The 57,671-nt window shown below is 72.0% G+C and carries 48 protein-coding genes (2 of these 48 cut by a window edge); 43 read left to right on the top strand and 5 right to left on the bottom strand.

Annotated elements, in window-relative coordinates:
* The 8 genes from AWX74_RS10765 to AWX74_RS10730 all read left to right on the top strand — a co-directional run.
* On the top strand, positions 1–512 hold the 3' end of the coding sequence (locus AWX74_RS10765) for a M50 family metallopeptidase (RefSeq protein ID WP_054564987.1). Its footprint begins 676 nt before the window's first position; the window shows 512 of its 1,188 coding nt (coding positions 677–1,188); its start codon lies off the left edge, out of view; its stop codon occupies positions 510–512.
* A gap of 260 nt (positions 513–772) precedes the next feature.
* Positions 773–1,927, top strand: coding sequence for a flavodoxin-dependent (E)-4-hydroxy-3-methylbut-2-enyl-diphosphate synthase (gene ispG, locus AWX74_RS10760; RefSeq protein ID WP_054564986.1), 1,155 nt, complete (start codon positions 773–775; stop codon positions 1,925–1,927).
* A gap of 16 nt (positions 1,928–1,943) precedes the next feature.
* Positions 1,944–2,795 carry a GNAT family N-acetyltransferase gene (locus AWX74_RS10755; RefSeq protein ID WP_054564985.1) on the top strand — a complete coding sequence of 284 codons (852 nt, stop codon included), beginning with the start codon at positions 1,944–1,946 and terminating at the stop codon, positions 2,793–2,795.
* A 256-nt stretch (positions 2,796–3,051) separates the two neighbouring features.
* Positions 3,052–4,125, top strand: a complete 1,074-nt coding sequence (locus tag AWX74_RS10750) for an ABC transporter substrate-binding protein (protein WP_091274450.1) — start codon at positions 3,052–3,054, stop codon at positions 4,123–4,125.
* 106 nt (positions 4,126–4,231) lie between these two features.
* Complete coding sequence (locus AWX74_RS10745) at positions 4,232–4,993, top strand: ABC transporter ATP-binding protein (RefSeq protein ID WP_091274446.1); 762 nt, start codon at positions 4,232–4,234, stop codon at positions 4,991–4,993.
* A complete protein-coding gene (locus AWX74_RS10740; protein ID WP_091274443.1) occupies positions 4,983–6,026 on the top strand; it encodes an ABC transporter permease in 1,044 nt (347 codons plus the stop codon). The genes AWX74_RS10745 and AWX74_RS10740 overlap by 11 nt, the downstream gene beginning before the upstream one ends.
* 92 nt (positions 6,027–6,118) lie before the next feature.
* Positions 6,119–6,574: an RrF2 family transcriptional regulator gene (locus AWX74_RS10735; protein ID WP_006545460.1), complete on the top strand. Its 456-nt coding sequence runs from the start codon at positions 6,119–6,121 to the stop codon at positions 6,572–6,574.
* Positions 6,575–6,676: 102 nt separating this feature from the next.
* A complete protein-coding gene (locus tag AWX74_RS10730) occupies positions 6,677–7,657 on the top strand; it encodes an HAD family hydrolase (RefSeq protein ID WP_091274439.1) in 981 nt (326 codons plus the stop codon).
* Between the two features lie 115 nt (positions 7,658–7,772).
* Here the strand turns inward: AWX74_RS10730 and AWX74_RS10725 are convergent, their stop codons facing one another.
* Both AWX74_RS10725 and AWX74_RS10720 read right to left on the bottom strand, forming a co-directional pair.
* Positions 7,773–8,258, bottom strand: a complete 486-nt coding sequence (locus tag AWX74_RS10725) for a DUF4439 domain-containing protein (protein ID WP_193209824.1) — start codon at positions 8,256–8,258, stop codon at positions 7,773–7,775.
* On the bottom strand, positions 8,255–8,866 hold the full coding sequence (locus AWX74_RS10720; protein ID WP_242666174.1) for a hypothetical protein: 612 nt from the start codon (positions 8,864–8,866) through the stop codon (positions 8,255–8,257). Before AWX74_RS10720 ends, AWX74_RS10725 begins: the two co-directional genes overlap by 4 nt.
* Positions 8,867–9,231: 365 nt before the next feature.
* On the opposite strand from AWX74_RS10720, the gene rimP reads away from it, so the two are divergent.
* From rimP to AWX74_RS10545, 35 genes are all read left to right on the top strand, one after another.
* Positions 9,232–10,227, top strand: a complete 996-nt coding sequence (gene rimP, locus AWX74_RS10715; RefSeq protein ID WP_091274436.1) for a ribosome maturation factor RimP — start codon at positions 9,232–9,234, stop codon at positions 10,225–10,227.
* The gene (gene nusA / locus AWX74_RS10710; protein ID WP_091274432.1) at positions 10,224–11,312 is read left to right on the top strand and encodes a transcription termination factor NusA; all 1,089 of its coding nucleotides are present in this window, start codon (positions 10,224–10,226) and stop codon (positions 11,310–11,312) included. Before rimP ends, nusA begins: the two co-directional genes overlap by 4 nt.
* Before the next feature lie 7 nt (positions 11,313–11,319).
* On the top strand, positions 11,320–11,673 hold the full coding sequence (locus AWX74_RS10705; protein ID WP_341271970.1) for a YlxR family protein: 354 nt from the start codon (positions 11,320–11,322) through the stop codon (positions 11,671–11,673).
* A gap of 232 nt (positions 11,674–11,905) precedes the next feature.
* Positions 11,906–15,028, top strand: a complete 3,123-nt coding sequence (gene infB, locus AWX74_RS10700) for a translation initiation factor IF-2 (RefSeq protein WP_091274430.1) — start codon at positions 11,906–11,908, stop codon at positions 15,026–15,028.
* Between the two features lie 83 nt (positions 15,029–15,111).
* A complete protein-coding gene (locus AWX74_RS10695; RefSeq protein WP_006543553.1) occupies positions 15,112–15,441 on the top strand; it encodes a DUF503 domain-containing protein in 330 nt (109 codons plus the stop codon).
* Between the two features lie 178 nt (positions 15,442–15,619).
* Positions 15,620–16,189: a 30S ribosome-binding factor RbfA gene (rbfA, locus tag AWX74_RS10690; protein ID WP_091274427.1), complete on the top strand. Its 570-nt coding sequence runs from the start codon at positions 15,620–15,622 to the stop codon at positions 16,187–16,189.
* Positions 16,186–17,319, top strand: coding sequence for a DHH family phosphoesterase (locus AWX74_RS10685; RefSeq protein ID WP_091274424.1), 1,134 nt, complete (start codon positions 16,186–16,188; stop codon positions 17,317–17,319). Before rbfA ends, AWX74_RS10685 begins: the two co-directional genes overlap by 4 nt.
* Positions 17,316–18,224 carry a tRNA pseudouridine(55) synthase TruB gene (gene truB, locus AWX74_RS10680; protein ID WP_091274421.1) on the top strand — a complete coding sequence of 303 codons (909 nt, stop codon included), beginning with the start codon at positions 17,316–17,318 and terminating at the stop codon, positions 18,222–18,224. The genes AWX74_RS10685 and truB overlap by 4 nt, the downstream gene beginning before the upstream one ends.
* 118 nt (positions 18,225–18,342) lie before the next feature.
* Complete coding sequence (locus tag AWX74_RS10675; protein ID WP_091274418.1) at positions 18,343–19,272, top strand: bifunctional riboflavin kinase/FAD synthetase; 930 nt, start codon at positions 18,343–18,345, stop codon at positions 19,270–19,272.
* 485 nt (positions 19,273–19,757) lie between these two features.
* Positions 19,758–20,027, top strand: a complete 270-nt coding sequence (rpsO, locus tag AWX74_RS10670; RefSeq protein ID WP_006543548.1) for a 30S ribosomal protein S15 — start codon at positions 19,758–19,760, stop codon at positions 20,025–20,027.
* Between the two features lie 255 nt (positions 20,028–20,282).
* Positions 20,283–22,472, top strand: a complete 2,190-nt coding sequence (locus AWX74_RS10665; protein ID WP_091274415.1) for a polyribonucleotide nucleotidyltransferase — start codon at positions 20,283–20,285, stop codon at positions 22,470–22,472.
* Between the two features lie 45 nt (positions 22,473–22,517).
* Entirely contained in the window at positions 22,518–23,921 is a 1,404-nt protein-coding gene (locus AWX74_RS10660) for a M16 family metallopeptidase (protein ID WP_091274412.1), read from the top strand.
* A gap of 50 nt (positions 23,922–23,971) precedes the next feature.
* On the top strand, positions 23,972–24,715 hold the full coding sequence (gene dapB, locus AWX74_RS10655) for a 4-hydroxy-tetrahydrodipicolinate reductase (RefSeq protein WP_091274409.1): 744 nt from the start codon (positions 23,972–23,974) through the stop codon (positions 24,713–24,715).
* Positions 24,716–24,795: 80 nt separating this feature from the next.
* A complete protein-coding gene (locus AWX74_RS10650) occupies positions 24,796–26,631 on the top strand; it encodes an Hsp70 family protein (protein WP_091274405.1) in 1,836 nt (611 codons plus the stop codon).
* 40 nt (positions 26,632–26,671) lie between these two features.
* Entirely contained in the window at positions 26,672–29,353 is a 2,682-nt protein-coding gene (locus AWX74_RS10645) for a hypothetical protein (protein WP_091274702.1), read from the top strand.
* A gap of 171 nt (positions 29,354–29,524) precedes the next feature.
* On the top strand, positions 29,525–30,844 hold the full coding sequence (gene hisS, locus AWX74_RS10640) for a histidine--tRNA ligase (RefSeq protein ID WP_091274401.1): 1,320 nt from the start codon (positions 29,525–29,527) through the stop codon (positions 30,842–30,844).
* Between the two features lie 652 nt (positions 30,845–31,496).
* Positions 31,497–32,306: an FAD-dependent thymidylate synthase gene (thyX, locus tag AWX74_RS10635; RefSeq protein ID WP_226931266.1), complete on the top strand. Its 810-nt coding sequence runs from the start codon at positions 31,497–31,499 to the stop codon at positions 32,304–32,306.
* A 205-nt stretch (positions 32,307–32,511) separates the two neighbouring features.
* Entirely contained in the window at positions 32,512–34,947 is a 2,436-nt protein-coding gene (locus AWX74_RS10630; RefSeq protein WP_091274398.1) for a phosphoketolase family protein, read from the top strand.
* A 50-nt stretch (positions 34,948–34,997) separates the two neighbouring features.
* Positions 34,998–36,107, top strand: coding sequence for an acetate/propionate family kinase (locus AWX74_RS10625; RefSeq protein ID WP_091274394.1), 1,110 nt, complete (start codon positions 34,998–35,000; stop codon positions 36,105–36,107).
* 51 nt (positions 36,108–36,158) lie between these two features.
* Positions 36,159–37,778, top strand: a complete 1,620-nt coding sequence (locus AWX74_RS10620; protein ID WP_165615556.1) for a hypothetical protein — start codon at positions 36,159–36,161, stop codon at positions 37,776–37,778.
* 104 nt (positions 37,779–37,882) lie between these two features.
* Positions 37,883–38,077 carry a hypothetical protein gene (locus tag AWX74_RS10615; RefSeq protein ID WP_006543537.1) on the top strand — a complete coding sequence of 65 codons (195 nt, stop codon included), beginning with the start codon at positions 37,883–37,885 and terminating at the stop codon, positions 38,075–38,077.
* A gap of 149 nt (positions 38,078–38,226) precedes the next feature.
* On the top strand, positions 38,227–39,231 hold the full coding sequence (gene dapA, locus AWX74_RS10610; RefSeq protein ID WP_091274391.1) for a 4-hydroxy-tetrahydrodipicolinate synthase: 1,005 nt from the start codon (positions 38,227–38,229) through the stop codon (positions 39,229–39,231).
* Positions 39,228–40,913, top strand: a complete 1,686-nt coding sequence (locus AWX74_RS10605; protein ID WP_091274388.1) for a ribonuclease J — start codon at positions 39,228–39,230, stop codon at positions 40,911–40,913. The genes dapA and AWX74_RS10605 overlap by 4 nt, the downstream gene beginning before the upstream one ends.
* 127 nt (positions 40,914–41,040) lie before the next feature.
* Positions 41,041–41,412, top strand: a complete 372-nt coding sequence (locus AWX74_RS10600) for a PadR family transcriptional regulator (protein WP_091274385.1) — start codon at positions 41,041–41,043, stop codon at positions 41,410–41,412.
* Positions 41,409–42,620, top strand: a complete 1,212-nt coding sequence (locus tag AWX74_RS10595; RefSeq protein WP_226931267.1) for a hypothetical protein — start codon at positions 41,409–41,411, stop codon at positions 42,618–42,620. The genes AWX74_RS10600 and AWX74_RS10595 overlap by 4 nt, the downstream gene beginning before the upstream one ends.
* A 413-nt stretch (positions 42,621–43,033) precedes the next feature.
* The gene (locus AWX74_RS10590) at positions 43,034–45,619 is read left to right on the top strand and encodes an FtsK/SpoIIIE family DNA translocase (RefSeq protein WP_242666173.1); all 2,586 of its coding nucleotides are present in this window, start codon (positions 43,034–43,036) and stop codon (positions 45,617–45,619) included.
* Between the two features lie 108 nt (positions 45,620–45,727).
* Positions 45,728–46,648 carry a helix-turn-helix domain-containing protein gene (locus tag AWX74_RS10585; RefSeq protein WP_091274381.1) on the top strand — a complete coding sequence of 307 codons (921 nt, stop codon included), beginning with the start codon at positions 45,728–45,730 and terminating at the stop codon, positions 46,646–46,648.
* A gap of 59 nt (positions 46,649–46,707) precedes the next feature.
* The gene (locus AWX74_RS10580) at positions 46,708–48,483 is read left to right on the top strand and encodes a MiaB/RimO family radical SAM methylthiotransferase (protein WP_091274378.1); all 1,776 of its coding nucleotides are present in this window, start codon (positions 46,708–46,710) and stop codon (positions 48,481–48,483) included.
* Positions 48,480–49,256, top strand: a complete 777-nt coding sequence (locus AWX74_RS10575; RefSeq protein WP_091274375.1) for a CDP-alcohol phosphatidyltransferase family protein — start codon at positions 48,480–48,482, stop codon at positions 49,254–49,256. Before AWX74_RS10580 ends, AWX74_RS10575 begins: the two co-directional genes overlap by 4 nt.
* Complete coding sequence (locus tag AWX74_RS10570; RefSeq protein WP_091274371.1) at positions 49,246–50,562, top strand: competence/damage-inducible protein A; 1,317 nt, start codon at positions 49,246–49,248, stop codon at positions 50,560–50,562. Before AWX74_RS10575 ends, AWX74_RS10570 begins: the two co-directional genes overlap by 11 nt.
* A gap of 152 nt (positions 50,563–50,714) precedes the next feature.
* Complete coding sequence (locus AWX74_RS10565) at positions 50,715–51,032, top strand: helix-turn-helix domain-containing protein (protein WP_006544978.1); 318 nt, start codon at positions 50,715–50,717, stop codon at positions 51,030–51,032.
* Positions 51,033–51,111: 79 nt separating this feature from the next.
* Positions 51,112–51,579: a Dps family protein gene (locus tag AWX74_RS10560; RefSeq protein WP_091274368.1), complete on the top strand. Its 468-nt coding sequence runs from the start codon at positions 51,112–51,114 to the stop codon at positions 51,577–51,579.
* 144 nt (positions 51,580–51,723) lie between these two features.
* Positions 51,724–52,641: a PspA/IM30 family protein gene (locus tag AWX74_RS10555; RefSeq protein ID WP_091274364.1), complete on the top strand. Its 918-nt coding sequence runs from the start codon at positions 51,724–51,726 to the stop codon at positions 52,639–52,641.
* Between the two features lie 423 nt (positions 52,642–53,064).
* Positions 53,065–53,787, top strand: a complete 723-nt coding sequence (gene pspM / locus AWX74_RS10550) for a phage shock envelope stress response protein PspM (protein ID WP_091274692.1) — start codon at positions 53,065–53,067, stop codon at positions 53,785–53,787.
* 411 nt (positions 53,788–54,198) lie between these two features.
* The gene (locus AWX74_RS10545; protein ID WP_006544378.1) at positions 54,199–54,774 is read left to right on the top strand and encodes an RNA polymerase sigma factor; all 576 of its coding nucleotides are present in this window, start codon (positions 54,199–54,201) and stop codon (positions 54,772–54,774) included.
* A gap of 32 nt (positions 54,775–54,806) precedes the next feature.
* Here the strand turns inward: AWX74_RS10545 and AWX74_RS10540 are convergent, their stop codons facing one another.
* From AWX74_RS10540 to AWX74_RS10530, 3 genes are all read right to left on the bottom strand, one after another.
* Positions 54,807–55,760, bottom strand: coding sequence for a DNA-formamidopyrimidine glycosylase family protein (locus tag AWX74_RS10540; protein ID WP_091274361.1), 954 nt, complete (start codon positions 55,758–55,760; stop codon positions 54,807–54,809).
* A 119-nt stretch (positions 55,761–55,879) separates the two neighbouring features.
* Positions 55,880–57,367 carry an MFS transporter gene (locus AWX74_RS10535; RefSeq protein WP_091274357.1) on the bottom strand — a complete coding sequence of 496 codons (1,488 nt, stop codon included), beginning with the start codon at positions 57,365–57,367 and terminating at the stop codon, positions 55,880–55,882.
* Positions 57,364–57,671 carry the 3' end of an ATP-dependent helicase gene (locus tag AWX74_RS10530; protein WP_207550294.1) on the bottom strand. Its footprint extends 4,576 nt past the window's final position, so 308 of the gene's 4,884 nt are visible here — the last part of the coding sequence; its start codon lies off the right edge, out of view; it ends in the stop codon at positions 57,364–57,366. The genes AWX74_RS10535 and AWX74_RS10530 overlap by 4 nt, the downstream gene beginning before the upstream one ends.

The raw sequence follows: 57,671 nt of genomic DNA, 5'->3' as shown, positions 1-57,671 counted from the left end.
GAGTCAGGCCGGGGCAGGAGTCCGTTCACTACGGGGTGCTCGGAGCCGTTCCGGAGACCTTCAAGGTGATCGGCTCCGGGTTTACCGGGATGTACGACACGTTCACCGAACGGCTCGATGACATCAGCCGCATCTTCGGTGACAACCGCGACGAGAGCGGTTTCATCAGTGTGGTGGGCGCGGCCCGCCTCGGTGGCGACGTGGTCACCGCTGACGAGGACTGGTCCGACCGCATCGGGGTCTTCCTGTTCCTCGTGGCCGCGATCAATCTCGCCATCGGGATCTTCAACCTGCTGCCGCTGCTCCCGCTCGACGGCGGGCACATCGCGGTGCTCGGTTTCGAGCAGGCCCGACACGGACTGCGGCGGCTGCGTGGTTACCGAGGTCCAGTGCAGCCGGTGGACTTCGCGAAGCTGTTACCAGCCACGTACGCCACGGTCGTTGTTCTCGTCGGGTTCAGTCTGATCATTCTGTCCGCCGACATCGTCAACCCCATCCGCATCAACCAGTGAGCCGCCGTGTACCCGCGGTGGCGCGCGGTGGTGGTCAGTGGACGTCCCGGTCGCCGGTCGATCCGGCGGATCCGGTCGGGCGTCGCGCCGGCCGTCGTGAGTGCGCCGCCTCCGCACGACGTCCATCGACCTGATTGACCGATCCGGCCGATCTGTGAATCGGCTCGGACCTGATCGACCCGGATTCCCCGGTCGTGCTTACGAACCGGGGTTGGGTCGCCAATTGACGATCAAGAATCCGACACGCCAGTGAGGACATCGTGACCGTTACTCTGGGCATGCCCGCCGCTCCGCCCCGCCCGGTCGGAACCCGGCGGGTCAGCCGGCAGATCCACGTGGGCAACGTGCCGGTCGGAGGTGACGCCCCGGTCTCCATCCAGTCGATGTGCACCACGCTGACCTCGGACGTCAACGCCACCCTGCAGCAGATCGCCGAGCTGACCACCGCCGGCTGTCAGATCGTGCGGGTCGCCGTTCCGAGTCAGGACGACGCGGACGCCCTCGCGGCGATCGTGCGCAAGTCGCCGATCCCGGTGATCGCCGACATCCACTTCCAGCCGAAGTACGTGTTCGCCGCGATCGACGCGGGCTGCGCCGCGGTCCGGGTGAACCCGGGCAACATCAAGCAGTTCGACGACAAGGTCGGGGAGATCGCGCGTGCCGCGAAGGGCGCCGGCACCCCGATCCGGATCGGGGTCAACGCCGGGTCGCTCGACAAGCGCCTGCTGGAGAAGTACGGCAAGGCCACCCCGGAGGCGCTCTGCGAGTCGGCGCTGTGGGAGTGCTCGCTGTTCGAGGAGCACGACTTCCGCGACATCAAGATCTCGGTGAAGCACAACGACCCCGTGATCATGATTCAGGCCTACCGGCTGCTGGCCCAGGCCTGTGACTACCCGCTGCACCTCGGCGTCACCGAGGCCGGCCCGGCGTTCCAGGGCACCGTCAAGTCGGCGGTCGCCTTCGGAGCCCTGCTGGCCGAGGGCATCGGCGACACGATCCGGGTCTCGCTGTCGGCTCCTCCGATCGAGGAGGTCAAGGTCGGCGCGGCGATCCTGGAGTCGCTCGGGCTCAAGGAGCGGCGACTGGAGATCGTCTCCTGCCCGGCCTGTGGCCGGGCCCAGGTCGACGTCTACACCCTCGCCAACGAGGTCAGCGCGGGCCTCGAGGGCATGGAGGTGCCGCTGCGCGTGGCCGTCATGGGCTGCGTCGTGAACGGCCCGGGTGAGGCCCGCGAGGCCGACCTCGGCGTTGCCTCCGGCAACGGCAAGGGTCAGATCTTCGTCCGTGGCAAGGTAATCAAGACGGTCCCCGAGGCGCAGATCGTGGAGACTCTGATCGAGGAGGCCATGCGAATCGCGGAGGAGATGGAGGCTGACGGCGCGGCCTCCGGTACGCCGTCGGTGTCTGTGGCCTGACAACGGGAAGGGCTGGATGGGTCTGCCGCTTCGCTCCACTCCGACGAGGCTGCTCGATGACCGGGATCTTCCCGCGGTCACCGAGCTGCTGAGCCGCAACCCGGTCGCGGACGTGTTCGTCGCGTCGCGGGTGGCGGCGTGTGGCCTGGATCCCTGGCGCCTGGGCGCCGAGGTCTGGGGGCACACGGTCGACGGCACCCTCACAGCCCTGTGTTACTCCGGCGCGAACCTCTGGCCCGTGGGGGCGGGCCCGGACTCGGCGAAGCTGTTCGCCGAGCGGGCCCGCCGCCAGGGGCGCCGCTGTTCGTCGATTGTCGGCGTCGCTTCGGCGGTCGCCGCGATGTGGCGGCATCTGGAGCCGGTGTGGGGCCCGGCCCGGGAGATCCGCGGCGAGCAGCCCTTACTCGCCATCAACGACGAGCCCAGGATCGCGCCCGATCCCGGGGTCCGCCAGGTCCGGCCAGACGAGTTGGACATCCTGCTCCCCGCCTGCATCGCGATGTTCACCGAGGAGATCGGGGTCTCGCCGGTCGGCGCCGACGGTGGCGCGCTCTACCGCTCCCGGGTCGCCGAGTTCATCGGGCAGCGGCGGTCCTTCGCCCACATCGAGAACGGCCGGGTGCTGTTCAAGGCGGAGCTCGGTGCCGTCGCGGGGGACGTCTGCCAGATCCAGGGCGTGTGGGTTGACCCGGCGCTACGCGGCCGCGGCCTCGGCGCCGCCGGTACCGCCAGCGTCGTCGCGCTGGCCCGGGCGATGTTCGCTCCGGTCGTGAGCCTGTACGTGAACGACTTCAACCACGTCGCGCGCCGCGCCTATGAGCGTGTCGGCTTCGAGCGCGTGGGCACGTTCGCCTCGATCCTCTTCTAGCGCGGACGTCCGGGCTGAGCCCGGCTCTCACCGGCGACTGTCAGGTCGCCTCCTTCTCCACCGCCTCCACCGCCCGAAATCGCTGGATCGTGGTCGTTCGATCACTGATCGCGATGCTTTGCGGTGTCTGTGTTCATTGCTGTGGCGCTATCGCCCTATCTCTGGCATCCTTACCTTCTCGACGTAATCAATCGACAAGACGCATTCGATCGAGTTTGTTGAACGATCGGGTGTGTGGGAGAGGGTACGGAACGTGATGAAGCCCCAGGGTCTGTGGCGCAGGTTCGTGCCACTGGTTGCTGCCAGTGCGCTAGCGCTGACGGTGGCCGCCTGCTCGGGCGACGACGGGGGGTCGGAGTCCGTGGCGGCCTCCGGGGAGGTCACGGGAACCCTGCGGCTCGGGTACTTCCCGAACCTCACCCACGCCCCGGCGCTGGTCGGCGTTGAGCAGGGCACCTTCGCCAAGGAGCTCGGCTCCGGAGTGAAGCTGGCGCCCTCGACGTTCAACTCGGGCACGCAGGAGGCGGAGGCGATCCTCTCCGGCGCGATCGATGCCGGCTTCATCGGTCCGAACCCGGCCGTCAACACCTTCATCAAGTCCAGGGGCGAAGCCATCCGGATCGTCTCCGGGGTGACCTCCGGCGGTGCGGCGCTGGTGGTGAAGCCGGAGATCACCTCGGTCGACCAGCTTCGCGGCAAGACGCTGGCCACCCCGAGCCTCGGCAACACCCAGGATGTCGCGCTGCGCTACTTCCTCAAGAAGAAGGGCTTCGAGACCGACACCAAGGGCGGCGGCGACGTCTCGATCCGCCCGCAGGACAACTCGGTCACCGTCGACGCGTTCAAGTCCGGTGCCATCGACGGCGCGTGGGTGCCCGAGCCGACCGCGTCCAGGCTGGTCTCGGAGGGCGGCCACGTCCTCGTCGACGAGGCCGACGAGTGGCCCGAGACCGACGGCAAGTTCGTCACCACCGTCCTGCTCGTCCGCACGGACTACCTGAAGAAGAACCCGGAGATCGTCGAGCGGCTGATCACGGCGAACATCAATGTGATCAACCAGCTGAACGACGACCCGGCCGCCGGGCAGGCCGCCGCGAACGAGGCGCTGAAGAAGCTCACCGGCAAGCCGCTCGCCGACGACGTCGTCTCGTCCGCCTGGAAGGGCCTGACGTTCAGCCCGGACCCGGTCGCGAAGTCGCTGTTCACCTCGGCCGCGCACCAGGAGGAGCTCGGGCTCATCAAGGACCCCCAGCTCGACGGGATCTTCGACCTCTCGGTCGTCAACAGGATTCTCGCCGATGCGGGCGAGCCGGCGGTCGCGGACAAGTAGCCCACGGGCGCGAGAGCACAGACAGGTAACGGAGCGGGTGTCGTGGCGGCCATATGCCGCCACGACACCCGCTCCGGCGCACGACATATCCCGAGGGGAGCAAGCGTTGAGCGTTCTCACGACGGGCGCGGCGCTGCGGATCGACGGCGTCAGCCGGGTCTTCGGCGGCGGCGCAGGTCAGGTCCGCGCACTGGACGACATCACGCTGGATGTCCGGCCCGGTGAGTTCGTCTGCCTGCTCGGAGCATCCGGCTGCGGCAAGTCGACCCTGCTCGGGCTGGTGGCCGGCCTGGACCAGCCCACGACGGGCACGGTCGACACCGGTGGGCGCCGGGTCGGGATGATGTTCCAGGATTCGGCCCTGCTGCCCTGGCTGACCGCCGGGGGCAACGTCGAGGTGCCGTTGAAACTGCGCCGGGTGCCGAAGGCGGCGCGGGAGGCGAGAGTTCGCGAGCTGCTCGCGATGGTCCGCCTCGCCGGGCAGGCGGACCGGCGTCCGCACGAGCTGTCCGGGGGCATGCGGCAGCGGGTCAGCCTGGCCCGGGCGTTCGCCCAGGAGGCCGACATCCTCTGCATGGATGAGCCGTTCGGGGCGCTCGACGCGATGACCCGCGACCTCCTCCACGACGAGCTGGAGCGGATCTGGCGCGAGACCGGCATCACCGTCCTGTTCGTCACCCATGACGTGCGGGAGGCCGTGCGGCTGGGGGACCGGATCGTTCTGCTCTCCTCCCGGCCCGGCCGGGTCGCGCAGGTCTTCGACGTCGAGATCGACCGCCCGCGCCGCATCGATCAGCCCCAGGTTTCCGAGCTGGCCGCCGCCGTGACGGCACGGCTGCGGGAGGAGGTCGCGCGTCATGGCCACTGACACCGACACCGGCGTGCCCTCGCTCCGGACGCCGGACCGGACGTCGGACGGGACGCCGGACCAGACACTGGCCGGCCTCGACGCGCTCGACATCCCGGTGGGCGAGCAGCGTCCGCTGGCCCGCCGCACGTGGTCCGCGACCTGGCCGAAGGTCGCCGCGTTCGCGCTGTTCCTGCTGCTCTGGCAGGCGGTCGTCTGGTCGGGCTGGAAGCCGACCTATGTGCTGCCGGGCCCCGACGAGGCCCTGCCCGAGTTCTTCAGCCAGCTCGGCACCGCCGACTTCTGGGACGCGCTCGGCCGGACCCTCAGTCGTGCCGGCCAGGGCTACGCGCTCGCGGTGGTCATCGGCGCGGCCGTCGGACTCGCGGTCGCGCGCTTCGCGCTGCTGCGGACCGCGGTGGGGTCGTTCATCACCGCGCTGCAGACGATGCCGTCCATCGTCTGGTTCCCGCTCGCGATCCTGCTGTTCCAGCTCAGCGAGTCGGCCATCATGTTCGTCGTCGTGCTCGGGGCCGCTCCGTCGGTGGCCAACGGCGTCATCTACGGCGTCGACTACGTCCCGCCGTTGCTGGTCCGGGTCGGGCGCAGCATGGGGGCGAAGGGCTTCGCGCTCTATCGGCATGTCGTGGCCCCGGCGGCGCTGCCGTCGGTGCTCGCCGGGCTCAAGCAGGGCTGGGCGTTCGCATGGCGCAGCCTGATGGCCGGCGAGCTGATCGTCATCGTCCCCGGCCATCCCTCGATCGGTGCCAACCTGCAGAACGCCCGTGACCTTTCGGACACCGTCGGTGTCATGGTGTCCATGCTGACGATCTTCGTCGTCGGCGTGGTCGTGGATGCCGCCTTCAACGCCCTCGACCGGCGGATGCGGCAGCGAAGGGGCCTGCTGGCCGAAGGCTCGGCCGCGGTCAAGGCGGCCCGTGGGCCCCGGCGACCCGGCCCGGAGGCGGTCGCCGGGCCGGGTGCCGAGCCGGGTGGGGGGCACCTGCCGGCACCCGCGGGCGGCGGCCAGGGCCCGTCCGGTACCGGGGTCTGACCGGCCGCCCTCGCGCGACCTGGGCTGCCCGGCCACCCAGGTCCGCGGGGCCACCGAGCGCCGCTCGGCGCTGCGGGCTGCAAGATAGTGCCATGCAGATCTCCGCCCGGGCCGACTACGCACTGCGGGCCCTGCTCACGCTCGCTGCCTCGGACGGCAACCTCGTCAAGGGGGAGACCCTCGCCTCGGCACAGGACCTCCCCCTGCGTTTCCTGGAAAACATCCTCACCGACCTGCGGCGCAGCGGCCTCGTGCAGAGCCGCCGCGGTGCCGACGGCGGCTACCAGCTCTGCCGCCCTGCGGAGGACATCACGATCGCCACGGTGATCCGGGCGACCGACGGCCCGCTGGCCAGCGTCCGCGGCCGTCCACCGGAGACCGCGCACTACGAGGGCGCGGCCAAGCATCTCCAGGACGTCTGGATCGCGACCAGGGTCAACCTGCGCCGGGTACTGGAAGCCGTGACCCTCGCCGACGTCGCCAGCGGGAAACTGCCGGACATCGTCTGTGAGCTGCGGGAGGATCCGGACGCATGGACCACCAGATAGGCAGGGGCCACCACATGGCCAGAGGCCACCAGACGGCCGCTGGTCACCAGGCAGTCGCGGGCCGCCGGCCAGCCGTGGGCCAGCGGCCAGCTCGGTGATCGGGTGGCCTTCTCGTGGTTCACGCAGGGCACCGACCCGGCTGTCGGCGGAGCCGTCGACCCGGCTGCCGTCGGGGCTTCGGGCCCGAACGGCGGAAGGCCGCTCGAAGCCGTGGTCTTCGACTGGGGCGGCACACTGACGCCGTTCCACGACGTGGACCTGCTCGACCTGTGGCGAATGGCCGCCATCGAGATCTCGCCGGCGCACGCGGATGAGATCACCGCGATCCTGGCCGGGCTGGAATCAGCCTGGTGGCGGGGCCGGGAGGGCGCCGACGGGCTGTCCGGGAACGGTGCCCAGGACGGGATGACCGGCTCGGTCACCGAGCTGCTCGCCGAGGCCTCGGCCCGGCTGGGTGTCGACGTGGCCGCCGCGGTGCTGCAGGCCGCCACCCGTCGTGACCTGGCGGCGTGGACCCCGCACACGATGTGCGACCCCGAGGCGTTGCTGCTCGTGCACCTCGTTCGCGCCCGTGGCCTGCTCGTCGGCCTGCTGACGAACACCCGCTGGCCACGGCTGTGGCACGAGCGGCTGCTTGAGCGGGACGGCCTGCTCGGTCTGTTCCACGCGCGGGTCTACACCAGTGATCTTCCGTTCGACAAACCGCATCCGATCGCGTTCCAGGCTGTGCTTGACGCGCTCGGGCTGGTGGATCCGTCCCGTGTTCTCTTCGTCGGCGACCGCGTGCAGACCGACATCCGTGGTGCCCGAGCCGCCGGCATGCGCACCGTCCTCGTCGCGGATGGCCGGGCCGGTCCAGGACCGGGCGGTCTCGTACCCGGCGGTCTCGGACCGGGCCGGACGGAGCTGGCCGGACCGGCCCGCCCGAATCCGTTTGCCGATCCGATTCCTCGGGATGACGAGGAACGTGTCGGGGGACAGCGGCCTGTCGCCGCGGACGCGGTCATCGCCCGGCTCGGACAGCTTCTCGACGTCCTCGACGCGTTCGGGGCGGCCAGGCCGGGGACGCCACCACCGCGCTGATTCCGGACGCCCGCCGTCCGACGACCAGCATCCGTTCGACCGGCCTCGGTGCGGCGAGGGGCTCCGTGCGGCGAGCGGGCAGCGCTGCCCGGATCCCTGCCTGCCGAGTGGCCGCTCAGCGGCCGGGAAAAGCGGCGGTTACGGACGCCGGGGCGACACCGGCGGCGAGCCGGGCTCGCTGCCCCCGCAGCGTCATGGCGACCAGTGTGTCGACCGCCATCTCCCGGTCGGCACCGGTGAGAACGTCCACCGCGGCGAGGGCGGAAACCGCTGACTGGTCCTCGATGCGGGCGAGGAGGTCGAGTGATCCGGCGACACCCGCCGGCTCGACCGGCAGCCGATAGGCGGCGAGCGCAGCGGGAGGCGTCGCTCCGCGTGTTCTCAGCATCGCGACCAGGGTGTCCCGCAGAGCGCGGTGATTGTCGAGGGCGGTCCTGGCCAGATCCCGAGCGGGGCGGGCCGCGTCGCCCAGCGGGGCGAGTACGCCGCCCGCCGCGGCGGCCGCGTAGACGGCGGCGTGCGCCGAGGCCAGCATCGACGACAGCGCCCTGGCCTGCGGGTCGGGTGCGGCCGAGGCGGCGACCCCGGTGGTGGCGGTCACCGGGCCACCGTCGGCTGCGCCTTGCCGATGAGCTCCGCGTGCGCGGACTCGGCCGCGCACAGACTCGCCAGCAGCCCCGCCAGGCCCGTGCTCGCGGTGAGGCAGCCGGCCCGGTGCGCGGTGGCGGTGGTGCCTTCTAGGGCCGCGAGGGCGGTGAGCGTGGCGGCCTGTGTCTCGGATGTGTCCGCTGGGTCCGCGGTGTTCGGCGCAGGATCCCCGGCGGACGTCGTGGGTTCTGTCGCCGCTGCCGCGGATGTCGTGGGCGCCGCGGATGTCGCGGATGTAGCGGACGCGCCGACGCCGGGCAACCCGAGGGCGGCCAGATCGCTGGCGTGGTCGGCGTGATGTGCGCGGATCGTGCGCAGTGTCGTGGCGAGCCCGGGATGGCGGCTGATCGCGGCGTCGTAGGCGGTCAGCAGCTCGGCTTCCCGCTGGTGGGCTGCCGTGGCGGCCGCGACGTCAGCCGGGTTCGCCGTCGGCGTCGGGGCCACCGGGTCCGAGCTGGTGCAGCCGGCCGAGGCGAGAAGGACCGATGCTCCGGCGCCGACCAGCGGGACAGCGGCCAGGATCGCCCGGCGCGACGGACCGGAACCGACTGCTGTGGGCACGGCAGGCAGCTTCGCACATGGGCGGCCCGGTGCCGGCCCCGCGGTCGCACCGCCGGGCCGGTCCGGTCGCCGGACCGGCCCGAAATTGGAGAGGCCCGTCCGCAGACGTAGGCTAAGGATCTCGACTGTGTGACGCTCGACGCTTGACCCGGCGGGCGCGCGCACGCGGGGCGACAGCGCGTCGGGGCTGGCGGCAGTGCATCTGGGCTGGCGACAGTGCATCGGGTCCCCATCGCGTCCGGGCGGCATCCGGGGCGAGGGCGCATCCGAGGGTAATGTGGCTGCTTTTGCGTCGCCGCGGTCGGTCGCCGGAGGAACAGGCCGCGGGCAGAGGCGCCGCGTCGGTGGGGGAAGGGACAGGCTAGGTGGCTAGGGCGGGAAACTCCGGCCGGGCGGAGGTCCGTCGGCCGACGGCGTCGTCCCGGGGCACCGGCAGGGCACAGACCGCCGGCGGGTCGCCGGCCGCAGGCGAGAGCCGGGCGGCGGCGGACGCCATACGCGCCCAGCTGCGCGGTCGGCTCGAGCCAAGGCTGGCCGCGGCCGGTTTCGATCTCGAGGATGTGACCGTCGCGCGGGCGGGTTCGCGCAGTGTCATCCGAGTCGTCGTCGACCGCGACGAAGGTATCGATCTTGATGCGGTCGCGGATGCGAGCAGGATCGTCTCGGCGGCTCTCGATGAGGACGAGCAGGGCTCCGCGGCCGAGCAGGGCGACGCGGCGGGTGCCCGCCCGCCGTCGGGGTCCGGCGCCGGTCCGCTCGGCGGGCCCTACGTTCTTGAGGTGACCTCGCCCGGGGTCGATCGCCCGCTGGTGGAGCCGCGGCACTGGCGTCGCGCGGTCGGCCGGCTGGTGCTCGTCCGCCGTGCTGACGGCAGCGAGATCGAAGGCAGGGTGCTCTCCGCCGGTGACGATGGTGCTGATCTGGCGATCCCGACCGGCGTCGCTCGCCGTGGCCGCCCGGCGCGCACCCGGCTGGAGCGCGTCGTCTACAGCACCGTCACCCGGGCGACGGTGCAGGTCGAGTTCGGCGCGCCCGCCGGCTCCGAGCCGGGCGGTTCGGGTGAGAACGAGGGCGAGGCCGCGACCGGATCGCATGGGGCGGACCTGGAGACCGAGATCGAGGATGTCGACGACGTCGAGGACCTTGACGACGTCGTCGACCTTGACGACGTCGAGGACGTCGAGGACGTCGAGGGCTTCGACGACTCAGATGCCGCCGACGAGGGTGTCGAGCACCTCGGCGCGGACGGTGCGGATCCCACCGACGAGACAGCGGACACCGACGAGACAGCGGAAGATCATGATGCCGTGGGCGCGGAAGCGGGCCGCGGCGGCCGGAACAGCAAGGAGATGAACCGGTGAAGCTCGACGTCGCTGCGCTGCGGGGAATCGAGCGCGAGAAGGAGATCGCCTTCGACACGCTCGTCGAAGCGATCGAAACCGCGTTGTTGACCGCCTACAAGCACACCACCGGCTCCGCTGACGATGCTCGGGTGGTGATCGACCGGACCAGCGGTGAGGTGGCCGTCTTCGCCCGCGAGAGCGCTCCGGACGGCACCTCGCGCGAGTGGGACGACACGCCCGCGGACTTCGGTCGGATCGCGACGATGACCGCGAAGCAGGTCATCATGCAGCGTCTCCGGGAGGCGCAGCAGGAAGTGACCTACGGCCAGTACGCCGACCGGGAGCATGAGGTCGTCTCCGGGGTGGTGCAGCACCACGAGCAGCGCGCGGGCTCCCGGGTGGTGCTGGTCGACCTCGGCACGGTCGAGGGCGTGCTGCCACCGGCCGAGCAGGTGCCCGGTGAGCGGCTGGAGCACGGCGACCGGATCAAGTGCTACGTCGTGCATGTGTCGCGAGGAGCCCACGGCCCGACGGTCACCCTCTCGCGGACCCACCCGGAGCTGGTGAAGGGCCTGTTCCGGCTCGAGGTGCCCGAGGTCGCCGACGGCACGGTCGAGCTCGCGGCGATCGCGCGCGAGGCCGGCCACCGCACCAAGATCGCGGTGCGTTCGAAGGCGCCGGGGGTGAACCCGAAGGGCGCCTGCATCGGGCCGATGGGGAGCCGGGTGCGCGCCGTCATGGCGGAGCTGCACGGCGAGAAGATCGACATTGTCGACTGGTCGGCGGATCCCGCGGCGTTCGTCGGCAGCGCGCTCTCACCGGCGAGGGTCTCGAAGGTCGAGGTCACCGACCTGGCGAATCGTTCCGCCCGGGTTGTCGTGCCCGACTACCAGCTGTCGCTCGCCATCGGCCGGGAAGGGCAGAACGCCCGGCTCGCGGCGCGGCTCACCGGTTGGCGGATCGACATCCACTCCGACACCGAGGGGAACCCGGACCGTGCGGACCAGCCAACCGGGGACGCCGCGCCCCGGCACAACGGATCCGGAACAGGGCCGCGGAGGTCCTCCACGGCGGGGGGCCACTCTCGGGGCGCAACGGGATAGACTTATCATGGCGCGCCGTGCGGAGCCGACTCCTCATGTGTCCCCAGCCCGAACCGCGATCTCCGGTGCCATGATCTCCGGAACCGCGATCCCGGTAGGGCCGGTTCGTACCTGTGTCGGTTGTCGGGCCCGGGTGGCGCGGTCGGACCTGTTGCGTATCGTCGTGGTAGGTGGGGAGCTCCTCCCGGATGTTCGCCACCGGATGCATGGTCGGGGTGCACATGTGCACCCCGACCCGGGCTGCGTCGATCTCGCGGAGCGCCGCAAGGCGTTCCCGCGGGCGCTGCGGGTTCCCGGGCCGCTCGGGCTGAACCAGGTCAGGGCGTACCTGGAACTGCGCACGCGCAACAGAGGCATGTAGAACAGTGGTACGGGCTACACGCGCCAGCGTGGAGTCCGGTGTGACAGCGGAGCGGTACCCGTTCCGGAGGTTTCGGTTCGGGTGGCTCGCGCCGGAAGGCGACGCCAGATCGACGTCGACAGGGAAGCAGGTCGAGACAGCGATGACCGCGCAGTGAGAACGCAGCCATGATCACGACCAGCAGGTAACGAGGTCACGCGGGCATGGACCGCGGGCCGAACGAAGGAGCACCGTGGCAGGAAAGGCCCGCGTACATGAGCTCGCGAAAGAGCTCGGCGTCGACAGCAAGACCGTGCTCGCCAAACTGAAGGATCTCGGCGAGTTCGTTAAGTCCGCCTCGTCCACCGTCGAGGCACCCGTAGTCCGCAAGCTCAAGGAAGCCTTCCCCGCGGAAGGTTCCGCCTCGCCCGCACGCCCCGGCCCGCGGCCCGGTAACGGTGCCCGGCCGACCCCGCCGCCTCGTCCGGGTCCGATGCCCGGTCGTCCCGGCCCGCGGCCCGGCCCTGCCGGTCGCCCCGCCCCCGGTGCCCCGGGTGCTCCGGGTCGTCCTGGCCCGATGCCCGGCATCGCGAGGCCGTCCGGGCCGGCGGCCACTCCGCCTGCGGCGCAGCCCCCGGTGGCGCAGCCGCCGGCCGCCCCGCCGTCCGCGCCGCTTCCCCAGCACCCCCGCCCCATCGCGGCGTCAGCAGCGCCGCCCGCGGCGCCAGTCGCACCGTCCACGCCTTCCGCGCCAGCCACCCCGCCCGGTGCTTCGGCGCCGCGTCCGGGCCCGGCTGGCCCGACGGCCGGCGGTCCCCGGCCCGGCCCGGCCCAGCCTCGCCCGAGGCCCGGCGGTCCCGGCGCGGGTGGCGGTCCTCGCCCTGGCCCGCGGCCCGGTCCCCGGCCCGCGGGTGCGGGCAACAACCCGTACACCACTCCGTCGGCAGGCCCGCGTGCCGGCTCCGGCCAGGGCGGTTCGCCCTCGGCGCCGCCGCGTCCCGGTGCTCCGCGCCCGGGTGGCCCGCGCCCAGGTGGCCCGCGCCCCGGCGGCCCGGGTGGTCCCGGTGGTCCGCGTCCGTCGCCGAACCAGATGCCGCCGCGTCCCGGTGGCACCGGCGGTGGTCCCGGTGGTCCGCGTCCGTCGCCGAACCAGATGCCGCCGCGCCCCGGTGGCTCCGGTGGCCCGCGCCCGAACTCGAACATGTTCCAGCCGCGTCCGGCGGGCGGTGCTCCCGGCCGTCCCGGTGGCGGTGCTCCCGGTCGTCCCGGTGGCGGTGGCGGTGGCCCGCGTCCCGGCGGTGGCGGTGGCGGCTTCCGTAGCGGCGCCCCCGGTCGTCCCGGTGGCGGTGGCGGCGGTGGCGGTGCTCCCGGTCGTCCCGGTGGCGGCGGCGGTCCCGGCGGCGGCGGGCGTCCGGCTGCCGGTGGTCGTGGCCGCGGCGGAACGACGGCCGGTGCCTTCGGGCCCGGCGGTCGTGGGCGTCCCGGCCGGCAGCGCAAGTCCAAGCGCGCGAAGCGGCAGGAATGGGAGAGCGGGCTTGAGGCGCCGCGCATGGGGGCGATGGTCCCGCGCGGCAACGGCCAGGCGATCCGGCTTCCTCGCGGTGCGTCGCTCGCCGACTTCGCGGACAAGATCGACGCGAACCCCGGTGCGCTGGTCCAGGTGGTCTTCACCCAGCTGGGTGAGATGGTCACCGCGACCCAGTCCTGCACGGACGAGACGCTGCAGCTGCTTGGTGTGACGCTGGGCTACGACGTGCAGATCGTCAGCCCCGAGGACGAGGACAAGGAGCTCCTGGAGAGCTTCGACCTCTCCTTCGGCGGCGAGTACGGCGACGACATCGAGCTCTCGGCCCGGCCCCCCGTGGTCACGGTCATGGGTCATGTCGACCACGGAAAGACCAAGCTGCTCGACGCGGTCCGCTCGACGGACGTCGTCGGCGGCGAGGCCGGCGGCATCACCCAGCACATCGGTGCCTACCAGGTGCGGGCGAACGTCGACGGCACCGAGCGTCCGATCACCTTCATCGACACCCCGGGTCACGAGACCTTCACCGCGATGCGTGCCCGTGGTGCGCAGGTGACCGACATCGTGGTCCTCGTGGTGGCGGCGGATGACGGTGTGAAGCCGCAGACGATCGAGGCGTTGAACCACGCCCAGGCGGCCGGTGTGCCGGTCGTGGTCGCGGTGAACAAGGTCGACAAGGAGGGCGCGGACCCGGCGAAGGTCCGCGGCCAGCTCACCGAGTACGGCCTGGTGGCGGAGGAGTACGGCGGCGACACGATGTTCGTCGACGTGTCGGCCCGTAACCGGACCGGTATCGACGAGCTGCTCGAGGCGGTCATCCTGACCGCGGACGCATCCCTCGACCTGCAGGCCCCGACGGGGACCGAGGCTCAGGGTGTGGCGATCGAAGGTCGCCTCGACCGTGGGCGCGGCCCGGTGGCGACCGTGCTGGTCCAGCGCGGAACCCTGCGGGTCGGCGACTCGGTCGTCGCCGGCGAGGCCTTCGGCCGCGTCCGGGCGATGCTCGACGAGAACGGCGCCCAGGTGGCGGAGGCCGGCCCGGCCCGGCCCGTGCAGGTGCTCGGTTTCACCAGCGTTCCCGACGCCGGTGACAACTTCCTCGTCGTGCCCGAGGACCGGGTCGCCCGGCAGATCGCGGAGCGCAGGCAGGCCCGCGAGCGCAACGCCGAGCTGGCGCTGAGCCGTGGCCGCCCGACGCTGGAGTCGATCCTCGAGCGGATGAAGGAGGGCGAGAAGACCCAGCTCAACCTCATCCTCAAGGGCGATGTGTCGGGTTCGGTCGAAGCCCTCGAGGACGCTCTGCTCAAGATCGACGTCGGCGACGAGGTCGGCCTTCGGATCATCGACCGCGGTGTCGGTGCGATCACCGAGACCAACGTCATGCTGGCGTCGGCCTCGGAAGCGGTCATCATCGGCTTCAACGTCCGGCCGCAGGGCAAGGCGACGGAGCTGGCTGACCGTGAGGGTGTCGAGGTCCGCTACTACTCGGTGATCTACCAGGCCATCGAGGACATCGAGAACGCCCTCAAGGGCATGCTCAAGCCGGTGTACGAGGAGGTTCAGCTCGGCACCGCGGAGGTGCGCGAGGTCTTCCGCGTTCCTCGGGTGGGCAACGTCGCCGGTTCGCTCGTCCGGTCCGGCATCATCCGCCGCAACACCAAGGCCCGGCTCATCCGGGACGGTGTCGTGGTCGCGGACAACCTCACCGTCGATTCGCTCAAGCGTTTCAAGGACGACGCGACCGAGGTTCGCGAGGGCTACGAGTGCGGTATCGGTCTCGGGTCGTTCAACGACATCAAGATCGATGACGTGATCGAGACCTTCGAGCAGCGGGAGGTTCCCCGCACCTGATCCGACGAAGCCGGGGCCGGTCGAACCCGTGTGCGCGGGTTCGACCGGCCCCGGGACGTCGCCCGACAGGTCGCGGAAAGATCATGTGGATCGGGAGTCTGACACTGGACATCCTTCTCGGGGACGTGCACTCCCTGAAGGAGAAGCGGTCGGTGGTTCGGCCGGTCGTCGCGGAGCTTCGCCGGCGGTTCGTCGTCAGCGTCGCGGAGACCGGGAGCCACGATCTGCACCGTCGAGTCGAGATCGGGGTCGCCGTCGTGGCCGCGGACCGGGCGCACTGCGCGGACGTGCTCAGCGCCTGCGAGGACCTGGTGGCCGGGCGCCCTGAGCTGGAAATTCTCTCGGCGCGGGTGCGCTACCTGTCCGATCAGGATGCCGACGGCATGACCTGCTCGGAGACAGCCCTGTCCTAGGACGCTTCCGGGTGGTCATCCAGGCTGCTGGCGCATCTCCGCTGCGGTCCGCATGCCCGGAGCAGCCGAGTAGGCGGTGACCCGGGGTAGGTAGGAAATGGTGGGTGTCGACCGTGGTCAGGCCGGGCACCGTGGTGTCCGCCGCCCAGGTCGACCGGGTGAGTGAGGGAGGTGGACGGTGGCTGATCCGGCCCGTGCGCGTCGATTGGCGGTACGCATCCGTGAGGTGGTCGCGTCCACGCTGGAGCGCGGTGTCAAGGACCCCCGTCTCGGGATGGTGACCATCACGGACGCCCGGGTGACGCCGGACCTGGTGGACGCGACGATCTTCTATACGGTCTACGGCGACGACGAGGCCCGGCAGGCCTCGGCCGCGGCGCTGGAGTCGGCCAAGGGCATGCTGCGCAGCCAGGTCGGGCGGGCGACCGGCGTCAAGGTCACCCCGACGTTGACGTTCGTACACGACCGGCTGCCGGACGACGCGCGGCATCTGGAGGATCTGCTCTCCGTGGCGCGCCGGCGCGACGCGGAGCTGGCCCTGGCCCGGCAGGATGCCCAGCCCGCCGGTGAGCCGGACCCCTACCGCCGGCCCCGTGAGATCGACGATCTCGACCTCTCCGACGCCGGCGCTGATGCGGACACCTTCGCGGACGGGCTGGACGAGGACGATGCCGGGGACGCCGGCGTCGGCTTCGACGAGGTCGCCGGGGAGGACCGCGAGGCCGTGCGCCGGGAGTCGGCGTCATGACCGTCATGTCCGCGGGAACGGGCCCGATGGGCGCTGGTACCGGGGACACGGACCGCATCGGCGCCACTGCCGCTGCCACTGTCGGTGCGACCGCCACTGCCGGTGCGACCGCTGCTGCCGGTGCGGTCGGTGCCGGCGAGGCCTTCGGCGCGGCGGTCCGGGCGTTGCGCTCGGCCGCGGACACGGGTGCGCCGGTGCTGTTGCTGGCGCATGTCAACCCGGATGGTGACAGCCTCGGGTCGGCCATCGCGCTGGGCCTGGCGTTGCGCCGCCTGGGCGCGCGACCGCGGGTCTCGTTCGACGCGGAGCCGTTTGTCGTCCCCCGTACGCTGCGTTTCCTTCCCGGTCAGGATCTGCTCGTCGCGCCGGGCGACCTCGACGGCCTCGGCGCCGCCGCGGCACTGGTGGTGACCCTGGACGTCGGCAGCGAGGAGCGGCTGGGCCGGCTGTCGCGACGACTCGCCGGCGCACGGTCCCTCGTCGTGGACCATCACGCCTCGAACACCCTCTTCGGAGAGGTCAACTTCGTCGATCCGGAGGCCGCGTCGACCAGCGTCCTGGTCACGCGGATCATCGACGCGCTCGGGGTGGAGCTCGACCGGGACATCGCCGCGGCGGTCTACACGGGCCTCGTCACGGACACCGGCTCGTTCCGCTTCGCGGCGACGACGCCCGCGGTCCACGAGCTGGCTGCCCGGCTGCTTGCCACCGGGATCCGCCATGACCAGATCTGCCGCACGCTGTGGGACACCCACCGGTTCGGCTATCTCAAACTGTTGGGCCAGGCCCTGGAACGGGCGCGGCTCGAGCCGGAGCTCGATCTCATCTGGACCTGGTGCACCGAGTCCGATCTGCGCCTGGCCGGGATCGGTTACGACGAGATCGAGGCCGTGATCGATACCGTGCGTACGGTGTCGGAGGCCGAGGTCGCGCTCGTGTGCAAGCAGGACGGCGGGATCTGGAAGCTGTCGGTGCGCTCCAAGGGCGCGGTGGACGTCGGTGCGTTGTGCACCACGCTCGGCGGCGGCGGGCATCGCTTCGCCGCCGGGGTCTCGTCCTCGGAGTCGTTGGCGGCCACGATGGACCGGTTCCGCGAGGAGCTCGTCCACGCCCCGCGGCTGAGCCGGTGAGCGACACGTCACCGCCCGCGCCGCCAACGCCGCCCGCGCCGGCCACTCCGGACGGGCTCGTCGTCGTCGACAAGCCGGCCGGCTGGACGTCGCACGACGTCGTCGCCCGCTGTCGACGCCTGCTGCGGACCCGGCGTATCGGCCACGCCGGGACTCTTGATCCGATGGCGACCGGTGTGCTTGTGCTGGGCGTCGGGCGCGGTACCAGGCTGCTCGGCCATCTGGCCCTGACGGCGAAGGTCTACGAGGCCACGATCAGGCTCGGGCGGACCACCACGACGGACGACGCCGAGGGCGAGCCGGTCGCCGACCGGCCGGTCGAGGTCGGCGCGGGCGAGCTCGCGGCCGGGATGGCGGCGCTGACCGGTGCGATCGACCAGGTTCCGTCCAGCGTCAGCGCGGTGAAGGTCAACGGTGTGCGGGCCTACGCACGGGTCAGGGCCGGCGAGGACGTGGTGCTGGCGGCTCGGCGGGTCACCGTGAGCCGTTTCGAGCTGCTGGCCCGTCGTGGGACCGACCTGGATGTCGTCGTGGCCTGTTCGAGCGGCACCTACATCCGTGCTCTCGCGCGTGATCTGGGCGCCGCTCTCGGCTGCGGCGGCCACCTCACGGCGCTGCGCCGCAGCGAGGTCGGGCCGTTCGGCCTGGCGGCCGCGGTCGGCCTCGACGAGCTGGCCGAGCGGGGTCCCGCGGCGGTCGTCCCACTGGGAGCGGCGGTCGCGGCGGCGTTCCCGCGCCGCGATGTCGATCTCGATCAGGCGCGTGATGTCGCTCACGGTCGATGGTTGCCTGCGCTAGGTCGTTCCGGCCCGTATGGCGTCTTCGGGCCGGACGGCGCGGTCCTGGCGTTGTTCGAGGATCGAGACGAAACAGCCCGGCCCGTCGTCGTGTTCGCGCCGGCGTAGGCGTTCGACTCGGCGCGCGACGGCCCGTCGGCGCGGTCCCCGATGGCTGCCGCCGTGGTCACCCCGTTGCCCCGAACGGCGATCGAAGATCGACTCGCGATGCCCTAGGCTTCGGCAGGTGCGACGTTGGCGCGGAGTGGAGAACACCCCCCAGGACTGGCCGGGGGGAGTCGTCACCATTGGCTTCTTCGACGGTGTTCACCTGGGGCACCGCCGGATCGTGGGCAGGGCGGTCGAGCTCGCGCGCCAGCGCGGGCAACGGTCGACGGTGCTGACCTTCGACCCGCACCCGGCGGAGGTTCTCCGTCCCGGTACCCATCCCGCCCAGCTGACCACGCTGCGGTACAAGGCGGAGCTGCTGGCCGCGATCGGCGTCGACGCGCTGTGCGTCGCCCCGTTCACCCTGGAGTTCAGCCGGATCCCGGCGGAGGAGTTCGTCCGCCAGGTTCTGGTCGGGCGGCTGCGTGCGACGACCGTGGTGGTGGGGGAGAACTTCACCTACGGCCACCGGGCGGCCGGCAACGTCGAGAGCCTGGCCCGCGACGGGCGGGCGGAGGGCTTCGAGGTGGAGGGCATCGGGCTCGTCCGCGCGGACGAGAAGGTGCTCTCCTCGACCGAGATCCGGCGGCGGGTGGCCGCTGGGGACGTCGAGGGCGCCGCGGCGGCGCTGGGGCGGCCGCACCGGGTGGAGGGCGTCGTCGTGCACGGCGACGCGCGTGGCAGGACGATCGGCTACCCGACGGCGAACCTGCAGTGCGCGCCGTGGTCCGCGATTCCTGACGACGGCGTCTACGCCGGTTTCGCGAGCTGGTCCGACCAGCGCCGGGCCGCCGCGATCTCGATCGGGACGAACCCGACGTTCGAGGGGCGGGACCGCCGGGTCGAGGCGTTCCTGCTGGACTTCGACGGCGACCTTTATGGCGAGTACATGACCTACGAGTTCACCCGCAGGTTGCGTCCCACTCTGCGGTTCGACTCCGTCGACGAGCTTGTCGAGCAGATGGGGCGAGATGTGGACGCGACCCGGTCGGCCACCCTGCCCGTCTGACAGGGAGGCTTTTCCGTCGCACGGTCCACGATCGAGGAGGCCGCGGGTCCGAGTCGACGACGGAAAGCGCTCGGTCGGTGTCCGGGCGGCCCCCCGGGGGTTGATAGGCTTGCCCTTCAAGCGGGAGCGGTGTGTCCGGTGACGGCGTGCCGAATGGTTGGCTCGCGGCGGTTGCTGATGGTTCACAGCTTGTTTTGCGTGGTGCAACTGGTGGTGCCCGGTCCACTGCGGGGGAGCCCCGCGGTGGAGACACTGCGGTGGAGACACCGAGGGTGGGGCCGGGTGCAGGTGGTGGTGCGCAGCGTGGCTGATGGCGCTCAGCTGTCGTCGAGGTCCGGCGATCGTAGGGGCGGGTTCGGTGTGGTGCCGATGGCCCCGGGGGTCGGTGGGCGTGGGGCGACGGTTCGCCAGGCCTACACCGGCAGGAGGCTCGGGTGCAGAAGACCCCGGGCGCGCGCCGTCCCAGACGAGGAACGAGGTGGAGCGTGCCGCTCTCAAGCGACGTCAAGCAGAAGATCATGTCGGACTACGCCACGGTCGAACGGGACACGGGTTCGCCCGAGGTCCAGGTGGCGATGCTGACCCGTCGCATCAGTGACCTGACCGAGCACCTGAAGGTCCACAAGCACGACCACCACAGTCGACGCGGGCTGCTGCTGCTCGTCGGGCGCCGACGCCGCCTGCTGAACTACCTGGCGAAGACGGACATCAACCGCTATCGCGCACTGATCGAGCGACTCGGTCTGCGTCGATAGCAAACAAGAGGGAGCGCCGGGTGGCGCTCCCTCCGGCGCATCCGGGGTAGGTACCGGGGCGTCGGGCCGCCGGCGGCGATCGGGCCGCCTGGCGGCCGCAGGACCTGACCGGGTCCGCGCGGCATGAGTCGCCGGTCCTCGGTCGTGGCCGCCCGAGCGGTGCCAGTGGTAGCGGTGCCGGGCCCGGGAGACTTCGACTGAGCACCGGCATCCTCGATGGCGCGGGCACGGCCCACGAAGAGGATGGAGTATCGAGTGGACGACTCGACACAGGCGGCCGAGGCGGTCATCACGACGCCGGCCGGGCCCCGCACGGTGCGGTTCGAGACCGGCCGGCTGGCACGGCAGGCGGCCGGTTCGGTGGTCGCCTACCTGGGCGACACCATGGTCCTCTCGGCGACGACGGTGAGTCGGTCGCCGAAGGAGCAGCTGGACTTCTTCCCGCTCACGGTCGACGTCGAGGAGCGGATGTACGCGGCGGGGCGCATCCCCGGTTCCTTCTTCCGCCGGGAGGGTCGCCCCAGCGAGGACGCGATCCTGACCTGCCGGCTCATCGACCGACCGCTGCGGCCCTCGTTCGCCAAGGGGCTGCGCAACGAGATCCAGGTCGTCGCGACGGTGCTGGCGCTGGATCCGGAGACCCTCTACGACGTCGTCGCGATCAACGCGGCGAGCGCGTCGACGATGCTGGCGGGGCTGCCGTTCAGCGGTCCGATCGGGGCGACCCGGGTCGGTTTCGTCGACGGTGAGTGGATCGCCTTCCCGACCCACGCCGAGCTCGAGCGGGCGACGTTCGACATGGTCGTGGCCGGCCGGGTGCTGGAGGACGGCTCCGACGTCGCGATCATGATGGTCGAGGCGGAGGCCACGCCGGGGACGGTGGGCCTGCTCGCGGGCGGTGCGCCCGCGCCGACGGAAGAGGTCGTCGCGGCCGGTCTGGAAGCCGCGAAGCCGGCGATCCGCGAGCTGTGCCGGGCCCAGAGCGAGCTGGCGGCCGGCACGGCCAAGCCGCAGCGCGACTTCCCCCTGTTCGTCGACTACCACGCCGACGTGCTGGAGTCGCTGACGGCGGCGGTCGGCGAGGAGCTGGCGGCGGCGCTGCGCATCGCTGGCAAGGCCGAGCGCGAGGCGGAGCTGGAGCGGGTCCGAGTGCTGGCCGTGGAGAAGGTCTCCGGCCAGTTCGAGGGGCGCGACAAGGAGATCGGCCCGGCCTACCGGGCGCTGACGAAGAAGCTGGTCCGTTCCCGGATCGTCGCGGACGGCGTGCGCATCGACGGCCGTTCCACCACCGAGATCCGGGAGCTGTCGGCCGAGGTCGACTACATCCCGCGGGTACACGGATCGGCGCTGTTCGAGCGGGGCGAGACGCAGATCCTCGGCGTCACGACGCTGGCGATGCTGCGGATGGAGCAGACCGTCGACACGCTCAACCCGGAGCGCACCAAGCGGTACATGCACAACTACAACTTCCCGCCGTACTCCACCGGTGAGACGGGCCGGGTGGGCTCGCCGAAGCGGCGCGAGATCGGCCACGGCGCGCTCGCCGAGCGGGCCCTGCTCCCGGTGCTGCCGGACCGCGAGGAGTTCCCCTACGCGATCCGCCAGGTCTCCGAGGCGCTGGGCTCCAACGGTTCGACCAGCATGGGCTCGGTGTGTGCCAGCACGCTGTCGCTGCTGAACGCCGGTGTGCCGCTCAAGGCGCCGGTGGCCGGCATCGCGATGGGGCTGATCCAGGAGGGCGACACGTTCGTCACCCTGACCGACATCCTCGGAGCCGAGGACGCCTTCGGTGACATGGACTTCAAGGTCGCCGGCACCCGCGACTTCGTGACGGCGCTGCAGCTCGACACCAAGCTCGACGGCATCCCCGCCTCGGTGCTGGCCGGTGCGCTGCAGCAGGCGCGAGCGGCCCGCCTGACGATCCTGGAAGTGATGGCCGAGGCCATCGGCGCGCCGGACGAGATGTCCACGCACGCGCCGCGGGTCATCTCGGTGAAGATCCCGGTTGACAAGATCGGTGAGGTCATCGGGCCCAAGGGCAAGATGATCAACCAGATCCAGGCGGACTCCGGCGCCGAGATCACGGTCGAGGACGACGGCACGATCTACATCGGCGCCGCCGACGGGACGTCCGCCGAGACCGCCCGTTCGGCGATCAACGCGATCGCCAACCCGCAGATGCCCGAGGTAGGCGAGCGTTACCTCGGTACCATCGTGAAGATCACCAACTTCGGTGCCTTCGTCTCGCTGACGCCGGGCAAGGACGGCCTGCTGCACGTCAGCAAGCTCAAGCAGCTCGCGGGTGGCAAGCGGGTGGAGAAGGTCGAGGACGTGCTGTCCGTCGGCCAGAAGCTGCAGGTGGAGATCACGGAGATCGATGCCCGGGGCAAGATCAGCCTGGCGCCTGGCGCGGAGGCCGTTGACGCGGTTGCCGCCGAATCCTGAGTCGGCCCCTGTGTCCGCGGGGGTCCTCCTCCTGACAGGAGTGTTGTGACGGAGACGGATCTGTCCACGTCCGACGAGCGCCCGCCGGCTCCGCGCGGGTCGGAGGCCACCTCCGACCCGTCGCCGGTCCGCGTCGCCGAACTGCTCGCCGCCGGATCCGGGCCCGAGGAGCTGCTGGCCGGCACCGTGCGTCGCACGGTGCTGCCCGGCGGCCTGCGGGTCATCACCGAGAAGGTGCCCGGCGTCCGGTCGGTGGCCATCGGCGTCTGGGTGGGGGTCGGCTCCCGCGACGAGACCCCGCTGACCGGCGGCTGCTCGCACTACCTGGAGCACCTGCTGTTCAAGGGCACCCCGAGCCGGGACGCACTGTCGATCAGCGCCGCCATCGAGGCGGTCGGTGGCGACCTGAACGCGTTCACGGCGAAGGAGTACACCTGCTACTACGCCCGGGTCCTTGACTCGGACCTGGACCTCGCCGTCGACGTCGTCTGTGACATGGTCGCCAACTCGCTGGTGACCGCGGACGACGTCGAGGCCGAGCGTGGCGTGATCCTCGAGGAGATCGCCATGCACGAGGACGATCCCGGCGATGTCGTCCACGACGTCTTCGCCGACGCGGTCCTCGGTTCCTCGGTGCTGGGCCGGCCGGTGCTGGGCACGGTCGACACGATCGGGGCCCTCGGCCGGGAGACGATCTTCGACTACTACCGGGAGCGCTACGCCCCGCCGTCGCTCGTGATCTCGATCGCCGGGAACCTCGAGCACGACCAGGCCCTGGACCGGGTGGTCCGGGCGTTCTCCGACCACCTCGGCGGGCCCGCGCGGCCGCAGGACGTCCGCCGCGGCCAGTATCCCTTCCCTCCGCCGCCGGGCATCGTCGTGGACCGGCGGCCCACCGAGCAGGCGCATGTCGTGCTCGGCACGGTGGGTCTGTCCCGGCATGATCCACGGCGCTACGCGCTCGGGGTGCTGTCGACGGCGCTCGGGGGCGGCATGAGCTCGCGGCTGTTCCAGGAGGTCCGGGAGAAGCGGGGCCTGGCGTACTCGGTCTACTCGTTCGACAACCAGTTCGCCGACGCGGGCCTGTTCGGGGTCTACGCGGGCTGCACGCCGGGCCGGGCCGACGACGTGCTGGAGATCTGCCGCGAGCAGGTGCACCAGATCGCCGAGCACGGCATCACCCAGGAGGAGCTCGACCGCGCCCGGGGCCAGAACCGCGGGGGTCTCGTGCTCAACCTGGAGGACACCGGGTCGCGGATGAGCCGGCTGGGCAAGAGCGAGCTGGTGCACGGCGAGCTGCTGTCGGTGGACGAGGTGCTCGCCCGGGTCGAGGCTGTCACTCTGGACGACGTGCGGGCGCTCGCGGGCGAGCTGGTGGACCAGCCGTGGGCGCTGGGCGTCATCGGCCCGTTCGACGACCACGATTTCAGCGCCGCCGTCGCCCGCTGACGGCGGTACGGCGCCGGCATGGTGCGTGCAGGACACATGAGGGGCATGAAGTGATCGCTGTCGGTGTGCTTGGATCCCGCGGCCGGATGGGTGCCGAGGTGTGCCGGGCTGTTCGCGAGGCTCCCGATCTGGAGCTGGTCGCCGAGATCGACGCCGGTGACGACCGTTCCGGGCTTGCGAAGGCCGACGTGCTGGTCGACTTCACCCACCCCGACACGGTCATGGACAACCTGCGGTGGGCGGTGGAGAACGGCGTCCACTCGGTGGTCGGCACGACCGGCTTCGACGACGACCGCCTCGCCACCGTGCGCGGCTGGCTGGGCCCCGATCCGTCGGTCGGGGTTTTCGTGGCCCCGAACTTCGGTATCGCCGCCGTTCTGATGATGCTCTTCGCGGCCCGGGCGGCGCCCTACTTCGAGTCCGTGGAGATCGTCGAGCTGCATCACCCCGGCAAGGCCGACGCGCCCAGCGGGACGGCGCGCCGCACCGCCGAGCTCGTCTCGGCCGCCCGGCGCGCGGCCGGGCAGGACCCGGCGGGGCCGGACGCGACGACCTCGGCCCTCGACGGGGCCCGTGGTACCCGGGTCGCCGGTGTCCCGGTCCACGCGGTCCGGCTCGGTGGGCTCGTCGCGCATCAGGAGGTCCTGCTCGGTGGTTCCGGGGAGACCCTGACCATTCGGCACGACTCGTTGGACCGGGCCTCGTTCATGCCGGGTGTGCTGCTCGCGGTGCGCCACGTCGCCGATCACCTGGGTCTCACGGTGGGCCTGGAGGCCCTGCTGGATCTCGGCTGACCGGTACGGGCGGGGGTGTCGCGAAGCCGTCACCCAGTCCGCTCTCTGCCCGACCCGGTGCGGATGGATAAGTTTCGGGTGTGGCGCGACATACAGGTGGCCGGGCGGCGAACGCCGGAACCGTTTTCGGTATTGACCTGGGGACGACCTTCAGCTGCCTGGCGACCGTCGCGAGCTCCGGCGATCCCGAGGTCGTCCCGCTGATGGACGGGTCGTCCACGCTGCCCAGCGTGGTCCTCTTCGTCGGTCAGAACGACTACATCACCGGGGAGACCGCCCGGCGGCTCGCCCGGGCCCGCCCTGATGACGTCTGTTCGCTCGTCAAGCGCCGGATGGGCGACCGTGACTGGCGTTTCGTGACGCACGGGGCGGCGTGGTCGGCGCCCGCGGTGAGCGGACTGATCCTCAAGGCACTGGTCTCGGATGCCGGCCTGACCGTCGGCGAGCCGGTCCGCGACGTGGTCATCACCGTCCCCGCCTACTTCGGTGACGAGGAGCGCAGGGCGACGGTGCTGGCGGGGGAGTACGCCGGCCTGAACGTCGTGGATGTCATCAACGAACCGACGGCCGCCGCGCTGTCCTACGGGTTCGCCCGTTTCGAGGTCGCGGGCCGGCGGACACTCGCCGGGCCGGGGGCGCTCGCCGAGGAGGTGGCCCTCGTCTACGACCTCGGCGGAGGGACCTTCGACGTGACCATCGTCGAGCTCGCCGACCGCAGGGTCTCCGTCGTCGCCACCGATGGCGATCATCAGCTCGGCGGGGCGGACTGGGACGAGAAGATCGTCCTTTTTCTCTCCGACCGCTTCCTCGCGGCCCACCCCGATGCCGACGACCCGCTGGACAACGGCGAGGCGGCCCAGGAGCTGTCACTCGCCGCCGAGCGTGCTCGCCGCGAGCTGACCCAGGCCGAGTCGACCGTGGTCACGGTCAGCCACGGCGGCAGATCTCTGGACGTCACCCTCACCCGTGACGAGATGGAGAGCCTGACCGCCGGTCTGCTCGACCGCACCCTCGCGCTGACCCGGTCGGCCATCGACGCCGCCCGTGAGCGGGGAGTTCGCGGTGTCGACCGGGTCCTGCTCGTCGGCGGGGCGTCGCGGATGCCGGCCGTCGCCCGTCGCCTGGCCGCGGAGCTGTCCGTGCCGGTGGAACTCACCGATCCCGATCTGGCTGTCGCTCGCGGTGCCGCCATCTACGGCCAGAAGAAGGCGATGGAGCGCCTGGTCGCCGCCGACCTGGTGACCCGCGGCCAGCTGGTGGACGGGGCCTCGGTGGACACCGCGGCGCCGGCCGATCTGGACGCTGCCTGCCGCCGGTTGGCCGAGGCCCTCGGGCTGCCCGCGGACCGGGTTCGCCGGACGGTCGAGGTCCAGGTCGTCAACGTGGTGTCGCGGGGTTTCGGGGTGCTGGCGCTGGACCGGTTCGGCGACCAGCGCGCGGTCTTCCTCGTGCACCGCAACGACCGGCTGCCGGTTGCCGTTCGCCGGCTGTTCGGCACCGTCCGCGATGATCAGGACGCGGTGATGGTGCATGTCGTCGAGCAGGCCGGCGGAGTGGAATCCACCCGGATCGAGGACAACAAGATCATCACGAATGCGGAGATCATCGGGATTCCGCCGGGCTATCCTGCCGGAACCCAGATTGAAATCATGTTCCGCATGGGCTTCGACGGCATCCTGGAGGTGACGGCCCGGCACGAAGGGCTCGCCGACCAGCCGTTGACCGTCCGCATCGAGACCTCGGCCGCGCTCAGCCAGGCGGACGTCGCCCGCGAGCGTGAGCAGGTCGCGCGTGCCCGCCGGGAGCGGGGCCTGGACCGGCCCGCCACCGGTGGTCCGGACCCGCTGCGCAAGAAGCCGCGGGACGGCGACTCCGGCGGGCTCGGCGGGCTCGGTGGGTCGCCGGGCTGGCCGTAAGCCGCCGTCAGAGCGTCACGTCTTCAACAGGGAGTCCGCGGTGCTGCCCTTCGACTCGAACGACTACCGGAGCCGGGTGCTCGCCGCGGTCCACGCCCGCGGCGGTGCCGAGCAGAGTGACCCGTTCGAGATCTACGACATCCCGATCGAGGAGGCCGCCCGGCTCGGCGACGCCGAGGTCTGGGCACGCATCGACGAGGTCTGGGCGTTCTGGCAGCGCAGCCGGGATCATCCCCGCTACCGCGGTGTGATCATCGCGCTGCTGGGCCTGCACGGCGAACTGTCCGCGGCGCTGCGAACGACGGCGGCCCGAACGGAGCTCGCCGGGCGGGTCGCCGCCGCCCGCACCGCCCGGGACGGCGAGCGCTTCGCCGAGCTCGACGCCGCCGTTCGCCGGCTGGTGAGCCGCTTCGGTGGCCTGCCCGAGGACAAGATCGCCGGGCTGCGTGCGCTGGCGGCCACGCATGGAATCGACGACGCGGCGTTCGAGCTGCGCATACGCCGGCATCGGCGGCTCCCCGCCGGCACGGCGGAACGGGCCACGGCCACGTCGGCCCGCCGGCCCGTGTCGGCCGAGGTGATACGCCAGGTGCGCGCCGATCTCGACGAGCTTGGCCGGATCGTGGGAACCACCCCGCCGCGAAGCCTCTTCGACCTGCTCGGGGTCACGCCGGAAAGCAGCCGGGAGGAGATCCGCGCCGTCCGCGACGCCGCCGCGGCGCGCAACCGCGAGCGTCGGCCGGACCGGCGCCGCGCACTGTTGGACGACCTGCTCACGGCGGCGCGGGCGCTGCTCGTCGACGGCGACCCCGAGGCCTATCTCGACGCGCTCGTCGAGCCGGTCAAGGCGGTGCTGCGGCCGCGGGTGGCCACCGCCGTGCTGATCGAGGACCGCCTGCTCGCCACGGCCGCGGCCGAGCTCGTCGCCCAGGCCGTGGCCGAGGGCCTCGACCAGGGCCGGGCCCGCGCGGTCGTCGCGGATCTCGCCCGCGAGCACGGCGTGGAGCCACCGGAGACCGGGCGTCTGACGAGCCCGTCGCACCCGTCGCGTCCGGGAAGCGGTGCCGCGCAAGGTGGGTGGACGGGCGGTGGGCCGGCCACGGGCGGCTCCGGGGGAGCGGCCGAGACCACCGGCAGTGACGCGCCCACGCGCGACCGGCCGGCCTCCCGACCGGTGCCGGCCCGGGCCAGCGACTGGCAGGCCCTGCTGTCGCGTGCCCGTGCCGAGCTGCGGGCGGGGCGGCCGATCGCGGCCAGCGGTGAGATCGCCCGCGCCCGGGAGCTCGCGGGCGAGACGCTGCCACCGATCAGGGCGCTCGACGACGAGGTCGAGCGGGTGATCCGGGACGCCGGTGAGCGCTGGCAGGCCATCGTCGCCGAGCTCACCGCGAACCGTCACCGCGCGGTGCTGGGCCTCCTCGAGGCCCTTGCCCCCCTCGCCGCCGACGTGCCAGGCCCCGGTGGGCGGCTGCTCGAGGAGGTGCGGGCGCTGGCGCTCGACCAGTGTGCCCAGGCGGACGAGCTCGTCCGCCGGGCGCGGACGTCGGTCGGCCCGGACCGGGTCCGGCTGGTCCGGGCGGCGGTGGCCCTGGTGGCGGACCACGAAGAGGCACTCGCCCTGCTGGCCGAACCCGCGGCCGGCGCCGCCGGCCCGGGTGCCGCGAGCGGTGGAACCGGGTCGGCGACGACGGTGGGCCCGCGAGCAGACACGTCCGCCCGCCCGGCGCCGTCCACCGAACGGCCGTCCACCGAACGGCCGGCGGCGGAACGGCCGGCGGTGGAAGGACTGCCGGCGCAACCGCAGTCCGCTGAAACGGCAGCTGCTGGGCCTGCGTCGGTCGAACCGCCGACCGGCGTGGCCGCGCGTTGGGACGGGTCCTCCGTGGTCATCAGCTGGCGGCGGACAGTAACTCCTGGTGATGCCAGCTATCGCATCCGCCGGATCACGGCGGACGGGAAGGCTCGGGCGGTGGGCGTCACGCCAGCCACCGTCATCGAGGACGGCGGGGTGTTCCGCGGTTCGTCGATCCCTGAATACGAGGTGATCGCCGGCATCGGCGGAGTGTGGTCGAAGCCCGCGAGATGGCCCGACCCTGCTGGCACCGCCGACCCCGTCGGCGCGGGCACGGCCGGCGCGGGCGCCGCAGGACCGGGCGCGGCCGGGCCGGGCGCCGCCGGGCCGGGCGCGGCAGAGCAGCCCCGGAGCGAGAGCGGCGGTTCCACGCTGGGGCCGGTTGATGGCGCACCGCCCGAAGGCGGACAGGCCGGCGCCGCCGCGTTCGAGGTGCCCCCGCCGGGACCGCGCACAGCGGCCGACGAGATCGGCCCGGCCTCGGATCTGCGGATGGAGGGCGGCCGGTTGTGCTGGACCTGGCCGGCGGGGTGCACCGAGATGATGGTCACCGCCCGTGCGGACCTCCCGCCCGCCGGCGCGCAGGAACTGGGCGCCACCACGCGCAAGATCACCAACACTCGGTATGACATCGATGGCGGCTTCCTGCCGCCGGACGTCCGTCCACTGCATGTCGCCCTGTTCGCCTGCGTGCGGGAGCGCGGTGAGCTGGTGGTCGCGGGTGCCGCGGCCGGCCGTGTCCTGATCGATGCGACCGGCTGCCTGACCGTTGTCGGACCGGGTTCCGCCGCCGCGGTGCGGACAGCCCCGGCTGGTGGCGGCGTCGTCGGGGCCGGGAGCGGCAGCGGGAGCGGGAGTGGGGCTGGCTGACGTCCGCGTCGGCCGCCCCGGCTGGTGGCGACCGGTGCCGACCGGTGCCGCTGTAAGGTTGGGATCGTGTTCTTCTTTTCTCGACATCGGTGATCGCCGCGCATCCAGGGTCCGATGAGCGCGCGAAGAGATCGCGTGCCAGCAGTGTCGAGAAAGAGGAGTTGATCGGCGATGGCCGATGCGCCCGTGGTTCGTCCCACGCTGGTCAGCGGGTTTCCCGAGTGGCTTCCCGACGTGCGGATGGTGGAGCTGCGCTGGCTGGACACCATTCGTGCCTCGTTCGAGCGGTACGGGTTCTGCTCGGTCGAGACCCCGTCGGTGGAGGCGCTCGAGGCACTGATGGCGAAGGGCGAGACGTCGCAGGAGGTCTACACCCTGCGGCGCCTGCAGGCCACCGACGATGACGACAGCGCGCGTCTCGGTCTGCACTTCGACCTGACGGTCCCGTTCGCCCGTTACGTCGCCGCGCACTTCAACGACCTGGTCTTCCCGTTCAAGCGGTACCAGATCCAGCGGGTCTGGCGCGGGGAGCGGCCGCAGGAGGGCCGGTACCGCGAGTTCACCCAGTGCGACATCGACGTCATCAACGTCGATCACGTGCCGCTGCACTTCGACGCCGAGCTGCCCCGGATCGTGCACGAGATCCTCACGACGCTCGGCGTCCCAGCCTGGACGCTGAACATCAACAACCGCAAGGTGCTGCAGGGTTTCTACGAGGGCCTCGGCATCGGCGATCCGCTGGCTGTGATCCGGGCCGCCGACAAGATCGACAAGATCGGTCGTGCGGGGGTGGAGGCGCTGCTGACCGGCCCGGTGGGCCTCAGTGCGGACCAGGCGAAGGCCTGCCTCGACCTGGCCGCGGTCCGGGGCTCCGACGCCTCGGTCGTCGACGAGGTCGGCCGGCTCGGAGTCAAGTCAGACCTGCTCACCGAAGGGCTCGACGAGCTGGGGCGGGTGCTCGACGATCTGGCCGACCTGCCGGCGGGCAGCGTGGTGGCCGACCTGTCGATCGCGCGCGGCCTGGACTACTACACGGGCACCGTCTACGAGGCGAAGTTCGTGGACGCACCCGGCTACGGCAGCATCTGCTCAGGCGGTCGGTACGACGACCTCGCCGGGACGTTCATCCGGCGCAATCTGCCCGGAGTCGGGATCTCGATCGGGCTGACCCGGATCTTCGCCAAGCTCGTCGCGGACGGTCTGGTCGGCGGCGGCCCGGCGAGCCCGGCCCAGGTGCTGATGGTGATCCCGAGTGACGAACGGCGTCAGGTGGCGCTTGCAACCGCCCGGACGCTGCGCGAGCGCGGCCTGCGGGTTGAGACGTACCACCAGGCCGACAAGATCGCCAAGCAGGTCCGCTACGCCTCCCGCAAGGGAATCCCGAACGTCTGGTTCCCGCCGTTCGCGGACGACCGCGAGCACGAGGTCAAGAACATGGCGACCGGCGACCAGCGCACCGCCGACCCCGCGCGGTGGGCCCCCGACGCCTGATCCGTGCGGTGCCGGTGCGGCGCCCGTTCGCGCCACGCGGCCGCGGCGCCGGTCGGCGGCGCGGGAGACGGGCCGACCGGTGGTCGCGGCCGCGTGGTGGACATGGTGCCCGCCGTCGGTGTGGGCCTCGGCCGGGAGCTGACGGGGGCGGAGACCCCCGGCCGAGGCCACACTTCCGGGTGAGCACCGGACCCCTCACCGGCTGTGGCGAAGAGCCCACATCCGGTGTACCACGGTGGGCCGTCGCGGCCACCGCCGTGTTCCGGACGGGTCACCGGACGGGTAAGTGGGTGGCGACACGGGGCGGTTGGGCGGTTCGAACGTAACCGGTCTGGTGCATGCCGATGACGCCCACGCCAACGGGTCCCGGCGCGGGTCGGACCGGGAAGACGATGCTGCTGTTGATGAGGTGGTCCCTCGGGGTCTCGTCCGATGCCCGGCCGGGTCACCGCGAAGCGAGCGGATACCGTGGTGCGCATCCGCTGCCGGCGAGGTCGGGAGGCTCGCATCCGCAGCCTGACCCGTGGCCGGGGGGCGCGTGGCGCGCCGTCTGACCCGAGTCCAGATCGAGGGCCGGGCGGGTCGCCGAGCGTGTGGGTGCGGATTCCTTGTGGAGGTCAGTCTCGTGGAGAGCGCTGTGGGGGAGGGTTTCATGCCGGACGAAACCGTCGGGTCCGCCGGGCCGGGCCGGTCCCCGGAGGGGGCCCAGGTACCGGCGGTGGCTCGCCTGCGGGTGCAGGTCATCGCCCGTACCGAGTTCCTGCCGCCGAGCGACGTGCCATGGAGCACCGACGCCGACGGCGGCCAGGCACTCGCGGAGTTCGCGGGTCGAGCCTGCTACCAGAGCTGGAGCAAGCCGAACCCGGCGACCGCGACGAACGCGGGCTACCTGCGGCACATCCTCGACGTCGGCCACCTGTCGGTCCTCGAACACGGGTCGGTGTCCCTCTACATCACCGGGGTGTCACGCAGCCTCACGCACGAGCTGGTGCGGCACCGGCACTTCTCCTACAGCCAGCTCTCCCAGCGATACGTCCCCGAGCATGACGCGGCACTCGTCGAGCCCGAGGTGATCGCCGACGATCCGGAGCTGCACGATCTGTTCACCGAGGCCGCCGCCGCCTCGATGGAGGCCTACGCGCGGCTGTTGGAGGGCCTGGAGAAGCGGTTCGCCGACGTGTCGGCGCCGACGTCGCGGCGTAAGCAGGCGCGGCAGGCGGCACGGTCGGTGCTGATGAACGCGACCGAGACCAGGATCGTCGTCACGGGCAACTACCGCGCGTGGCGGCATTTCGTCGCGATGCGGGCCAGCGAGCATGCCGATGTCGAGATCCGCGGCCTGGCGGTCGCCATCCTGCGGGCGTTGCAGGAGGTGGCGCCGAACGTCTTCGCCGACTTCCAGGTGCGAACCCTCGACGACGGCACCGAGGTGGCGTCGAGCCCGTTGGCGGGCGAAGGCTGATCCTGCGCCCCGCCGGCCCGGCAAGGGCCCTTCGGCGCCGGGACTCCCGACGTTCGGCCCCGCCAGCCGCGGGCTGACCTGACCACTCCCATGCTCACAAGGGATCAGCGTTCGGGCCTGGTCGAGGGGAACGATGATGGGGTCGAGCGGTGGGGCAGACGCGCGGGCAACGGCGCCAGGGCGGGACGGGCAGGGGAGGGCCAGCATGATCGACGTTGCCGAGATCGACGCGGGTTCAGCCAGGGCGGCGGGGTCGGCAGGGCCAGCCGTGGCGGCGGCACGCCCGCTGTCCACCGAGGAGCTGCGCCTGGTCGACGCCTACTGGCGGGCCGCGAACTACCTCTCGGTCGGGCAGATCTACCTGCTGGACAATCCGCTGCTGTCCGAGCCCCTGCGGGCCGAGCACATCAAGTCGCGCCTGCTCGGCCACTGGGGGACCACACCCGGCCTCAACCTGATCTACGCCCACCTCAACCGGGTCATCCGGCGCAACGACCTTGACGCGATCTATGTGGTCGGCCCTGGTCACGGCGGTCCGGGGATCGTGGCGAACACCTATCTCGAGGGCACCTACAGCGAGATCTACCCGTCAGTGGCCCAGGACCGGGAGGGCATGCGGCGGCTGTTCCGCCAGTTCTCCTTCCCCGGAGGCATTCCGAGCCATGTGGCGCCGGAGGTGCCCGGCTCGATTCACGAGGGCGGTGAGCTGGGCTATGCCCTCACGCACGCCTTCGGAGCAGCCTTCGACAACCCGCACCTGCTGGTCGCCGCCGTCGTCGGTGACGGTGAGGCGGAAACCGGGCCGCTGGCCGCGAGCTGGCATTCGAACAAGTTCCTCGACCCGGTGCGGGACGGCGTCGTGCTGCCGATCCTGCACCTCAACGGCTACAAGATCGCGCAGCCGGCCATCCTCGCCCGTATCCCGGAGGCCGAGCTCGAGTCGCTGATGCGGGGCTACGGCTACGAGCCGCTGCACGTGGCCGGCGACGACCCCGCGGAGGTCCATCAGCGGTTCGCGCACTGTCTCGACCTCGCGATCTCGCGGATCCACGACATCCAGGACCGGGCCCGTCGGCTTGGTGATCCGTCCCGGCCCGCCTGGCCGATGATCATCTTGCGCACTCCGAAGGGCTGGACCGGCCCGACCACGGTGGACGGGCTGCCGGTCGAGGGCAACTGGCGTTCGCACCAGGTACCGATCAGCGAGCCGAAGCGCGACCCGGCCCACCTCGCCCAGCTCGAGACCTGGCTGCGCAGCTACCGGCCCTGGGAGCTGTTCGAGCCCGACGGGCGGCTGAAGCCCGAGCTCGCGGCGCTGGCCCCGGTGGGAACGCGCCGGATGAGCGCCAACCCGCACGCCAACGGCGGCGAGCTGCTGCGTGACCTGACCCTGCCGGACTTCCGCGACTACGCGGTCGACGTGCCCAAGCCCGGCCGGGCCTGGACGGGGGCGACCCGGGTGCTCGGTGGCTTCCTGCGGGACGTCATGCGCGCCAACCCGAACACCTTCCGGGTCATGGGCCCGGACGAGACCGCCTCGAACCGGCTGGGCGCGCTGTTCGAGACCACCGGGCGGGCCTGGAACGCCGAGGTCGTGGAGACGGACGAGGACCTCGCGCCGGACGGCCGGGTGATGGAGGTGCTCTCCGAGCACCTGTGCCAGGGCTGGCTGGAGGGGTACCTGCTCACCGGCCGGCACGGCTTCTTCTCCTGCTACGAGGCGTTCATCCACATCGTCGACTCGATGGTGAACCAGCACGCGAAGTGGCTGAAGACGTCCCGGCACATTCCGTGGCGGCGGCCGATCGCGTCGCTGAACTACCTGCTCACCAGCCACGTGTGGCGGCAGGACCACAACGGCTTCTCGCACCAGGACCCGGGCTTCATCGACCATGTGGTGAACAAGAAGGCCGAGATCATCCGGGTCTACCTGCCGCCGGACGCGAACACCCTGCTCTCGGTGGCGGACCACTGCCTGCGCAGCCGGCATTACATCAACGTGATCGTGGCCGGCAAGCAGTCCGCGCTGACCTACCTGCCGATGCGGGACGCGATCGCGCACTGCACCCGCGGCCTGGGCATCTGGGACTGGGCGAGCAACGACCACACCGAGGACGGCGACGGCACCCCGGACGTCGTCATGGCGTGCGCCGGGGACATCCCGACCCTGGAGACGCTCGCCGCGGTCGACATCCTGCGCCAGCACTTCCCCGACCTGAAGGTGCGTGTCGTCAACGTCGTCGACCTCATGAGCCTGCAGGACGAGGCGGAGCACCCGCACGGGATCTCCGACGCCCGCTTCGACGCGCTGTTCACCTCGGACCGGCCGATCATCTTCGCCTACCACGGCTATCCGTGGCTGATCCACCGGCTCACCTACCGCCGTCGCAACCACAACAACATGCACGTGCGGGGCTACATCGAGGAGGGCACGACAACCACGCCCTTCGACATGGTGATGATGAACAATCTGGACCGCTTCCACCTGGTGGTCGACGTGATCGACCGGGTGCCCAGCCTGGGGGCGCGCGCCGCGCACGTGCGGCAGCGGATGATCGATGCTCGGCTGGCCGCCCGGGCCTACACCCGGGACCACGGCGAGGACGATCCCAGCATCCGTGACTGGACCTGGCCGTACTGAGGTCAGGCCGGGAGCGGCCGAGAGCCGAGAGCGACCGAGGACGGGGTCTTATGGGCGGGAACGTGCTGGTGGTCAACGCCGGCTCGTCCAGCGTGAAGCTGCGGCTGCTCGATCCGGGCGACCGGGTGCTGGCCGCGCACGACCTGCGTGCGGTCGCCGGCCGGCCCGACCCCGACGAGCTGGAACGGGCGGTCGAGGAGCTCGCCCAGGCTGGCGAGGTGGCGATCACCGGCCACCGGGTGGTGCACGGGGGGTCTGTCTTCGTCGACCCGGTCCTGGTCGATGACGAGGTCGAGCGGCAGCTGCGCGCGCTGGTGCCACTTGCGCCGCTGCACCAGCCGGCGGCGCTGACCGCGCTGGCGGACGTCTCGGCGGTGCTGCCGGGGGTGCCGAGGGTCGCCTGCTTCGACACCGCGTTCCACGCCCGCATGCCGCCCGAGGCGATCACCTACCCGGTTCCGATGCGCTGGCGCGACGAGTACGGGGTGCGTCGGTACGGGTTTCACGGCCTGTCCCACGCGTACGCGTCACGGCGCGCCGCGGAGCTCACCGGCGCCCGGCGTGTCGTCACCGCGCACCTGGGCTCGGGAGCGTCGCTGGCGGCGGTGCGCGACGGCGTCAGCGTCGACACGACGATGGGCTTCACCCCGCTGGAGGGCATGGTGATGGCCACCCGCTCGGGAACGGTGGACCCCGGCCTGCTGCTGTGGCTGCAGACGGAGCGGGGGATGACCGCCGAGGAGCTGACGGACGCCCTGTTCCACCGCAGCGGCATGACCGGGCTCGTCGGCTCCGCGGACATGCGCGCGGTGCTCGACGGCGCGCGGCGGCCCGGTACGCCGGAGGCCCTGGGCCTCGCCGTCTACCTGCATCGGCTGCGGGCCGAGATCGCCGCCATGACGGCCGCCCTCGGTGGGCTGGACGCCCTGGTCTTCACGGGTGGGGTGGGGGAGCACGCCCCGCCGGTGCGCTCCGGTGCCGCCGCCGGGCTCGGTTTCCTGGGCGTCGCGCTCGACGCGGAGCGCAACAGCTCGTATCAGGGCGGGGACCTGGAGATCAGTGCTTCCGGAGCGTCGGTCCGCACCCTGATCATCGAGGCGCGTGAGGACGTCGAGATCGCCCGGGCGGCCCGCGCGCAGCTGCCGGCACACGCGGGGTGAGCATCTCGGGCGGGCGCGCGCTATGTGAGGGTGCTGCTACTGTCGCCCGATGTGAGCAGTTCGGGTGGTTCGGGTAGTTCGGCGGGGCCTGCGGGGCCCTGGCCTGGCCGCCTGCGGCGGTGGCGCCGGCGGGACGACGCCGACAGTGCCCCGATTCTCGACCTCACCGATGTGGACGAGGTCACCACGATGCTGCTGGCGCCCCCGGCGGAGTACCAGGGGCTGCGGCGCCGGGTCGTCGACCAGTTCACGATCGTCAGCGCCAACCGCTGCCAGCTCGCCAGGTCGATCAACTGGGGGCCGCTGGACGGGCTGCTGAACAGCATCGTCCCGGGCACCGGCCGGCTCGACACCGCGGGCCGGCTGCCGCCCGAGGTCTGCCTCCTGCTCCCGATCTCCACCCTGCCCAAACGCGCGCTCGTCGGGTTCGACCTCGTCGGCCCCGGCGGGTCGGACGCCCACCTGATGCCCTACGGGACGTCGGTCGCGATCCAGGGCAATCTGATCGCGTTGCTCGCCGAGGCCGCCGGGTGCCCGCTGCCCGGCCCGGCCCGCCGGGTCGTGGACGCGATCTCACGCTTCCGCCCAGGGCGGCTCACCGGCAACCTGCCGCAGCTGGCACCGCGCGGGGACCGGCCGCTGCCGTTCGAGGCGGTGCGGACCTATCTCGACGCCGAGGCCGACCTCGTCGTCCCCGCGCCGACGCTGCGTTCCTGGCAGGAACTGCTCGAACCGGCCCAGAACCTGCTGGGCCGGGCGCTGGACGAGCCGTTCGACCCGCTGAGCAGCGCCGACACCCTGCTGCTCGCGGTCGGTGAGCTGTGGCGGGACCCGGACGTCCCGACGCCGTTGGAGATCGGGCACATCGAGTACTACCTGCGCGAGTTCACCACCTGGATCGGCGAGCTGAGCCTGGCGGGCGCGGCGGCGACGCCGGTCCTGAGCACCGTCGCCGAGTACGGGCGGCGGTGGGAGGCACTCGCGGCGGTCATCGTCGATCCGTACCGGCCCTGCCTGATCAAGATGAAGGAGGAGCGCCGGACGATCCTGGCCCGGCGCCACCCGGTCCGTGACGGGGAGGTCCCGATGCGGCAGCGGTGGCTGACCCCGGTCGCGCTGGTGGACATCGATCCGGGCGGTCCTGGCAGCTACCACGTCAGCGTCGGCACCGACGACTCCAGCATCGAGCTGAGCACGCCGATCACCGTCGACCTGTGGCACCGGCGGATCGCCCGGACCTACGTCGAGGACGTCCACGGCAACCGTGAGGTCTACGCGTTCTACAGCACGGACGCGCGGCGCGCCGCGCGGGCCAGGCTCGTGGTCGGCCTGAGCGTCTCGCCGGACGTGTGGCGGGTGGCCGCGGCCATCGGGATCCTGATGAGCCTCACGGTCGCGCTGTCGGCGCTGCCGTTCCAGCTCGGCGCGGACGCGGTCGCGGTGGTGGCGGTGCCGTCGTCGTTCGCCGCCACGGTCCTGCTGACCAGGGAGCGGTCGAGCCTGGCGGCCTGGGTGCTCGGGCCGACGAAACAGGCCCTGCTCGCGTTGCTGGTCGCGCTGGCGGTGCTGTCCGGGCTGCGCGCGCTGGGCTGGCACACCCCGCCGGACGAACCGGCGTCGTCGATCATGTCCGGGCAGGCCCAGGAGACCGGCCGTCGGGGGCCCGGCTGACCTGGTGACGACGGCAGGACGCGGCCGGGGCCCGCGAACGGCGACCGTCGCCGCGGTCAGGGCGGTACCCTGAACCAACTGTCGAGCGAGACGGGGCGGTGAGCATGCCGAAGAACTATGGCGCCGGAGTCGCGGGCGGCGCGGCGCGCGTGGGTGGCCTGCGGTCGTTCGTCCGTCTGGGTCGTCGTGAGCTGTGGGTGCGGCTCGACCGCAACATGATCGCCGGTGCTCGAAAAGAGCCCGCCGGCCGTCCGTCCGCTGGTCCGTCGAGTCCGGCGGAGCTGGCGCCAGGGTCCTGAAAGCCGCTTGAAAGTAGATCTTCGTTCCCTGCCCGGGTCCGCCGGGTCGGTGGGTTTCCGGCGCGACTGTCCGGATGATGCCGCCCGCCCGCCGCTCCAGGCACCTGGTGGGGGATGCCGACTCCGCCGGTCGGTGACCGTCGGAGGAGATGTCGGAGGTGCCCGCTAGCGTGGCAGGTATGTCAGCATTGCCCCCGGCCCCGTTCGGGCGGATGATCACGGCGATGATCACGCCGTTCACCTCGGATGGCGGTCTGGACGTCCCGGGTGCGGCGGCGCTCGCCGAGCATCTCGTCGACGCCGGTAACGAGGCGTTGGTCATCAACGGTACGACGGGTGAGTCCCCCACGACGTCGGACGCCGAGAAGGACACGTTGCTGCGTGTGGTCCGTGAGGCGGTCGGCGGACGCGCCCGGATCATCGCCGGGGTCGGCACGAACGACACCCGGCACACGCTGGAGCTGGCTGGCGCGGCCGAGAAGGCGGGCGCCGACGGCCTGCTGGTCGTCACGCCGTACTACAGCAAGCCTCCGCAGGCCGGGCTGCTCGCCCACTTCCGGGCCGTCGCCGACGCGACGGGCCTGCCTACGATGATCTACGATATTCCCGGCAGGTCCGGAGTTCCCGTCGCGACCGAGACGCTCCTGCGGCTGGCGGAGCACCCGCGGATCGTCGCGGTGAAGGACGCGAAGGACGATCTCGCCGGGTCGTCGTGGGTGCTGGCCAACACCGGCCTCGCCTACTACTCGGGCACGGACGTGCTCAATCTTCCGTTGCTGTCCGTTGGTGCGTGCGGCGTGGTCAGCGTTGTCGGTCATGTGGCCGCACCCGCCATCCGGGCGATGATCGAGGCCTTCGGGGCCGGTGAGGTGGGTCGGGCGATCGCGCTACACAAGGGCTTGCTGCCCGCATACGAGGGAATTTTCCGTACCCAGGGTGTGATCACGGCCAAGGCGGCGCTGGCGATGGCGGGCCTGCCCGCGGGGCCGGTGCGGTCCCCGCTGGTCGACGCCACTGAGGCCGAGCGTGCGCGGCTGCGCGCCGATCTCGCCGCCGCCGTGCTGGACCCGGCGGCCGCGGGGGCCGGCGGTGCCGCTTCGGCGTCGCCACGGTCCGACACCGCGGCGGCGGCCGCGGGGGCGGCGGTTTCATGACGCCTCCGCGCCCCGAGCTGGGGCCGCCCCCGCCGCTGCGTGCCGACGGGCTGAGGATCATCGCGCTGGGCGGGCTGGGCGAGATCGGCCGGAACATGACCGTGTTCGAGCACGCCGGCCGGTTGCTCATCGTCGACTGCGGGGTGCTCTTCCCCGAGACGGACCAGCCCGGTATCGACCTGATCCTGCCGGACTTCACCGCCATCCGGGATCGCCTCGACGACATCGAGGCGGTGATCCTCACCCACGCGCACGAGGACCACATCGGGGCCGTTCCCTACCTCCTGCGCGAGCGCCGGGACATCCCACTCATCGGCACCCGGCTGACCCTCGCGCTCATGGTCGCCAAGCTGCAGGAGCACCGCATCCAGCCGGTGACCCTGCAGATCCGCGAGGAGGAGCGCCATTCGTTCGGGCCGTTCGACTGCGAGTTCCTCGCCGTCAACCACTCGATTCCGGATGCCGTCGCCGTCGCCATCCGCACCGACGCGGGCCTGGTCCTGCACACCGGTGACTTCAAGATGGACCAGCTCCCGCTCGACGGTCGCCTGACCGACCTGGGCGGCTTCGCCCGGCTCGGCCGGGAAGGCGTCGACCTGCTGCTGTCGGACTCGACGAACGCCGAGGTCCCGGGCTTCGTCGCCTCGGAGCGCACGATCGCGCCGGTGCTCGACAAGGTCTTCCGCGAGGCGGAGCGGCGCATCGTCGTCGCGTGCTTCGCGAGCCACGTCCACCGGGTCCAGCAGGTTCTCGACGCCGCCGAGGCACACGGCCGGTCGGTCTGCTTCATCGGCCGTTCGATGGTCCGGAACATGGGCGTCGCCCGCGAGCTGGGCCTGCTCCAGGTCCCGCCGGGCCTGGTGATCGATGCCCGTGACGTCGACTCGCTGCCGGACCGCAACATCTGCCTGATCTCGACCGGGTCCCAGGGGGAGCCGCTGTCCGCGCTGTCGCGGATGGCCAACCGGGACCACGCGATCCGCATCGAGGCCGGTGACACCGTCGTGCTCGCCTCCAGCCTGATCCCGGGCAACGAGACGGCCGTCTACCGAGTGATCAACGGCCTGACCAGGTGGGGCGCGAAGGTCGTCCACAAGGGCGTGGCGATGGTCCACACGTCCGGGCACGCGCCCGCCGGTGAGCTGCTCTATGTGCTGAACGCGACGAGGCCGTCGAACATGATGCCGGTGCACGGCGAATGGCGGCATCTGCGCGCTCACGGGGCGCTTGCGGAGGCCACCGGCGTCCCGCCGGACCGCATCATCCTCGCCGAGGACGGAACGGTCGTCGACCTCATCGACGGCCAGGCCAGCATCACCGGGGCGGTGCCCTGCGGGATGGTCTTCGTGGACGGGCTCGCGGTCGGCGACGTCGGCGAGTCCAGCCTCAAGGACCGGCGGATCCTCGGGGAGGAGGGCTTCATCACGATCACGGTCGTGGTGGACGCCGCCGCCGGGAAGGTGGTCGTCGGCCCCGATCTGTCCGCTCGTGGCTTCTCCGACGCACGCGGGGCCTTCGACGAGGTCCAGAGCCGGCTTGCCGACGCCCTCAACGACGCGATGCGTTCCGGGATGACCGACACGAACGCGTTGCAGCAGCTCGTCCGCCGCACGGTGGGCCGCTGGGTGAACGAGCGGTACCGGCGCCGCCCGATGATCCTCCCGGTGGTCCTGGAGGTCTAGAGAGCGACCGCGGATGATTTCTCGCCGCCCTGGGCCGGATCTCCGGTCCAGGGCGGTTCTTTTTCCGCCCGCCCCGCCTCGCGCTCCTCCGGGCGGTATATATCGATCGTTTGTATAGTCTTCTGACATGAGTATGGAGGAGATGCGGGAGCCCACCTTCCTGGTGCTCGCCGCGCTCGCGGACGGTCCCCGTCATGGGTACGCGACGATCGGCGAGGTCAGCGCGATGTCCGGTGGGCGGGTGAACCTGCGGCCAGGCACCCTCTACGGCGCGCTGGACCGGCTCGCGGGCGAGGGCCTTGTCCAGGTCGACCACGAGGAGATCGTCAACGGGCGGCTGCGGCGGTACTACGCGCTGACCAACGAGGGCGCCGCCGTGCTCGCGGCGCAGACCGAACGGATGCGGGCGAACGCCGCCGAGGCCGAGCGCCGGCTGGGCGTGCGAACTCGCCATCTCCCGGGTTCGGCGACCGTGGCCGGAATGGCGGCGGGCGGATGAGCGCGCTCGACGAGACCGGTGGGGAGCGCCCGCGACCCGACTCGGACGATGAGGTACCCAGCGGGATCGAGGCATCCAGCGGGATCGAGGCATCCAGCGGGATCGATGTACCCAGCGGGATCGGGGAACCCGACGAGATCACCGGGCCACCTGCCAGGATCGAGGTCGCTTTTCGGCGGCTGTTGAGGTGCTATCCCCGCCGGTGGCGTGAGAGGCACGGCGAGGAGCTCGTCGGCACGCTGATGCAGTGTGCCGAGGCCGCCGGGCGCTCCTCGCGGCCCAGCCTGGCCGAGGCCGCTGACCTGGTCGTCCATGGTCTGGCTGCCCGCTGCGCGGTCGCCACCGGCGTGCTGCCGTCCCGGGTGCGTGAGCTGGTCGCGAACCTGACCCTCGCGCTGGGCGCCGGGCTCGCGGTGGTCTGCCTGGTGGCGGCCGAACGAGAGCCAACGGGAGGCACTCGCATCGCGACCTGGCCCGCGGACGCGGTGCCGGTCTCCGGGCAGGTGCCGGGCCCGTTCCTGACCACCGGGCCACTGGTGCTGGTCCCATGGGTACTGGCCCTGATCGCGGCGTTGGCGCGGCGCCGACGGGTGATGCGGGGCCTGCTGCTGAGCACATATCCGGCCACCGGGGCTGTGCTCGCGCTCGCGGCATGGGCTGGGTACATGCGGCCGCCGTTGGTCCTCCTCGTGCTGCTCGTGGCGCTGTCCGTGCCGGCTTTCGCCGCTGCTGCGGCGCCGCGGGTCCCCGACCCCGGCGACCCCGGCTCCGGTGGTCTTCTGCCCGCGGTGGCCGTGGTCGTCGGCTGGGCCGGCCTGGTTGGCGTCCTCGGTCACCGGTGGGGCTGGTGGGCCCCGCCCGAGGAGGGTTTCCTCGCGATGGTTCGTACCGTCCCCACCGGCTATTGGAGTGGGTCCTACTTCGCGTCGCTGGTCGACTCGATGCCCGGGGGCCTGCTGTGTACGGGCGTGGTGGGCCTGCTCGCCGGTGTCCGGCGGCCGGGCTGGGTCGCGGCCCTGTTCGTCTGCGGCGCGTTGCTTTCGGTTCTGCCCGTATGGCTGGCGTGGATCCAGTACTGGGACTTCTACGGGCGCATGACCCAGATCGCTTTGGCTCTGGCGTTGTTGCTGTGCGCCGCCCTGATCGACGGGATGCGCGCCCGCCGGATCTCCGCCAGAGCGGGTGGCTCGGTCGCCGGCCACGGCTGAGCGTGGCCGGCGCGCGTCGCGTCGCGGTACGGTGCTGTGCGTCGCACCATGACGCTGCACGGCGCTGCCGGCGGCGGGTTCGGGTCGCACACCTGAGGGCACTCTCGGGCGGGGCGAAACGCGGCCACTACGGCCATGGCGCGCCCGGATAGTCTGGGTTGCAGCGACTCGCGGCGCTTCCCGGGTACCTTCTCCGCGTGGCCACACGCACGTCCAGCGCCCGAACCCAGGCGCAACCGAAGCCACGAGCGGCCACGGCACGGTCCGGCGGCCCGAGCGGTTCCGGCGGCTCTGGGCGGGCTTCCGCGCGTCCGCGGTCCGGCGCGTCCACCAAGGGTGCCGCCGCCCGCGGCCCGGGTGGTCGCGGGCGCCGAGAACCGCCGCCGCGTCCCGTCCAGCTGCGGCTCGCCCAGGTGGCGATCAAGGCGGTCTACCAGACCTGGATGGCCGCCGCGGGCCTGCTCGGCAGCGGGCTGCGCCGGTTCGGTCGCAACACGCGGGATCTGCACATCGAGCCCGAGCACTGGCGCGACGGCCTCGGGCTGGCGGCCCTGGGCGCGGCGATCCTGCTGGGCGCCACGATGTGGGGCGGCGCCGGTGGGCCGGTCGGCGCCGGTGTCGCGGCGACCATCGAGCTCTTCCTCGGCGAGGGAGCGCTGGTCGTGCCGGTGTTCTGCCTCGGCGCGGCCTGGCGGCTGGTGCGTTCGCCCTCGGACCCGGAGAGCCGCGGCCGGGTGGTGATCGGTTGGGCCGCGGTGACGCTCGGTGTTCTCGGGTTGGTTCACATCGCCCGCGGGCTGCCCGACTTCGCCACCGGCGTCGCCGCGCTGCGGGACGCCGGCGGCATGATCGGGCTGTTGGGCAGCGCCCCGCTGGTCGGAGCGGTGACCACCTATGTCGCGGTGCCGCTGCTGGTGCTGATGGCGTTCTTCGGGTCGCTGGTGGTGACGGCGACCCCGGTGCGCCAGGTGCCGGAGCGGCTGCGCGGGCTCGCCGAGCGGCTCACCATCCCGATCCGACAGCCCGGCGCCTATGACGAGGGCGACGACGAGGACTACGACGACTACGACCTTGACGAGGACGTCCACGGGGCGGCCGGTGGGCCGGCGGACGCCGCCCTCGACGACCTGCTCGACGGTGAGCCGGCCCGCTCGCCCTCGCGGCGCCGGCGGGGCGCGGCCGCGGGGTCCGATGACGTGTACGACGTCGACGGCGATCCGCGGGGCTCGGCGGCGGGTGGCGACCGGGCCAGGGCTGGCCGGGCGCGGCGCTCCGGATCACCCGACGCCCGCGACCAGGCCGACCTGTTCGGCGACATCCCGGCTGCGGTGGGCGCGGGGGACGGCGTGGATGTCGATGACGTCGATGACGTGGTCGGCCTCGTCGCCGGGGAGGTCGGCGGGCCCGTGGCGGGTGCGCGGCGCCAGCGCGGCCGGGCGGCCGCGTCTCCGGGCGCGGCGGCCGATGCCGGCCCGTCCGCCCAGGGCCCGGCCGGGCCGGACGAGATCGAGTACCTCGTACCGCCGCTGGAGGGTGACTACCGACTGCCCTCGCCGACGCTGCTGCGTTCCGGTACTCCGCCGAAGGTGCGCTCGGCTGCCACCGACGGTGTCATCGCCTCGCTGACCGACGTGTTCTCCCAGTTCAAGGTGGATGCGAAGGTCACCGGCTTCACCCGGGGCCCGACGGTGACCCGCTATGAGGTCGAGCTGGGCGCGGCGGTGAAGGTCGAGCGGATCACCCAGCTCGCGAAGAACATCGCCTACGCCGTCAAGAGCCCCGACGTGCGGATCATCAGTCCGATCCCGGGCAAGAGCGCGGTCGGCATCGAGATCCCGAACACCGACCGCGAGCTGGTGTCTCTCGGTGACGTCCTGCGCAGCACGGACGCGACCGGCAATCCGCACCCGCTGGTGGTCGGCCTCGGCAAGGACATCGAGGGCGGGTATGTGCTGGCGAATCTCGCGAAGATGCCGCACATCCTCATCGCGGGCGCAACGGGCGCCGGAAAGTCGACCTGTATCAACACCCTCATCACGAGCGTGTTGGCACGGGCCACGCCGGACCAGGTCCGTATGGTGCTGGTCGACCCCAAACGGGTGGAACTGACGAACTACCAGGGAATTCCGCACCTCATCACGCCCATTATCACCAACCCCAAGAAGGCGGCGGACGCGCTGCAGTGGGTGGTGAAGGAGATGGAGAACCGGTACGAGGACCTGGCGGCCTGCGGAGTGCGCCACGTCGACGACTTCAACCGCAAGGTGCGAGCCGGAGAGATCGTGGCCCCGCCGGGCTCGGAGCGGGTCTACACGCCATATCCCTACATTCTCGCGATCGTGGACGAGCTCGCCGACCTGATGATGGTCGCGCCGCGTGACGTCGAGGACGCGATCTGTCGGATCACGGCGATGGCCCGTGCGGTCGGCATCCACCTGGTGCTGGCGACCCAGCGTCCGTCCGTGGACGTCGTGACCGGTCTGATCAAGGCGAATGTCCCGTCTCGGCTGGCCTTCGCGACGGCCTCGCTGGCCGACAGCCGCACGATCCTCGACCAGGCGGGCGCCGAGAAGCTGGTCGGCCTCGGGGACGCGCTCTTCCTGCCGATGGGGGCGAGCAAGCCGGCCCGAATCCAGGGCGCGTTCGTCTCCGAGGAAGAGATCGCCGCGATCGTCGACCACACCAAGGAACAGGCCCAGCCCACCTTCGTGGCGGACGTCTTCGACGGTGGCGGTGAGGCACGCAAGGAGATCGACGAGGAGATCGGCGACGACATGGCGCTGTTCCTCCAGGCCGTCGAACTCGTGGTCAGCACCCACTTCGGCTCGACGTCGATGTTGCAGCGCAAGCTGCGCGTCGGCTTCGCCAAGGCCGGTCGACTGATGGACCTGATGGAAAGCCGCGGGATTGTCGGCCCGAGCGAAGGCTCCAAGGCACGGGACGTCCTCGTGATGCCCGACGAGTTGGAGGGACTTCTCACGACGCTCCGCAACGGATAAGAAAGTCTCAACAGATCCGCTGCGCTCGGTCGGGCGTCGGCGGGCGACCGTAATATCGGCTGGCGCTGGCAGTGGCGCCAGCGCGATGACGGGTGCGGAGGTTCGCTCATGCAGTCCGCGGACGAGCCGGCGACCCCTGGGCCGGATGCCTCCAGGCAGGCGGGCCCCGACTCGATCGGGGCGACGCTGGCAGCCGCCCGCCGGGCGGCGGGCCTCACGATCGACGACGTGAGCGACCGGACGAGAATCCGCGCGTCGCTGATCGAGCAGATCGAGCGTGAGGACTTCAGCGGCTGCGGCGGCACCGTGTACGCACGCGGTCACCTGCGGAGCATCGCGACGACCTTGGAGCTCGACCCCGCGCCGCTGCTCGCGGCCTACGACGCCGGGCACGAGCGGGTCCCGTCGCCGGTCGTCGTCGCCTCCTCCGAGTTCGACCCGCTGAACGGCGGCGGGGCACGCCGGGGGATGGGTGGCTTCCGCTGGGCGCCGGCCATGATCGCTTCGCTGGTAGTGGTCTGCGTGTTGGCTCTGGTCGCGCTGGTGCTGCCCGGTGGCGGCGGTGACGAGGACGACGCCACGGCCCGGCCGAGCGCTGTGCCGAGCACCGCGGCCGCGACCGCCCCGGCGGCCCCGACGGCCGCCGCGACGCCGTCCCAGCCACCCGGTGTGAACGTGCGGGTCGAGGCCCACGACGCGCAGAGCTGGCTGGAGGTCCGGGACGAGGGTGGGAAGCCCCTCCTGGCGCAGCTTCTCCAGCAGGGGGACAGCCGGGAGGTGTCCTCCGAGGGGGCCCTGGAGATCAAGATGGGCAACGCGGGCGCCGTCGACCTCACCTGCAACGGCCGGGACCTGGGCAAGGCGGGCGGCCCCGGCGAGGTGGTCACGATCAGGCTGGCACTCGCCGAGAGCGGCGGCGGTTGTGCCGTCGGCGGCGGCGACGGCAGGGCGACCGGCCTGGCCGCCGCCGGTCGTCCCGCCGTCAGCGGGGTGACCGGGGCGGCGGTCCAGCCTGGCGGGACGCGCTGAACGGCACTGGGAGCAGGTCCAGCCGCGTCACCAGCGCCGCGTCCCGGTAGCCTGAGTCCGTGTCCCCTCGCCCTACACGCCGGGTAGCTCTCGTCACGCTCGGCTGTTCCCGTAACGAGGTGGATTCGGAGGAGCTCGCCGCCCGCCTCGCCACTGATGGCTGGGAGCTGGTCGACGACGCCGAGCTCGCCGATGCGGTCCTGGTGAACACCTGCGGTTTCGTCGATGTGGCCAAGAAGGACTCGATCGACGCGCTGCTCGCCGCGGACGCACTGCGCGAGCCGGCGGGTGCGGCCACGGCCGGCGAAGGCGGTCCGGGTGGCTCGGGTCCCGGCCCCGGCGCCGGTGGGCCGCGTGCGGTGGTGGCTGTGGGCTGCCTGGCGGAGCGCTACGGCCAGGAGCTCGCCGAGAGCCTGCCAGAAGCCGACGCCGTGCTCGGTTTCGATGCGTACCCGCAGATCTCGGCTCACCTCGAAGCGGTGCTCGCCGGCGCGGCGCCGGCCTCGCACACCCCGCGTGACCGGCGGTCCCTGCTGCCGATCACGCCGGTCGAGCGTGCGGGCGTCTCCGGCGCCCCGCACGCCCCGCATCTGCCCGGGCACATCCAGCTGCCGACCACCCAGACGACGGCTGGTACCCAGCGGGCGGCGGGCACCCTGGCGGCGGGCACCGGCAGCCGTCCGAGCGAGCCGTCGGCGGGGGTTCTCGCCGGTGGGGTCGGCCGGCGTCGGCTGACCGAGGGGCCGGTCGTGCCGCTGAAGCTGTCGAGCGGGTGCGACCGGCGCTGTGCGTTCTGCGCCATTCCGTCGTTCCGTGGCTCCCATGTCTCCCGCCCGCCGGAGCAGGTGCTGGCCGAGGCCGAGTGGCTGGCCACGCAGGGAGCGCGCGAGCTGGTGCTCGTCAGCGAGAACTCCACGTCCTACGGCAAGGATCTCGGTGACCTGCGGGCGCTGGAGAAGCTGTTGCCGCGGCTGGCCGAGGTCCCGGGGATCATCCGTGTCCGGACGGTGTACCTGCAGCCGGCCGAGCTGCGTCCGTCGCTGCTCGAGGTGCTGCTGACGACGCCGGGCCTGGCCCCCTACCTGGACCTCTCCTTCCAGCACGCCAGCCCCGCGGTGCTGCGCCGGATGCGCCGGTTCGGTGGGACCGACGACTTTCTGGACCTGCTGCGCCGGGCCCGTGGGCTGCTCGGCGACCTCGGCGCGCGGTCGAACGTCATCGTCGGCTTCCCGGGCGAGACCGAGGAGGATGTCGACATCCTCATGGACTTCCTGGAGCGTGCAGATCTCGATGTCGTCGGTGTCTTCGGCTACTCCGACGAAGAGGGCACCGAAGCCGCCGGAATGGACGGTCACGTCGATCCCGACGAGATCGAGCGCCGCCGCGCCGACGTCACCGACCTCGTCGAGCAGCTGACGGCGGCCCGGGCCGAGCGCCGGGTGGGCACGACGGTCGAGGTCCTCGTCGAGGAGGTCAGCGGCGGTCTGGCGTTCGGCTGCGCCGGGCACCAGCAGGCCGACGCCGACGGCGCCTGCACCGTCCGGCTCCCCACCGGCCGCTCCGACGAGACCAGCCGCGCCGACGAGTCGGGCCATGGCGATGGATCGGCCCACGGCGGCGTGCGCGTCGGTGACCTTGTCGCCGCCCGGGTCGTGGCGGCGGAAGGCGTCGACCTGGTCGTGGAGTTCACCGACGTGCTCGACCGTGCCACCGTCACGCCGGTGCGGGCCGTCTCCGCGCCGGCCGCTGTCGTGCCGGCCGACGCTGTGCCGGCCGTGGTCGAGGATCAGGCCGCGCTCAGCGGTGCGGTCGGCCAGTCGCCGGGTTCGGCGTGACCGGTCCCGTTGCGGGTCCCTCACCCGGCGGCGCGGCCGCGGGGACGGATCCGGCGGTGCCGGCGGGCGGGCCGGTGCTGGCGGGCGGGACACCGCCGGCCCGAGCGGCTGGACAACGGCCTGACCGGTCGGAGCCCGACCGGTCGGTGCCCAAGCCGCCTGAGCCCAAGCCGCCGGTGCTCAACATCGCCAACGTCCTCACCATCATCAGGTTGGTGTTGGTGCCGGTCTTCGTGGGCTTTCTGTTTGCCGGCCCGGACACCGACGGCTGGCGTTACGCGGCCTTCGCGGCCTACGCCGTCGCCGCCGTCACCGACCAGATCGACGGCACGATCGCTCGTCGGCGTGGCCTGATCACCGATTTCGGGATTCTGGTCGATCCCATCGCCGACAAGGCGCTCACCGGTGCCGCCCTGGTCTCGCTGTCGCTGCTGGACGAGCTGCCCTGGGCGGTCACGGTGCTGGTCGCCGTCCGCGAGATCGGGGTGACGCTGCTGCGGCTGTGGGTCATCCGCTTCGGAGTGATCGCCGCGAGCCGCGGGGGCAAGGCGAAGACACTTCTGCTCAACATCTCGCTCGGCCTCTACGTGCTCCCGCTCGACGGGTTCGCGGCGACGGGCCGGGCGGTGATTCTCAGCTGTGGCGTCATCGTGGCCATGGTGACCGGTGCGGACTATGTCTATCGTGCGCTCGCGCTGCGTCGCCGGGCCGGGGACGGGACCGGGGCCAGCGCCGCGGCTGGAGCCCGACCAGAGGAGACGGATGCGCGCTGAGCTGCTGGCGGTCGGGGACGAGCTCCTCTACGGCGACATCGTGAACGGCAACGCGGCCTGGCTGGGTGGCCAGCTGGCGGACGTCGGGGTCCAGGTGTCGACGTCGATCGTGGTCGGGGACGTGATCGCGGACATCGCCACGGCGATCGTCGCGGCGCTCGATCGGGCCGACGCGGTTGTCCTCACCGGCGGGCTCGGCCCGACCCAGGACGACCTCACCCGTGAGGGCATCGCGCAGGCGGCCGGGGTGGGCCTGCACCGCGACGCTGCCGAGGAGGCGACGCTGCGCCGCCGGTTCGAGGAGATGGGGCGCAGCAGGGCCGGCTCGGGCGGGCGCGGGGTGCCCGAGATGAACTTCCGCCAGGCGGACCTTCCGGTCGGCGCGCAGGCCCTGCCCAACGTGCCGGGCACGGCGCCGGGCATCCGGATGGAGATCGGCTCCGGCGTGGTCTACGCCATGCCGGGGGTCCCGTTCGAGATGAAGGACATGTTCACCCGCAGCGTGCTGCCGGACATCCTGCGCCGGGCCGGTGAGCCGGCGGTCGTCGTGCACCGGGTGCTGCGGACGGCCGGCATGTGGGAGTCGATGGTCGCGGAGGCGCTCGCGGACGAGGTCACCAGGCTCGAGCCGCTCGGGAACCCGCGGATCGCCTTCCTGGCCAGCGGTGGTCAGACCCGGGTGCGGATCACGGCGCGGGCCGCTGATCGCCTCGCCGCCCAGGAGCTGATCGCTCCGGTCGAGGCGGCGGCGCGGGTGGCGCTCGGCCCCGGGCTGTACGGTGTCGACGACGACTCGCTCGAAAAGGTCGTCCTGGATCTGCTGGGCGCCCGGGGAGCGACGCTGGCCGTCGCGGAGTCGATGACCGGGGGGCTGCTCGCCGGCCGGCTGACCGACGTCCCCGGTGCGAGCGCGGTGCTGCGCGGTGGGGTGGTCGCCTACGCGACCGAGGTGAAGAGTTCCGCGCTGGGGGTCGACCCCGCGATCCTCGAGACCGTGGGCGCCGTGTCGCCGGAGACGGCGGTGGCCATGGCAGCCGGGGTGCGGGAGCGGCTCGGCGCCACCTATGGGCTGGCCACCACCGGTGTCGCCGGCCCGGACGAGCAGGAGGGGAAGCCTGTCGGCACGTTGCACGTCGGGCTCGCCGGCCCGGACGGGGCGACCACACGCACGGTGCGGCTGCCTGGTGACCGGCGCCGGGTTCGTGAGTTCGCCGTGGTCCAGGCCCTGGATGTGCTGCGGCGGGTCCTCACCGGAGTGGCGGCCGCGGGCGACTTCGGCCCGTGGGTGCCGACCGGGCCGCGCTGATCGGCGGGCCTCGGCGAGGCCCAGGGGTGCCCTGATCGCGGATTGACCCGGTCCGGGTGTGCTTACAGCGTTACAGTCGCATCAACGACGCCCCGGAAACGGGCTCGGCGGGTATACGGTGAAGCCAGCCCGTGGATGAAGGAGGAGGCTCGATGGTCCTGCTCCGACGCGTGATCGGCGAGGCATTGCGCCGCCGCCGACAGGATCAGCGCCGCACGTTGCGGGAGGTGTCGTCGGCCGCCAGAGTGTCGCTCGGCTACCTCTCCGAGGTGGAGCGCGGTCAGAAGGAGGCGAGCTCCGAACTGCTCGCCTCGATCTGCGATGCGCTGGGGGTACGTCTCGCCGATCTCCTGCGTGAGGTCAGCGACGATCTGGAGCTTGCCGAGCTGGCTGTGGGCGCCCCGGCGCCGGTCGGCGCCACGGCGGTCGTCGTGCCGGCGCGGCCGGCGGTGGTGGATCGCGCCGCCTAGAGCGGCCGGCCTGCATACGACTCCTCTCGGTGGGCACGTCCTCATGCGGACGTGTCCGAAACCTTCCGGGAGGAAAGCCATGAGCGCCATCCGCAGTCCGCTGTCCGACGAGGCGCGCGTCGTCGTCGGGGAGGCCCTTCAGGGCGCGGTCATAGACCTGATCGATCTTTCCTTGCTGGGCAAGCAGCTGCACTGGAACGTCATCGGGCGGAACTTCCGCACGGTTCACCGCCAACTGGACGACGTGGTCGACCTCGGACGCCGGTACACGGACATGGCCGCCGAGCGGGCGGTCGCGATCGGGGTCAACCCCGACGGTCAGGCCACCACTGTCGCCCGCGGCAGCCATCTGCACGGCGTCGAGAGCGGCTACATCGGTGACGAGAAGGCCATCCGCCTCATCACGGACGTGCTCGCCGGGATGATCACCAGGATGCGTACCCGGATGGATCTCACCGCTGAGCCGGACCCGGTGACGCAGGATCTGTTCATCGCGGTGATCCGCGATCTCGAGGAGCAGCACTGGATGTTCCAGGCGATGGTCTGACGGCGCGCCCCGAGCCCGGCTCTGCGGCCCGGCTCTGCAGCCTGGCGCTGCGGCCCGTCCCGACCACCGGGTGCGGCCGGGGGCGGTCAGATCAGTGACACTCGTCGACTCTCCGGATCGCCCTGCGCGTGGGACGATCGAGCAATGGCGAATGTTGTTCGCAAGGCCTTCCGCTACCTGTCCAAGCGGGCCGAGGTCGCGTTCGAGGAGAAGGCCAGACCGGAGATCCAGCTCGAGCAGGCGATGGACGAGGCACGCGCCCAGCACGAGCGGCTCGTCTCGCAGGCGGCGCTCGTCGTGGGCAACCAGCGCCAGATCGAAATGAAGCTGGGCCGCCAGATCGAGGAGGTCACGAACCTCACCGAGTCGGCCCGGTCAGCCCTAATGCTCGCGGACAACGGCCGCGCCGCCGGTGACCTCGCGGCGGCGGCTCGGTACGAGCAGGCCGCGCAGGCGTTCGCGAGCCGGCTCATCTCCGCCGAGGCGGCGCTGGAGGATCTCAAGCTGCTCCAGCAGCAGGCGGCTGAGTCGGCCGCCCAGGCCCGGGCCGCCGTCGAGGACAACACCCTGCGCGTGCGGCGCCTGCAGGCCGAGCGGGCCCGCCTGCTCACCCAGATCGAGCATGCGGCGATGCACGAGCAGATGGGCAAGGTGATGGAGCAGATGACATCGCTCCCGCCGGCCGGAGACGTCCCGACGCTCGCCGACGTCCGGGACAAGATCGAGAAGCGCTACGCGCTGGCCCGGGGGCGCCAGGAACTGGCGTCGCAGGGCCTGGAAGCTCAGATGATCGAGGTGCAGCGGGCCACTATGGACGCGCAGGCGATGGGGCGCCTGGCGGAGCTGAGGGCGTCCCTGCCGCCCGCAGCAGCGCCGGCGGCTGGTTCCACGGGCGTGGCGCCTCACGTCGGCGATCAGGGGGCCCCGGAGGTGTCCGCGGTCGAATCCGCTCGGCCTGGCGGTGGCGCTGGCGGCGCCGGTGGTACCAGTGGCACGGGTGGTCCGCGCCCGTCGTTGGAGAAGGCATCGGATGATGCCCAGACGTCGCCGGACGCGCGCTGACGCTGCCGGATAGGCGCTGACACTGCCGCGGACGCGTGCTGTGCTGCCACCGCATGCGCTCATACCGGAAGGCTGCTGATGACCGACGTGGCGGGAAGCCCTGGCGAGCCCGGTTCGCCGCCCGTGGGCCCGCAACCTCCGGCCGCCGCGCCCGGGGCTGAGCAACAGTCCGCGCGGAAGCGGGCCGCGCCCGCACCGCAGGTTCCCGCCGAGCCGCGTGATTCGAAGAACTTCGCAGATTTCGGGCCGGCGGTCACCCGGAATGTTCCCGGCGGGACACAGAGTATGTCCGGCGGTTTCGAAGAACCCCGCTCCGGCCGTCAACGCAGAAGTTTTTCGCACTTTATCGGTCTCGCTGACAACGCTGGCGGATTCGGCTTCTCCGGTGCGGTCGCGGCGGTCACTCCCGGTCTTCCGGACTGGATGCGGGCGGACGTCGAACGCCGTTCGTTCGAGAACTCACACCGCCGGCTCGACCGGCCGTTCCGGCGGGCCCGTCGGCGTGCGTTGAATTCCGCCCGGATCTGGGCCGCCGCCGCCGCTGCCGCCTCGCCGGTGGCGGCCGTCGCCGCCGATGAATGGGGATGGCTGGGATTCGGCGCGGCAGCCCTCGTTCAGGCCGCTGTGTCGTTTCGGGAGTTCCGGACGTCTCCGGATACCGGGCTACCCGTGCCGCGCGTCGCTCCGCTGAAGGCCATGGAGATACGCCGGTCCGCGGCCGCGCGTGCGCTGCGCCGCGGCGAGGCCGGGCTGGCCGCTCTCGCCGCCCTGCTGCTCGCGGTCGAGGCTCGTCCGGCCGCCGCGCAGGTGTTGCGGGCCACCGAGACCGCCGCCCGCCTGGTCGACGACCTCCGATCGACCGCCCGCAGGGTGCTGGCCTGCGAGTCCGCGCTGCGTGCGGTGTCGGACCCGGCGGTGCGGGCCGAGATCAGCACCACCTCCGCCCGGCTGCTGGCGGGCATGGACCAGGCTGCGGACCTGCTCGACGGCCTGCTGGCCGCGGCGACGCAGATCGTCGGCGCCGTCACGGTCGCGGGCTCGTCCCCGCGGCTCGCGGAGCTCACGGCTGACGTCGAACGCCTGCGCACCTACGCCGATGGGCTATCGGAACTGCTGGGATCGGGCGGGGCGGGCCGCCCGGCCTGATCTGCCACGATTCTCTCAGGTGTGACGTCCGTTTAACGTCCGTCCGCCGCGGCCCGCCCTTTCCGGCCGGGGGCAACGGCCGGTTCCGCCTGTCTGGCAGCGACTTTCGGCTGGAACGGCGGGGCAAAGGTCATCCCACTAAGTGCACAGCGACTATGCAGTTAATTCTTTTTCGATTTTCTGGTGTGCACCCGGGTTGGCACCTTCGAGGGGCATGTAGGTTTGGGTATGTGACCTCGGTTATGGCGCACAAGCGCGGTTTGGCCTAATGTCCCAGATGTCCGATCGGCGATTGTGGCGCTGGATGACGAAGGGGAGCGTCTTCCACGTTTTCATCGCCGCCGTGCGATGGCCAGACCGGCGGTCCCGGACGTCCGGATGGCATGACGCAGCCAGGCAGGTGGAAGTGCCATGACGCAAATCAGTGGGGACGATATCGAATCCCCGAACCAGGAGCCTGCCCGGCAGGTACCCGATGAGGCAGGCGCACTCACGGACGTCGACCAGCCGTTCAGCGGCGACCGGTGGTCACTGGTCCTTCCGCACCGCGAGCGACTGGTGCACATCGCCCGTCGGCGGCTGCCGAGCACCGCCGACGCGGAGGACTGCGCGCAGGAGGCACTTGTCCGTGCCGCCGGGTTCCGCAACCTCGACAGCCATCGGGTCGGTCAGTTCCTGACGACGACGGTGCTGCGGCTGTGTGTGGATCACCACCGTGCGCGGATGCGCGCGGACCGCGCGATGGCCCGCAGTGTCGCGGCACCCAGCGACCCCGGTCCCGAGGACTCGACCTGCGACCGTGCGGAGGCGCTCTGGCTGCTCGACCAGACCCGCCGGCTCCGCGGTCGGGAACGGCAGATCATGATGGCCCGCGCCGCCGGCCGGACCACCCGTCAGGCGGCGGACGATCTGTCGATCAGCGTGAAGGCCGCGGAGGGCGCGTTCACCCGCGGCCGGGCCCGCCTGCTGGCGGCCAGCAGGGTCTGAGACCCGGCCCGGTGGCCGGGCCACACCTGCGGTCAGCCGGCCGGTGGCTCTGGCACCGGCCCCGGCTGGCAGGTCGGACACCATGCGGTGACCCGATCGTTGCCACCGCCGACGTCGACGCGGACGTCGGCGGAACCGCCGGCACCATCAGCGTGCCGGCCCTGGTCACGCCGGACGTCGAGGCGCGTGCCCCGCTCACCGGGCCCGCGGCTACGTCCCGGCGATCCGCGTTCGGACGAACTCTGGGTGGAGACCCGCCGATCCAGCCGGCGGACAAGCGTGCCGCAGCGCCGACACGGCCTGCCTGCGCGCCCGTACACCCAATGCTGTTCGCCCGGGCGGGCGGAACCAGTCGTCACCTGGTGACCGCCCCGCGCCCCGGCCCTGACCATCGCCTGGGCGCGGCGGACCAGACCGGGGAGGTCACGCACCTCGCCCACCGGAGTCCAGGGGCTGACGCCGGCGAGGAAACACGCCTCCGTCCGCCAGATGTTGCCCAGACCGGCCAGGACGCGCTGATCGAGTAGCGCGACGCCGATCTCGCGGGCCGGGTCCGCCAGCAGGTTGGCGACGGCGCGGTCGAGATCCCAGTCGGCGCCGAGCACGTCCGGGCCGAGGTGCCCGACGACCCGGTCCTCCGAGGCGGTCGGTAGCAGGTCGACGACCGGCAGCCGGTAACCCACCGCTACCTGCACCGCGGTGACCAGCACGACCCGGATCTGCCAGGCCGGCCCGCCAGACCACCGTGAGCCTGGCCGGTACAGGTGCCAGGAACCCTCCATGCGGAGATGGGTGTGCAGCGTCAGGCCGCCGTCGACGCGCAGCAGCAGGTGCTTGCCCCGCGCGCATACCTCGAGGACCTCCCGCCCGCGCAGGTCGGCGGTTGCCAGCGACGGCACCCGGAAGTCCGACCGCAGCAGTCGCTGACCGCGCAGCGCCGCGTCGAGCCGGCGCGCCGTGAGCCAGACCGTGTCGCCTTCGGGCACCTCTCGATAGTGCCTCCGAGTCGGCGGTGCCTCCGAGTCGGCGGTGCCTCCGAGTCGGCGGTGCGTCCGAGTCGGCCGTGCGTCCGAACCGGCGGTGCGGCTGAGAAGGGCCGGGCGGCTCAGCTGGCGGCGGGGGTCGAATCCGCGGCGGGGAAGATCCGGGAGGGCGCCCGGCGCACCACCAGTGCGCCCAGGGCCGCGACGATCACAGTCAGCCCGAACACGGTCGCGAGCCCCAGGTCGGGAGTGCCGTTCGCCGCCTCACTGGCCGCGACCGCCGCGCCACCGAGGCCGGTGCCCAGCGCGGTTCCCAGGTTGTCCGACAGGGTCACCGCGCTCGACGCGGTTCCGTGGCGTTCAGGTGGCGTCTCGGCGAGCACGAGGCTGGCGATCGGGGAGTAGGCCAGGCCCATCCCGAGCCCGGTGACCGCCCAGCAGGCGATCGGCACCGCGAGTGCCACCGCGTCGACCAGTACCAGCGCGAAACCCGCCGTGCCCGCGGAGACCGCGAGCAGCCCGGTGCCTATCAGGACACGGCCCGGGACCCGGCCGGCCAGCCGTGCCTGCGTCCAGGAACCGGTCGTCCAGGTGACTGTCACCGCGGTCACGGCCGCGCTCGCCACGATGGTCGGCTCATGCCGGGCCGCTGTGATCGCCAGCGGGACGAAGGTGTCGGTGCCGAAGAAGGCGAACGTCAACAGTCCACGGGCGGCCACCGCGGCCGCGATGCCGGGCCGGGCCCGCAGGGTACCTGCCGGGAGCAGCGCGCGCAGCGGCTGGTAGGCCAGCACGGATCCGACGGCGATGAGCGCCAGCCCCGGCGCCGACCGACCGGTCAGCCCGGCGAGAACCAGACCGGCACCGACGCTCACCCGCAGCGCCGCGATCAGGCGCGGCGCGGTCGGCGCGACGTCCACCGTGGTCGGGGCCGGCACGCCTCGCAGTGCGCGGACAGTGCCGGTGCCGGCCACCGCGACAAGCGGTATCAGCCCGCCGAACACCCAGCGCCACCCCGCGTGCTCGGCGACGAGCGCGGCGGTCGCCGGCCCGATCAGGCCGGGCAGCACCCAGGCGGTGGCCGTCACCGCGAACATCCGGGGACGCTGCGGCTCCGGATAGGCGCGGCCGATCGTCGCGTAGAGGATGGCCGGTACGGCACCGCCGCCCAGCCCCTGCAGGACCCGGCCGGCCACCAGGATCCACATGTTCGGTGCCAGCGCGGCCACGGCGAGCCCCGCACCGAACAGCACCAGCCCGGCGGTGAGTGGTCGGGCCGCTCCGACCCGGTCGCTCTCCGCGCCGGCGATCACGACTCCGACCAGCAGCCCGAGGAAGAACCCGCTGGTCGTCCAGCCGTAGAGGGACAGGCCGGACAGATCCTCGGCGACCTTCGGCAGCACGGTGATGACCGCCATCGCCTCGAACGCGATCAGCGTCACCGTGCTGACGAGGCCGAGTGTCAGGGCACGCAGCCGCGGGTCCCATGGGGTGGGATCGGCCGTCTGCCCTCGGGATCCCCGCCCGGAAGGCCCGCGTTCGGTCGACCCATGCTCGGTCGACCGATGCTCGGGTGGCTCGTTTTCGGGTGATCTGTTCGATGCGCTCATGCGCGTAGCCGCAGCCCGCGCGGGGTCGGATGGAAACCCGCGGCCTCCAGGGCCACGCCGAGCCCGCTGCCGACCACTGCAGCGCCGTCGGCCTTCTCCACGGTCAGGCGGCCCAACGCTCCGGCGCGGACGGCCTGCGCGAGGGCCTCCACCGCCGGGCCGAGCAGCGCCGGGGTGTCCGACCACGACAGCAGTGTGCGGCCGCCGCGTTCGACGTAGAGCACCAGCTCACCATCGACGAGAACGACGACCGCGCCCGCCTTGCGGCCGGCACGGTGACCGGATCCCTCGCCTTCGCCCGCAG

This window comes from Parafrankia irregularis, from assembly GCF_001536285.1.
GTDB lineage: Bacteria > Actinomycetota > Actinomycetes > Frankiales > Frankiaceae > Parafrankia > Parafrankia irregularis.
This window is presented reverse-complemented; position numbering and strand designations above follow the sequence as displayed.

Bases quoted from the DNA above. Each gene is read 5' to 3' on its own strand.
- AWX74_RS10755 (WP_054564985.1), top strand. From the start codon at position 1,944: ATGGGTCTGCCGCTTCGCTCCACTCCGACGAGGCTGCTCGATGACCGG.
- AWX74_RS10750 (WP_091274450.1), top strand. From the start codon at position 3,052: ATGAAGCCCCAGGGTCTGTGGCGCAGGTTCGTGCCACTGGTTGCTGCC.
- AWX74_RS10740 (WP_091274443.1), top strand. From the start codon at position 4,983: ATGGCCACTGACACCGACACCGGCGTGCCCTCGCTCCGGACGCCGGAC.
- AWX74_RS10735 (WP_006545460.1), top strand. From the start codon at position 6,119: ATGCAGATCTCCGCCCGGGCCGACTACGCACTGCGGGCCCTGCTCACG.
- AWX74_RS10705 (WP_341271970.1), top strand. From the start codon at position 11,320: ATGGCGCGCCGTGCGGAGCCGACTCCTCATGTGTCCCCAGCCCGAACC.
- AWX74_RS10695 (WP_006543553.1), top strand. From the start codon at position 15,112: ATGTGGATCGGGAGTCTGACACTGGACATCCTTCTCGGGGACGTGCAC.
- AWX74_RS10685 (WP_091274424.1), top strand. From the start codon at position 16,186: ATGACCGTCATGTCCGCGGGAACGGGCCCGATGGGCGCTGGTACCGGG.
- hisS (WP_091274401.1), top strand. From the start codon at position 29,525: ATGGCCGATGCGCCCGTGGTTCGTCCCACGCTGGTCAGCGGGTTTCCC.
- thyX (WP_226931266.1), top strand. From the start codon at position 31,497: ATGCCGGACGAAACCGTCGGGTCCGCCGGGCCGGGCCGGTCCCCGGAG.
- AWX74_RS10630 (WP_091274398.1), top strand. From the start codon at position 32,512: ATGATCGACGTTGCCGAGATCGACGCGGGTTCAGCCAGGGCGGCGGGG.
- AWX74_RS10625 (WP_091274394.1), top strand. From the start codon at position 34,998: ATGGGCGGGAACGTGCTGGTGGTCAACGCCGGCTCGTCCAGCGTGAAG.
- AWX74_RS10615 (WP_006543537.1), top strand. From the start codon at position 37,883: ATGCCGAAGAACTATGGCGCCGGAGTCGCGGGCGGCGCGGCGCGCGTG.
- dapA (WP_091274391.1), top strand. From the start codon at position 38,227: ATGTCGGAGGTGCCCGCTAGCGTGGCAGGTATGTCAGCATTGCCCCCG.
- AWX74_RS10605 (WP_091274388.1), top strand. From the start codon at position 39,228: ATGACGCCTCCGCGCCCCGAGCTGGGGCCGCCCCCGCCGCTGCGTGCC.
- AWX74_RS10600 (WP_091274385.1), top strand. From the start codon at position 41,041: ATGAGTATGGAGGAGATGCGGGAGCCCACCTTCCTGGTGCTCGCCGCG.
- AWX74_RS10595 (WP_226931267.1), top strand. From the start codon at position 41,409: ATGAGCGCGCTCGACGAGACCGGTGGGGAGCGCCCGCGACCCGACTCG.
- AWX74_RS10585 (WP_091274381.1), top strand. From the start codon at position 45,728: ATGCAGTCCGCGGACGAGCCGGCGACCCCTGGGCCGGATGCCTCCAGG.
- AWX74_RS10570 (WP_091274371.1), top strand. From the start codon at position 49,246: ATGCGCGCTGAGCTGCTGGCGGTCGGGGACGAGCTCCTCTACGGCGAC.
- AWX74_RS10565 (WP_006544978.1), top strand. From the start codon at position 50,715: ATGGTCCTGCTCCGACGCGTGATCGGCGAGGCATTGCGCCGCCGCCGA.
- AWX74_RS10560 (WP_091274368.1), top strand. From the start codon at position 51,112: ATGAGCGCCATCCGCAGTCCGCTGTCCGACGAGGCGCGCGTCGTCGTC.
- AWX74_RS10555 (WP_091274364.1), top strand. From the start codon at position 51,724: ATGGCGAATGTTGTTCGCAAGGCCTTCCGCTACCTGTCCAAGCGGGCC.
- pspM (WP_091274692.1), top strand. From the start codon at position 53,065: ATGCGGGCGGACGTCGAACGCCGTTCGTTCGAGAACTCACACCGCCGG.
- AWX74_RS10545 (WP_006544378.1), top strand. From the start codon at position 54,199: ATGACGCAAATCAGTGGGGACGATATCGAATCCCCGAACCAGGAGCCT.
- AWX74_RS10535 (WP_091274357.1), bottom strand. From the start codon at position 57,367: ATGAGCGCATCGAACAGATCACCCGAAAACGAGCCACCCGAGCATCGG.